Annotated in this window: 65 protein-coding genes and 2 tRNA genes (1 of these 67 cut by a window edge); 34 read left to right on the forward strand and 33 right to left on the reverse strand. The window is 43.7% G+C overall.

All coding sequences use genetic code 11. The features are described 5' to 3' along the window. The first annotated feature begins 194 nt into the window (after window positions 1-194). From PHV44_00005 to PHV44_00170, 34 genes are all read left to right on the forward strand, one after another. On the forward strand, window positions 195-467 hold the full coding sequence (locus tag PHV44_00005) for an integration host factor subunit beta (GenBank protein MDD5591664.1): 273 nt from the start codon (window positions 195-197) through the stop codon (window positions 465-467). An 83-nt stretch (window positions 468-550) separates the two neighbouring features. Next, window positions 551-1795, forward strand: coding sequence for a histidine--tRNA ligase (gene hisS, locus PHV44_00010; protein MDD5591665.1), 1245 nt, complete (start codon window positions 551-553; stop codon window positions 1793-1795). A 147-nt stretch (window positions 1796-1942) separates the two neighbouring features. Continuing rightward, entirely contained in the window at window positions 1943-3343 is a 1401-nt protein-coding gene (gene aspS / locus PHV44_00015; GenBank protein MDD5591666.1) for an aspartate--tRNA ligase, read from the forward strand. Further along, on the forward strand, window positions 3340-3942 hold the full coding sequence (locus PHV44_00020; protein MDD5591667.1) for a LysM peptidoglycan-binding domain-containing protein: 603 nt from the start codon (window positions 3340-3342) through the stop codon (window positions 3940-3942). Before aspS ends, PHV44_00020 begins: the two co-directional genes overlap by 4 nt. Before the next feature lie 6 nt (window positions 3943-3948). Then, window positions 3949-4908: a PhoH family protein gene (locus PHV44_00025; GenBank protein MDD5591668.1), complete on the forward strand. Its 960-nt coding sequence runs from the start codon at window positions 3949-3951 to the stop codon at window positions 4906-4908. After that, the gene (locus PHV44_00030) at window positions 4883-6271 is read left to right on the forward strand and encodes an HDIG domain-containing protein (GenBank protein ID MDD5591669.1); all 1389 of its coding nucleotides are present in this window, start codon (window positions 4883-4885) and stop codon (window positions 6269-6271) included. The genes PHV44_00025 and PHV44_00030 overlap by 26 nt, the downstream gene beginning before the upstream one ends. After that, entirely contained in the window at window positions 6252-6632 is a 381-nt protein-coding gene (gene ybeY, locus PHV44_00035; protein MDD5591670.1) for an rRNA maturation RNase YbeY, read from the forward strand. Before PHV44_00030 ends, ybeY begins: the two co-directional genes overlap by 20 nt. 96 nt (window positions 6633-6728) lie before the next feature. Continuing rightward, window positions 6729-7496, forward strand: a complete 768-nt coding sequence (recO, locus tag PHV44_00040; protein ID MDD5591671.1) for a DNA repair protein RecO — start codon at window positions 6729-6731, stop codon at window positions 7494-7496. A gap of 108 nt (window positions 7497-7604) precedes the next feature. Next, window positions 7605-8531 (forward strand): 2-dehydropantoate 2-reductase, encoded by a 927-nt coding sequence (locus PHV44_00045; protein ID MDD5591672.1) that lies wholly within the window; start codon window positions 7605-7607, stop codon window positions 8529-8531. A 461-nt stretch (window positions 8532-8992) separates the two neighbouring features. Then, the gene (locus PHV44_00050) at window positions 8993-9490 is read left to right on the forward strand and encodes a YajQ family cyclic di-GMP-binding protein (protein MDD5591673.1); all 498 of its coding nucleotides are present in this window, start codon (window positions 8993-8995) and stop codon (window positions 9488-9490) included. A gap of 9 nt (window positions 9491-9499) precedes the next feature. Next, on the forward strand, window positions 9500-10318 hold the full coding sequence (locus PHV44_00055; GenBank protein MDD5591674.1) for a hypothetical protein: 819 nt from the start codon (window positions 9500-9502) through the stop codon (window positions 10316-10318). Further along, window positions 10315-12024: a DNA polymerase/3'-5' exonuclease PolX gene (gene polX / locus PHV44_00060; GenBank protein MDD5591675.1), complete on the forward strand. Its 1710-nt coding sequence runs from the start codon at window positions 10315-10317 to the stop codon at window positions 12022-12024. Before PHV44_00055 ends, polX begins: the two co-directional genes overlap by 4 nt. Further along, window positions 12021-12974, forward strand: coding sequence for an FAD:protein FMN transferase (locus PHV44_00065; GenBank protein MDD5591676.1), 954 nt, complete (start codon window positions 12021-12023; stop codon window positions 12972-12974). The genes polX and PHV44_00065 overlap by 4 nt, the downstream gene beginning before the upstream one ends. After that, window positions 12958-13782: a sulfide/dihydroorotate dehydrogenase-like FAD/NAD-binding protein gene (locus PHV44_00070; protein ID MDD5591677.1), complete on the forward strand. Its 825-nt coding sequence runs from the start codon at window positions 12958-12960 to the stop codon at window positions 13780-13782. The genes PHV44_00065 and PHV44_00070 overlap by 17 nt, the downstream gene beginning before the upstream one ends. Beyond that, complete coding sequence (gene mgtE / locus PHV44_00075) at window positions 13779-15179, forward strand: magnesium transporter (protein ID MDD5591678.1); 1401 nt, start codon at window positions 13779-13781, stop codon at window positions 15177-15179. The genes PHV44_00070 and mgtE overlap by 4 nt, the downstream gene beginning before the upstream one ends. 1 nt (window position 15180) lies before the next feature. After that, complete coding sequence (gene gltA / locus PHV44_00080; GenBank protein MDD5591679.1) at window positions 15181-16551, forward strand: NADPH-dependent glutamate synthase; 1371 nt, start codon at window positions 15181-15183, stop codon at window positions 16549-16551. Between the two features lie 39 nt (window positions 16552-16590). Further along, the gene (gene panB, locus PHV44_00085; GenBank protein ID MDD5591680.1) at window positions 16591-17424 is read left to right on the forward strand and encodes a 3-methyl-2-oxobutanoate hydroxymethyltransferase; all 834 of its coding nucleotides are present in this window, start codon (window positions 16591-16593) and stop codon (window positions 17422-17424) included. 6 nt (window positions 17425-17430) lie between these two features. Continuing rightward, window positions 17431-18150: a hypothetical protein gene (locus tag PHV44_00090; GenBank protein ID MDD5591681.1), complete on the forward strand. Its 720-nt coding sequence runs from the start codon at window positions 17431-17433 to the stop codon at window positions 18148-18150. 44 nt (window positions 18151-18194) lie between these two features. Beyond that, on the forward strand, window positions 18195-19505 hold the full coding sequence (locus tag PHV44_00095; GenBank protein ID MDD5591682.1) for a glycine--tRNA ligase: 1311 nt from the start codon (window positions 18195-18197) through the stop codon (window positions 19503-19505). 75 nt (window positions 19506-19580) lie between these two features. Continuing rightward, a complete protein-coding gene (ppdK, locus tag PHV44_00100; GenBank protein MDD5591683.1) occupies window positions 19581-22319 on the forward strand; it encodes a pyruvate, phosphate dikinase in 2739 nt (912 codons plus the stop codon). A gap of 85 nt (window positions 22320-22404) precedes the next feature. Next, window positions 22405-23223 (forward strand): RNA polymerase sigma factor RpoD/SigA, encoded by an 819-nt coding sequence (locus PHV44_00105; protein MDD5591684.1) that lies wholly within the window; start codon window positions 22405-22407, stop codon window positions 23221-23223. 8 nt (window positions 23224-23231) lie between these two features. Further along, the gene (locus tag PHV44_00110; protein MDD5591685.1) at window positions 23232-23744 is read left to right on the forward strand and encodes an adenine phosphoribosyltransferase; all 513 of its coding nucleotides are present in this window, start codon (window positions 23232-23234) and stop codon (window positions 23742-23744) included. Between the two features lie 65 nt (window positions 23745-23809). Continuing rightward, window positions 23810-23886 (forward strand) — tRNA-Arg (locus PHV44_00115). Between the two features lie 65 nt (window positions 23887-23951). Beyond that, window positions 23952-24605 (forward strand): histidinol phosphate phosphatase domain-containing protein, encoded by a 654-nt coding sequence (locus PHV44_00120; protein MDD5591686.1) that lies wholly within the window; start codon window positions 23952-23954, stop codon window positions 24603-24605. Continuing rightward, entirely contained in the window at window positions 24602-25072 is a 471-nt protein-coding gene (locus PHV44_00125) for a hypothetical protein (GenBank protein ID MDD5591687.1), read from the forward strand. Before PHV44_00120 ends, PHV44_00125 begins: the two co-directional genes overlap by 4 nt. An 85-nt stretch (window positions 25073-25157) precedes the next feature. Beyond that, window positions 25158-27122, forward strand: coding sequence for a tetratricopeptide repeat protein (locus tag PHV44_00130; GenBank protein MDD5591688.1), 1965 nt, complete (start codon window positions 25158-25160; stop codon window positions 27120-27122). Between the two features lie 333 nt (window positions 27123-27455). After that, window positions 27456-29030, forward strand: coding sequence for an alginate export family protein (locus tag PHV44_00135; protein ID MDD5591689.1), 1575 nt, complete (start codon window positions 27456-27458; stop codon window positions 29028-29030). A gap of 98 nt (window positions 29031-29128) precedes the next feature. Next, entirely contained in the window at window positions 29129-30679 is a 1551-nt protein-coding gene (locus PHV44_00140; GenBank protein ID MDD5591690.1) for a glycoside hydrolase family 57 protein, read from the forward strand. A gap of 470 nt (window positions 30680-31149) precedes the next feature. Next, window positions 31150-31707: a hypothetical protein gene (locus PHV44_00145; GenBank protein ID MDD5591691.1), complete on the forward strand. Its 558-nt coding sequence runs from the start codon at window positions 31150-31152 to the stop codon at window positions 31705-31707. A gap of 19 nt (window positions 31708-31726) precedes the next feature. Then, window positions 31727-32821 (forward strand): AAA family ATPase, encoded by a 1095-nt coding sequence (locus PHV44_00150; protein MDD5591692.1) that lies wholly within the window; start codon window positions 31727-31729, stop codon window positions 32819-32821. A 33-nt stretch (window positions 32822-32854) separates the two neighbouring features. After that, window positions 32855-33250: a hypothetical protein gene (locus PHV44_00155; protein ID MDD5591693.1), complete on the forward strand. Its 396-nt coding sequence runs from the start codon at window positions 32855-32857 to the stop codon at window positions 33248-33250. Window positions 33251-33357: 107 nt separating this feature from the next. Continuing rightward, window positions 33358-33540 carry an SAP domain-containing protein gene (locus PHV44_00160; GenBank protein ID MDD5591694.1) on the forward strand — a complete coding sequence of 61 codons (183 nt, stop codon included), beginning with the start codon at window positions 33358-33360 and terminating at the stop codon, window positions 33538-33540. Between the two features lie 22 nt (window positions 33541-33562). Then, window positions 33563-33751 carry a hypothetical protein gene (locus tag PHV44_00165; protein ID MDD5591695.1) on the forward strand — a complete coding sequence of 63 codons (189 nt, stop codon included), beginning with the start codon at window positions 33563-33565 and terminating at the stop codon, window positions 33749-33751. Between the two features lie 154 nt (window positions 33752-33905). After that, entirely contained in the window at window positions 33906-34214 is a 309-nt protein-coding gene (locus PHV44_00170) for a DUF134 domain-containing protein (GenBank protein MDD5591696.1), read from the forward strand. A 264-nt stretch (window positions 34215-34478) separates the two neighbouring features. Here the strand turns inward: PHV44_00170 and PHV44_00175 are convergent, their stop codons facing one another. The 33 genes from PHV44_00175 to PHV44_00335 all read right to left on the reverse strand — a co-directional run. Beyond that, window positions 34479-35327 carry a radical SAM protein gene (locus PHV44_00175; protein MDD5591697.1) on the reverse strand — a complete coding sequence of 283 codons (849 nt, stop codon included), beginning with the start codon at window positions 35325-35327 and terminating at the stop codon, window positions 34479-34481. Window positions 35328-35533: 206 nt separating this feature from the next. Further along, the gene (locus PHV44_00180) at window positions 35534-36220 is read right to left on the reverse strand and encodes a hypothetical protein (protein ID MDD5591698.1); all 687 of its coding nucleotides are present in this window, start codon (window positions 36218-36220) and stop codon (window positions 35534-35536) included. Window positions 36221-36355: 135 nt separating this feature from the next. After that, window positions 36356-37102, reverse strand: coding sequence for a hypothetical protein (locus PHV44_00185; protein ID MDD5591699.1), 747 nt, complete (start codon window positions 37100-37102; stop codon window positions 36356-36358). Between the two features lie 186 nt (window positions 37103-37288). Then, window positions 37289-38035: a class I SAM-dependent methyltransferase gene (locus PHV44_00190; protein ID MDD5591700.1), complete on the reverse strand. Its 747-nt coding sequence runs from the start codon at window positions 38033-38035 to the stop codon at window positions 37289-37291. An 8-nt stretch (window positions 38036-38043) separates the two neighbouring features. Next, entirely contained in the window at window positions 38044-38280 is a 237-nt protein-coding gene (locus PHV44_00195; protein ID MDD5591701.1) for a CopG family antitoxin, read from the reverse strand. Further along, window positions 38249-38590, reverse strand: a complete 342-nt coding sequence (locus PHV44_00200; protein ID MDD5591702.1) for a toxin — start codon at window positions 38588-38590, stop codon at window positions 38249-38251. The genes PHV44_00195 and PHV44_00200 overlap by 32 nt, the downstream gene beginning before the upstream one ends. 346 nt (window positions 38591-38936) lie before the next feature. Beyond that, a complete protein-coding gene (locus tag PHV44_00205; protein MDD5591703.1) occupies window positions 38937-39104 on the reverse strand; it encodes a DNA-directed RNA polymerase in 168 nt (55 codons plus the stop codon). Between the two features lie 9 nt (window positions 39105-39113). After that, the gene (locus PHV44_00210; protein MDD5591704.1) at window positions 39114-39269 is read right to left on the reverse strand and encodes a hypothetical protein; all 156 of its coding nucleotides are present in this window, start codon (window positions 39267-39269) and stop codon (window positions 39114-39116) included. A 56-nt stretch (window positions 39270-39325) separates the two neighbouring features. Then, complete coding sequence (locus PHV44_00215) at window positions 39326-40813, reverse strand: radical SAM protein (protein ID MDD5591705.1); 1488 nt, start codon at window positions 40811-40813, stop codon at window positions 39326-39328. A gap of 33 nt (window positions 40814-40846) precedes the next feature. Next, a complete protein-coding gene (locus PHV44_00220; GenBank protein MDD5591706.1) occupies window positions 40847-41266 on the reverse strand; it encodes a peptide chain release factor-like protein in 420 nt (139 codons plus the stop codon). A gap of 67 nt (window positions 41267-41333) precedes the next feature. After that, window positions 41334-42086: a DUF3108 domain-containing protein gene (locus PHV44_00225; protein MDD5591707.1), complete on the reverse strand. Its 753-nt coding sequence runs from the start codon at window positions 42084-42086 to the stop codon at window positions 41334-41336. Further along, a complete protein-coding gene (locus PHV44_00230) occupies window positions 42070-42300 on the reverse strand; it encodes an NIL domain-containing protein (GenBank protein MDD5591708.1) in 231 nt (76 codons plus the stop codon). The genes PHV44_00225 and PHV44_00230 overlap by 17 nt, the downstream gene beginning before the upstream one ends. After that, on the reverse strand, window positions 42266-42766 hold the full coding sequence (locus PHV44_00235; GenBank protein MDD5591709.1) for a DUF2062 domain-containing protein: 501 nt from the start codon (window positions 42764-42766) through the stop codon (window positions 42266-42268). The genes PHV44_00230 and PHV44_00235 overlap by 35 nt, the downstream gene beginning before the upstream one ends. A 2-nt stretch (window positions 42767-42768) precedes the next feature. After that, complete coding sequence (locus tag PHV44_00240; protein ID MDD5591710.1) at window positions 42769-43722, reverse strand: radical SAM protein; 954 nt, start codon at window positions 43720-43722, stop codon at window positions 42769-42771. Continuing rightward, entirely contained in the window at window positions 43704-44246 is a 543-nt protein-coding gene (locus PHV44_00245; protein ID MDD5591711.1) for a DUF4416 family protein, read from the reverse strand. Before PHV44_00245 ends, PHV44_00240 begins: the two co-directional genes overlap by 19 nt. A gap of 46 nt (window positions 44247-44292) precedes the next feature. Further along, a complete protein-coding gene (locus PHV44_00250) occupies window positions 44293-44679 on the reverse strand; it encodes a PilZ domain-containing protein (protein ID MDD5591712.1) in 387 nt (128 codons plus the stop codon). Beyond that, complete coding sequence (locus PHV44_00255) at window positions 44676-44876, reverse strand: hypothetical protein (GenBank protein ID MDD5591713.1); 201 nt, start codon at window positions 44874-44876, stop codon at window positions 44676-44678. Before PHV44_00255 ends, PHV44_00250 begins: the two co-directional genes overlap by 4 nt. Before the next feature lie 193 nt (window positions 44877-45069). Continuing rightward, the gene (aroB, locus tag PHV44_00260) at window positions 45070-46155 is read right to left on the reverse strand and encodes a 3-dehydroquinate synthase (protein MDD5591714.1); all 1086 of its coding nucleotides are present in this window, start codon (window positions 46153-46155) and stop codon (window positions 45070-45072) included. Window positions 46156-46160: 5 nt separating this feature from the next. Beyond that, on the reverse strand, window positions 46161-46781 hold the full coding sequence (locus PHV44_00265) for a site-2 protease family protein (protein ID MDD5591715.1): 621 nt from the start codon (window positions 46779-46781) through the stop codon (window positions 46161-46163). Window positions 46782-46786: 5 nt separating this feature from the next. After that, window positions 46787-47557 (reverse strand): SH3 domain-containing protein, encoded by a 771-nt coding sequence (locus tag PHV44_00270; GenBank protein MDD5591716.1) that lies wholly within the window; start codon window positions 47555-47557, stop codon window positions 46787-46789. Window positions 47558-47565: 8 nt separating this feature from the next. Beyond that, window positions 47566-47850 carry a small basic protein gene (locus tag PHV44_00275; GenBank protein MDD5591717.1) on the reverse strand — a complete coding sequence of 95 codons (285 nt, stop codon included), beginning with the start codon at window positions 47848-47850 and terminating at the stop codon, window positions 47566-47568. Window positions 47851-47855: 5 nt separating this feature from the next. Beyond that, a complete protein-coding gene (locus PHV44_00280) occupies window positions 47856-48392 on the reverse strand; it encodes an SPOR domain-containing protein (GenBank protein MDD5591718.1) in 537 nt (178 codons plus the stop codon). Window positions 48393-48423: 31 nt separating this feature from the next. Continuing rightward, entirely contained in the window at window positions 48424-49476 is a 1053-nt protein-coding gene (locus PHV44_00285; GenBank protein MDD5591719.1) for an HD domain-containing protein, read from the reverse strand. Next, the gene (locus tag PHV44_00290) at window positions 49436-50590 is read right to left on the reverse strand and encodes a deoxyguanosinetriphosphate triphosphohydrolase (GenBank protein ID MDD5591720.1); all 1155 of its coding nucleotides are present in this window, start codon (window positions 50588-50590) and stop codon (window positions 49436-49438) included. The genes PHV44_00285 and PHV44_00290 overlap by 41 nt, the downstream gene beginning before the upstream one ends. Then, window positions 50583-51023 (reverse strand): HIT domain-containing protein, encoded by a 441-nt coding sequence (locus PHV44_00295; GenBank protein MDD5591721.1) that lies wholly within the window; start codon window positions 51021-51023, stop codon window positions 50583-50585. The genes PHV44_00290 and PHV44_00295 overlap by 8 nt, the downstream gene beginning before the upstream one ends. 90 nt (window positions 51024-51113) lie before the next feature. After that, entirely contained in the window at window positions 51114-51602 is a 489-nt protein-coding gene (locus PHV44_00300) for a metallophosphoesterase family protein (protein MDD5591722.1), read from the reverse strand. Between the two features lie 51 nt (window positions 51603-51653). Continuing rightward, window positions 51654-53246, reverse strand: coding sequence for an ATP-binding protein (locus PHV44_00305; GenBank protein ID MDD5591723.1), 1593 nt, complete (start codon window positions 53244-53246; stop codon window positions 51654-51656). After that, on the reverse strand, window positions 53243-53911 hold the full coding sequence (locus tag PHV44_00310; protein MDD5591724.1) for a LysM peptidoglycan-binding domain-containing M23 family metallopeptidase: 669 nt from the start codon (window positions 53909-53911) through the stop codon (window positions 53243-53245). Before PHV44_00310 ends, PHV44_00305 begins: the two co-directional genes overlap by 4 nt. A 33-nt stretch (window positions 53912-53944) precedes the next feature. Then, window positions 53945-54015: transfer RNA gene (locus tag PHV44_00315), tRNA-Gly, on the reverse strand. Next, a complete protein-coding gene (gene thiC, locus PHV44_00320; GenBank protein MDD5591725.1) occupies window positions 53995-55290 on the reverse strand; it encodes a phosphomethylpyrimidine synthase ThiC in 1296 nt (431 codons plus the stop codon). Before thiC ends, PHV44_00315 begins: the two co-directional genes overlap by 21 nt. A 10-nt stretch (window positions 55291-55300) precedes the next feature. Further along, entirely contained in the window at window positions 55301-55747 is a 447-nt protein-coding gene (locus PHV44_00325) for a thiamine-phosphate pyrophosphorylase (GenBank protein MDD5591726.1), read from the reverse strand. Beyond that, entirely contained in the window at window positions 55731-56219 is a 489-nt protein-coding gene (gene rfaE2, locus PHV44_00330) for a D-glycero-beta-D-manno-heptose 1-phosphate adenylyltransferase (protein MDD5591727.1), read from the reverse strand. The genes PHV44_00325 and rfaE2 overlap by 17 nt, the downstream gene beginning before the upstream one ends. Before the next feature lie 13 nt (window positions 56220-56232). Further along, window positions 56233-56239, reverse strand: the 3' end of a protein-coding gene (locus PHV44_00335; protein ID MDD5591728.1) for a D-sedoheptulose 7-phosphate isomerase. 563 nt of this gene lie beyond the right edge of the window; 7 of the gene's 570 nt are visible here — the last part of the coding sequence; its start codon lies off the right edge, out of view — the gene reads right to left on this strand; the stop codon is at window positions 56233-56235.

The following is a 56239-nucleotide window of genomic DNA, read 5'->3' on the forward strand; positions in this document are numbered from 1 at the left end:
ACTTTAAGAACGAACGCAGCCTTAACCTTTGGATATTTGGCCTTATTAAACACATAAACCTAAGGCCGATTCAACAACCTAAGAGGATGCTTCAATACGAAAGTGCGAAATAATCCTTGCACTACTATTTTTACTTTACGCTTGACAGCGTAAGTTTTTGATGTTATTATACTTACAAAATAAGGAGGTGGCTGATGACCAAGAAAGACATAATCCTGAAGGTGTCTGATGAGACTAATCTCAAGCAAATAGATGTAAAGAAGGTGGTGCAGAAGACCTTTGATTGCATTATTGAGGCATTGGTTAGAGGAGAAAAGATAGAGCTGCGTAATTTTGGCGTCTTTAAAATCAAACAGAGAAAGAGCCGTATAGGCAGGAATCCCCGCACTGGCCAGACAGTCCCTGTTCCGCCCCGCAAGGTAGTAGTTTTCAAGCCGGGTCTAGAGATAAAGAAGATGGTCAAGTAGGAAGTCTTAGGATATTCTCCCATACCCGTTTCAACCTTATATTTACATTAGGATAAGAATAAATACCGACTACTAAAATAGAGATGTTTAAGAGGATCCCCGGCACAAGAGATATTCTTCCTGAGGAAGCATTGTTTTGGCAGGAAATAGAAGAGGCCAGCCGCCGTATTTTTTCCCTCTATAATTACAAAGAGATACGCCCGCCCCTGATTGAAGAAGCGGCTTTATTCCAGCGTTCTTTGGGAGAATCTGCAGAGATAGTGCAGAAGCAGATGTTTCTTATCGAAAAAGATGAGGATGTATATGCCTTAAGGCCCGAAGGCACAGCTTCCATAGTGCGCGCCTATATTGAAAATAATTTAGATAAGACAAGTAGCCTGGCAAAGTTTTATTATATAGGCCCTATGTTCCGCAGGGAGCGGCCCCAGAAAGGGCGCTTAAGGCAATTCCACCATTTAGGCTGCGAGGCAATCGGCTCGCAGGATGCCTTTTTGGATATAGAGGCGATTTCTTTAGCCGATGTGTTACTGAAAGCCAACTCTATAGAAGGATATAAGATTAAAATTAACAGTCTTGGTTGCGCTAAAGATAAGAAAGGATTAATAGAGGTTTTACGCAAGTGCTTCAAAAGTAAACTCTCCAGCCTCTGCCTTGATTGTCACAATAGATTCCAGAATAATGTCCTGCGTATTTTAGACTGTAAAAATGAAAAGTGTATTGAGGTAATCAGAAAACTGGATATTTCGCAGGAATATCTTTGTTTAGATTGTAAAATCCATTTTGCTCAGGTAAAAGACGGGCTGGATAATTTAAAGATAAAATATCAGGTTGACCCGTATCTGGTGCGCGGCCTGGATTATTATACGCGCACCGTATTTGAGATTACGCATGATAGCTTAGGCGCGCAGAATGCCGTGGGCGCAGGCGGCAGGTATGATAAATTAATCTCAGAATTAGGCGGGCCGGATGTGGGTGCCACAGGGTTTGCCTTTGGCATAGAAAGATTGTTATTGGTGTCAAAGTGTCAAAGTGTCAAAGTGTCAGAAAAAAAATTGGTTTATATAATAACATTGGGAGAAGCGGCGAGGAAAGAGGGTCTAAAATTACTGGATAATTTACGTAAGGCTGACATTGCCGCAGATACGGACTACGAAGATAAATCCCTGAAAGGGGCGCTACGCAGGGCAAATGATTTGAAGGCACGCCATGTTTTGATTATAGGCGAAGATGAAATCAAAAGAGGCGTAGTGACTTTAAAAGATATGGTGTCGGGAGAACAAAAAGAAGTCAAGCAGGAAGATTTAATAAGAGAATTAAGGGTTGTGTAATGCGTAAAGTGTAATGTGTAATGCGGGTGTAATGCAAAAGAAAGGTGTAATGAAAAATACGAGAGAAGTTTTTCCATTACACATTGAACCGTTACACCAACATTACACCTTACACATTTAACGTTACACAGAAACATTGTTATTAAGATGTTAAGGACTCATACCTGTGGTGAACTAAACGAAAACGATATCGGCAAAGAAGTGACGCTGTGCGGCTGGGTAGCCTCAAGGCGCGACCACGGAAAACTGGTCTTTATTGATATCCGCGACCGCTGTGGGATTACCCAGGTGGTTTTTCTACCTAAAGATTACCCTGATACCTATAAGAAGGCCCAGGATTTAAGGAGTGAATTTGTGATCAAGGTATCGGGTAAGGTAAACAAAAGGCCCGAAGGCACGATAAACCCGAAATTACCCACCGGGAAAATGGAGGTCCTGGCGCAGGATTTGGAGATTTTAAACCCCAGCCTTACTCCTCCGTTTGAAATAGCAGAAGACCTAGACGTAACCGAAGAGATGCGCCTGCAATACCGCTATTTAGACTTGAGAAGAAAGAAGGTGTTTGATAATTTTATACTCAGGCACTGCCTTTATAAAGTCATCCGCGCATTTTTAGATAAGGAAGGCTTCATTGAATCCGAAACCCCCATACTGACTAAGTCTACTCCGGAGGGCGCGCGCGATTATTTAGTCCCTTCCAGGTTTAACCCGGGCAGGTTTTACGCCCTCCCGCAGTCGCCGCAATTATTCAAACAGATTCTCATGGTTTCCGGTATAGAAAGATATTACCAGATTGCCAAATGTTTTCGTGATGAGGACCTGCGCGCTGACCGCCAGCCTGAATTCACGCAGCTGGACTTAGAGATGTCTTTTATTACCGAAGAAGATATTTTTTCTCTGATGGAGGAGTTAGTTAAACTTATACTTAAAGAAACAGTAAATAAAGATATTCGCATTCCTTTCCCGCGCCTGAGCTTTAAGGAGGCGCAGGAGAAATACGGCAGCGATAAGCCGGACATAAGAAAAGAATCGGGCGCGGACATGGCTTTTGCCTGGGTAGTGGATTTTCCACTCTTTAAATATAACGCAGAGGAAAAACGCTGGGAGAGCGAACACCATCCTTTTACTGCCCCGCATCCGGATGACATGGCTCTGCTTGAGGGATCACCGGATAAGGTGAGGTCGCGTTCTTATGATTTGGTCTTAAACGGCATAGAGATAGGCTCAGGTTCAATCAGGATCCATAACCAGCAATTACAGGAGAAGATTTTTAAGATTATCGGTATAAACAAGGAAGAAGCGCATAAGCGTTTCGGGTTTCTTTTAGAGGCATTTCAGTATGGCGCCCCGCCCCATGGCGGCATCGCCATAGGCTTAGACAGGCTCCTGGCGATTTTAGCCGGGGAGACGAGTATCAGGGAAATGATTGCTTTTCCTAAGACGAGTGCAGGTTTTTGCCCTTTAACAAATGCACCTTCTGAAGTAGATGAAAAACAGTTAAAAGAATTGAATCTTGAAGTTAAGACAAAAGGAAGGAGGAACAAATGAAATTACGGCTTACGGCTTACGGCTTACGGCTTACGATGGTTATATTATTCTTATCTTTTATTTTATCCGGCTGCGTGGTCAGGACTTATCCTTTAACCAGGGATAGAGTGGATCAGGATTTAGCCAGCGGTAACCGCGGTTATCTAGCGGGCCAGGCGCCTTATGGAGAGGAGAAAGGGAAGAAGACAACCCGTACTACGCAGGTGGTAGAAATGGAGTTACATTCGCCCATAAAATTTGAGCGGATGCCTAAACCAAAATCCACGCCGGAAAAGGTGGCCGAAGAAGAAACCGTGCAGGATAGCGCTTTATGGGGTAACCGTGGCTATCTTACCAAAAATGCCGCTATGGAAGCACTAGAGGCGCCTGCAGCAAACGTAGAAAAATATCAGGTGCAAAAAGGCGACACCCTGCAGAAGATCTCCAAGAAGTTTTACGGGACCACTAAAAAATGGCAGGCAATTTACGAAGCCAACAAAGATAAACTAAAAGGCCCGAACAAGATTTATCCCGGCCAGATCATCGACGTCCCGGCGAATAACCTTAAACAGGGTGCGTCATCCGAACCCCTGAAAGAAACCCCGGAAAACCTGAAATAAGGCTGTATGGAAAAAATAATCAAGCTTAAAACCCACCAGGAAGCGCAGGGGATTTTTGGCTCGCGCGACGAAAATATCAAGGCATTAGAAAAAGAGTTTAAGGTTAAGATAGTCCTGCGGGGTGAGCATTTAAAGATTAGCGGGACATCTGTTAATATCAAAAAGGCCGCAGGCCTTATCGGATACCTTTTAGAGGCAATACGCGCGGGAAACCGTGAGTTGGGAAAAATAGACTTGCAGGCGTTGATATCGGAATTCAGCAGGCTGAAAAAGCCTGCTTCCCGGGGTATTCAGGAGGCGCATGGTGTTATCTTTTCCTCCGTCGGCAGGCAAGTGGGCCCCAAGACTCAAGGCCAGCGCGATTATGTGGAGGCAATCAGAAAACACGATATCATCTTCGGCATTGGGCCTGCCGGCACGGGAAAGACTTATTTAGCCATGGCCTGCGCAGTAGAGGCCTTAAAGAAACAGGAGGTGCGCAGGATTATTCTCACCCGTCCGGCAATTGAGGCAGGGGAATCCCTGGGGTTTTTACCCGGGGATATGTACGAAAAGATATCGCCGTATCTTCGTCCGCTTTACGACGCGTTATATGATATGATGGATGCCGAGCGCATTGAAAAATATCTGGAAACCGGGATTATTGAAGTGGCACCCTTAGCTTATATGCGCGGCAGGACCTTAAACGATGCCTTTATTATCCTGGATGAGGCGCAGAACTGCACTGCCGAGCAGATGAAGATGTTCCTGACGCGTTTAGGCTTTGATTCTAAGGTGGTAATTACCGGTGACATCACGCAGAGCGACCTGCCCGACGGTAAGCCCATCGGCCTATTGCAGGCGCAGGATATCTTAAAGGATATCGCAGGGATAAAATTTATTTATTTTACCGGGTTCGACGTGGTCAGGCACGCATTGGTGCAGAGGATTATTGAGGCTTATGATAAAGTCAGCCGTAATAAGTAGGTTAAAAACCATTATCGCATTAGCATTAATTTTTGCCTTAAGCTATATCTTAGAGGTAAACTGGATTATACCCTTGTTTCTATCCTGCATAGTGATTTATCTAAAATCCAGCCGCCTTAATTACAATCTGCTGCATTTGTCTTTATTATATGTCATTATTTTTGTGGTTAGTTATGCGGTTATCAAACAGGGCTGGCCCGCCTTTTACATACCTCTTTGCGCACTTTCTATGCTTGCGGCAATATTATTCAGCGAATTGGAACTGTCTTTATTGCTGACTTTGGCCTCTTCAATAAGCATTGCCTATCTCGCTCATGATAATTACCTGGGGATTTTATTCTTAACCAGCGGTATTTTATCCGGCATACTGGTGCGCAACGGCCGCAGGCGCAGCGTGATTATCCGTAGCGGTTTCCTCATCGGGCTTTTGCAGATGCTGATGCTCTTTTTGATTGACCGCTTTAAGATCAGTTATCCGGCGGGTTATCTTATGTTTATGCTTAACGGTATCATCTCAGGCGTGATTGTCATAGGAGTGCTGCCTATCTTTGAATATCTTTTCGGTAAGTTGACAAATATCAGTTTATTGGAATTGGCAGATTTTAACCAGCCGCTTTTACAGCGTATGGTTATGGAAGCACCGGGGACATACCACCATAGCCTGATTGTGGGTAATCTCTCGGAAGTCGCCTGTGCTGCTGTGGGCGCCAATGCGCTTTTGGCCAGGATCGGGGCGTATTACCATGATATCGGAAAACTCCAGAAGCCTGAATACTTTAGCGAAAACCAGGATATAAATGCCAACAAGCATGATACGCTCACCCCCACCATGAGTAAGCTGATAATTATGAATCACGTTAACGAAGGCATAGAATTAGCCAGGAAATATAAATTGAGCCCCCGCCTGATAGATTTCGTCAGCCAGCATCACGGGACAAGCCTGGTCTATTATTTTTACCGCAAGGCCCTGGAGAATTTAGAGGAGGACCAGCAGATAAGGGAAGAGGGGTTTCGTTATCCCGGGCCTAAGCCCAAGACTAAAGAAGCCGCTATAGTGCTTCTGGCGGACTCGGTTGAAGCAGCCACCCGGGCACTGAAAGAACCCGCTCCTGCCAATATCCAGGACTTGGTACAAAAGGTGATCAATAATAAATTCATCGACGGCCAGCTTGATGAATGTGATCTCACCTTGAAAGATTTAGATAAGATTTCTGCCATATTCATCCGTATCTTAAGCGGCATCTGCCATGCGCGTATAACCTATCCCGAAGGCCCAAAAAGTGAAAATAGCCATAAAAAATCTGCAAAAGGAAATTCCCATCACTCCCTTGATGAAAGTCAGGGTGAAAAAAGCACTTCTTAAGGCCTGTACCGCAGAAGGCCGTAAAAAACCAGGCGAAGTTACTGTCTCTTTCGTAAATGACAAGAGGATAAAGGGGATCAATTTAAAATACCTGAAAAAATCCTATCCTACTGACGTCATAGCCTTCGATTCAGGCGATAAAAAAAGGATGTTTGCGGATATTGTGATTTCAGCGGAGAGAGCCGTTGCTAACGCGCGCACTTTTAAAACCGCCCCACATTATGAATTGTATCTGTATGCTGTCCATGGGATGCTGCATCTCTTAGGTTACGACGATAAATATGCCCGGCAGAAGTTAATAATGGATAAAAAAACTACGGCAATTTTGCATAAATTAAAGATCAAACCTTCTCACTTTTAAACATTTTCCCGCCCGGCCTTCTTATATTAAGGCGGGATCCCGCTGGCGTAATTGGATTATAAAGCGGGAAAACATTTCAACATTCTAACAGAAAGCATGTCTATCCACAAAACCGAAGCTATAGTACTAAATAAGTGGGATTTCCGCGAGACATCCCTGATTGTGAATTTCTACACCCGCGAATTCGGCAAGATGAGCGGCCTGCTCAAGGGTATCAGGTTAGAGCCGGAAAAATTTGCCAGTACCCTGGAGATATTCTCTTACAATGATATTGTCTTTTATAAAAAAATCAATTCCGGGCTGCAATTGGTCTCCCAGTGCGACGTAAAAAATAACTTTGACCCCGTTAGGCAGAGTATCTCCAAGATCGGGGTAGCCAGTTTCATGGTGGAATTGGTAGACGCGGTTATGCAGCTGGAGGATAAGAATGAAGAGGTATTTAACCTGGCTTTAACCGCCTTGAATGAACTGTCAGTAAACACCAATCCCGATAAGATTATGACCATCTTTAAGATTAAGATGCTTGCCCTTTCGGGTTTTAAGCCGCATTTTGATTCCTGTGTTTCCTGCGGCGCAAGGGTTAACTCGCAGTCTAAATTCAGTTTTTCCCTGGGCGGCTTGCTTTGCCCCGGCTGTTACCGTAAGGACCTTAAGGCGCGTTCTATCTTCCGCGGGACGGTAGCTTCGGTCGTGCATATCGAAAAGAATGATTTTCGGAACAACCTTAACCTGGGGATGAATCCGCAGATTAAGAAAGAACTGGAGTTGATCCTGGATTCGTTTTTAAAATTTCATCTGGAGAAGGAATTGAAATCGCAGAAGGTGATTAATAAAATTAATAATTTCGTGCCGGCATTAAGATAGTATCAAGGTGTCAAGGTATCAGAGTGTCAAGGTTATTTTTTTTGGGTTCTATATGATACATTGACACTATGACACTTTGATACTTCGGCTCTAATCGGAGGCTATAATATGAAGATAGTGATCGTGGGCCCGGGCGCAATGGGGTGCCTTTTGGCGGGTTTTTTGTCTAAGTCAAAAGAAGAGATCTGGTTTCTGGATGAGAATAAGGAGCGCGCCGCAAAAATGCACCATAACGGTATCTCTATAGAGGGCATCTCCGGCTACTGGCAGACGCCGATTAAGGCTACGATAGATATCAAAGAAATCGGCAAGGCAGATTTGATTATTATCGCGGTTAAATCCTATGATACTAAAGAGGCAGTGGTACAGGCTAAGCCTCTGATAGGTGAGAATACGCGGGTTTTGACTTTACAGAATGGTATCGGTAATATTGAGGTTATCAGTGAAATAGCCGGGAATGAAAAGGTTATCGGCGGGGTAACTAACCTTGGCGCGACCCTGCTGGAAACAGGAAAGGTGAGGCACGCCGGGTGCGGAGAGACGGTGATTGGCCGTATCGACGGGAAAATCCCTGCAGAGATGCGCTCTATACGTGAAATTTTTAATAAAGTAGGGCTTGAGACTAGGATCTCGCGCGATATCAAAGGCCTCTTGTGGTCTAAATTAATCATTAATTCTGGGATCAACGCCTTAACAGCTATTACGCGTTTGAATAACGGCAGGTTAGTTGAATTCGAAGGCACACGCCGGATTTTGCGGGGGGCAGTTACCGAGGCCATACGTATAGCCAAGAGGAAGAGAATTAAACTTATTTATGATGACCCCCTGGCAAAGGTAGAAGCAGTCTGCGAAGCCACTGCCAGCAATGTCTCCAGCATGCTGCAGGATACCCTGAAGAAGAAACGCACGGAAATTGATTTTATCAATGGTGTGATTGTGCGCCAAGGCCAGGAGCTGGGGATACCAACACCTATAAATTCGTTGCTGGTAGATTTAGTCAAGACCATCGAGGCCAGTTATAGCTTAGCAGTCTAAAGGGACTGTCCCCGCAGATATTGAACCGATTAGAAATCAAGGGGACTGTCCCTGACAAGTTGCATTTTTTGCGGGTCCTACCGAGGCATATTTTTCGCTGCACCGTTTGCTCGCTCCAGCGAGGCTCGCTGCACTTCGGTGAAAATTCTCGCTCTCGGCAGTAAGTAGGGATAAGGCGAACCATGCCCGCTCGAATTTTCAAGATGCTGCTCAAAACATGCCTCGTCACCCGCAAAAAAAAATAGGGTCAGAATTATTTTTGAGAAAATAAATTCGAAGTTGTTTACTTAATTTTTAGCGGGTGGCTTGGTTTAGTTTCGAGTGAGTAGTTTGAAAAGGGACCCCGCGAGCGGGTGTGGGCGAGGAAAATTTGACGAGCACACACCCTAAAAGCAGGGGATAGTTTAAAGCCCCTGCGAGAAACAAGATATGATCCGCTAAACTAGGAAGAGGAGTAAATAATGGCGAATTTTTCTTTTGATATTGTTTCTGAAGTCGACCTGCAGGAGATGGATAATGCGGTAAATCAGGCGAATAAAGAGTTGTCCCAGCGCTATGATTTTAAGGGCAGCAAGGCTTCTATCGAATACGACCAGAAAGAAAAAAAGATCACTCTGGTCGCGGATAATGATTTCAAACTGCGCGCCCTTACCGATATCCTGGCTACCCGCATGGCCAAAAGAAAGATTTCCCTCAAATCCCTTAAATTTAATGAACCTGAAAAGGCCTTTCAGGGGTATCTGCGCCAGGTAGTGGAGATTTGTATGGGTATTGATAAGGAAAAGGCAAGGGAGCTGACAGGTATTATAAAAGGGCTCAGGCTTAATAAGGTGCAGACTCAGATTGAAGGGGAAAAGATAAAGGTGAGTTCGCCGAATAAAGATGATTTGCAGGCGGTTATCGCGCATTTAAGGGGCCTGGATTTTTCTATCCCGCTTGGTTTCGGTAATTATCGTTAAGCCGTTGATATGAGAAAATTTATCTTAGTATTACTTATTTTAACTGCAGGGATTATACCGGTATGGCTGGTAATGAACCAGAAGCGGGCAGCCGTAAAAAAAGAAGAGTTAGTTTGTCCGGTGAATTTAAATGCCTCCCGGGGGAAGCTTTTAGAATACTTAAGGCTCAGAAAAGATAATCTCGCTGTCAAAGAAGCGGATAAGATACTGGTTGTATGGCCCGGTGATACCTGCGCCTTATGGGCCAAGGCAGAAGTTTTTCGCCGCGCCTATAGGTTTGAAGATGCCCAAAAGTTATTAAGCCAGGTTTTGGCTGGATGCCCGCAGCATGCCCCCAGTTTAATCAGTTTAGCCTATATTAGATACCACTCCCATAAATTCTCTGAGGCATTAAAAATATTAAAACAGGTATTAAAAGAGCGGGGTCTGGATAAAGAAGATGAAGCAATGGCTTATATGCTTATCGGCAGTATTAATGCCAAAAAGGCTGCCTGCGGCGGATTATTCGCTAAGCTTGCCTATGGCATTAGGATCAAGGGATATTTTGAAAAGGCAAAAGTACTTGCCCCGGAATTACCCGAGGTGCATTTGGGGTTAGGTACATTTTGTTTATTGGCGCCGAAGATAGCAGGAGGGGACGTAGATAAAGCGATTGAAGAGTTAGAATACGCAGTTAACTTAGCGCCGGATTTTGCTACTGCCAACGCGCGCCTGGCCCAGGCATACTGGATTAAAGGGGATTCTAGAAAGTACGACCTTTATTTAAAAAAGGCAAAAGACCTTGATCCCGAGAATGAAGTAGCCAGAGAAATCGAAGAATCCTTATGAAGAACTTAGAGGTCAGCGCGGTATTCCGCGAGATTGCCAAGATATTAGAGATAAAAGGCGGTAATCCTTTTCGCATACGCGCCTATGAGCGGGCAGCGCAGAATATCGAAGGCCTTAGCGAAGATATAGAAGATTTTATCCGTGATGGCCGGCTCAGCGAGATTCCCGGGATTGGCAAGGATTTATCTGAAAGGATAAAAGAGTTTGTCAAGACCGGCAGGATAAAAATATATGAGGATTTGAAAAAGAGTATACCTAAGGGCCTTTTGGATTTATTGAATATCCCTTCTGTAGGGCCGAAAACGGCTAAACTTTTATATGATGAGCTGAGGATAAAAAATATTTTAGACTTAGAGCGGGCTATAAAAAAGGATAGGTTGCAGGGGCTCTTTGGTATTAAAGAAAGGACTATTGAGAATATTTCTAAGGGCATTGAGCTTTTAAAAAGAGGCAGAGAGCGGATGACTTTAGGGCAGGCTGAGGTTATCGCTGAGGAATTTATCCGGGCATTAAAAGTTTTGCCGCAAGTTAAAAAGATATCTCCTGCCGGAAGCCTCAGGCGCCAAAAAGAGACAGTGCGCGATATCGATATCCTGGTTGAGGCAGATAAGCCCAAGAAGATTATGGATACCTTTACGAGCCTGCCGGCCGTAAGTGAAATCCAGGCCAAAGGCAAGACCAAGTCTTCGGTACGCACAAGGCATGATGTGCAGGTAGACTGCCGCGTGGTAGAAAAAAAATCTTTCGGAGCAGCGCTCTTATATTTTACCGGCTCAAAAAATTTTAATATTAAACTAAGGCAGATAGCCATCAGGAAGGGCTTGAAGATAAATGAATACGGGATTTTCCGTAAGAATAAATTCGTTGCCGGTTCGACCGAAGAAGAAATATTTAAGGCCCTTGGCATGCCTTATATCGAGCCGGAATTAAGAGAGGATGGCGGGGAGATAGAACTGGCGCAGAAATTCCAGTTACCCCGCTTGATAGAATTAAAGGACATCAAAGGGGACCTGCACGTACATTCCAGTTGGTCAGACGGAGTCAATAGCATTGAAGAAATGGCAGAGGCCGCAAGAAAAAGAAGTTATGCCTACATTGCCATTACCGACCACTCCCAGGGTTTAAAAGTAGCGGGGGGCTTACGCATTACGGATTTAAAGAAGAAGAAAAAAGAAATAGAGCAGTTGAATAAAAAATTGAAGAATTTCCGGGTATTGTACGGCACAGAAGTAGATATAGATTCTAATGGAAAACTGGATTATAAAGATGAGGTTTTAAGAGAATTTGACATAGTCGTAGCAGCCATTCACAGCGGCTTTAAAGAGTCAAAATCACAATTGACCAGAAGAATGGTGAGGGCCTGTGAAAATAAATATGTGCATATCATTGCGCATCCTACAGGCAGGCTCTGGGGAGTGCGCGAGGCTTACGATATAGACTTGGATGAGCTATTTAATGCTGTCAGGGACACAAATACGCATTTTGAAATAAATTCTTTTCCGCAGAGGATGGATTTGAATGACTCAAACTGCCGCCGGGCTAAAAAAATAGGGATAAAGCTGGCCTTGTGCACAGATGCGCATACCTTTGAGCAGTTGGAGAATATGCAGCTAGGCATATCGGTAGCCCGCCGCGGCTGGCTCTCGCGCGAGGATGTAATTAATACCTTGCCGCTTGAAAAGCTATTGGAAACGATAAAGAAATGAAGAAAAGCTATCAGAGAAAAACTATTTTATTGGTTATTGGTTATTGGTTATTGGTTATTGGATTATGTGGTTGTCAGAATAAGCAACTACATAAAGACAGCCGCGTAATGATGGGGACGTATGTGGAAGTAATCTCCCCGGATAAAGAGGCAGCCGATATTGTTTTTAATGAAATCAAAAGAGTCGAAGGCCTTTTAAGCAAATATAAAGAAGACAGCGAAATCTCACGGCTCAATAGGTTAGGCGAACTAAGGGTTAGCCAGGAGACTTTTTATATTTTAGAGAAGGCGAAAGAATTCTGGCAGGTTAGTGACGGCGCCTTTGATGTTACAATAGGGCCGTTGGTAGACCTCTGGGGTTTTACGGATAAGAAATTTTCCTTTCCGGAAAAAGAAAAAATCGAAGATGCGCTCGCTAAAGTAGGCTTTGAGAAAATTATTTTGCATCCTGATGATAATGTGGTAAAATTTAAACTTTATGGTATGAGATTAGACTTAGGCGCCGTTGCCAAAGGTTATGCCGTGGATTGCGCAGTAAGAAAGTTAAGGGCGTGCGGGATTAAAAGTTGTTTGATAAATGCCGGAGGCCAAATCTATTGCTTAGGGGATAACTCCGGCCGGCCCTGGAAGGTGGCAATACAGGATCCGCGCTCGCCGGGATTCAAGGAATACCTAGAATTACACGATCAGGCAGTAGCCACTTCCGGTGATTATGAACAGTATTTTATGCATCAAGGGGAGCGTTACGCGCATATCCTCAATCCTAAAACAGGATACCCGGCAGATTCCGGAGTGGTCTGTGTAACCGTGATTGCGCCGGATGGTTTGACTGCTGATGCCTTAGCGACTTCAATATTTGTTTTGGGTAAAGATAAAGGTTTAAAATTAGCGCAAAGGTTTAATCAGGTAATAGTTGAGGTAACCGAAGAAAAAGATGTACCGCATAATTAATAAGCAGGAATTAGCTCAGGATGTCACCCAGATTACGCTTACGGCCGCTCAGATAGCCAAAAAAGCCCAGGCCGGACAATTTGTGGTTGTAGTCATCGATGAGAAGGGCGAGCGCGTACCTTTAACTTTAGCAGACTGGGATAAAGATAAGGGGCAGATTACCCTGATTTTCCAGAAAGTCGGTTTTACTACGAAAAAATTAGGCGCGCTTAATCCGGGAGATTCAGTGCAGCATATCTTAGGGCCGCTTGGGCATCCGACGCAGGCTAAAAATTTAGGGACGGTTATTTGTATAGGCGGAGGCGTGGGTATCGCCGAAGTCTATCCGGTCTCGCGCGCATTTAAGGAAACGGGTAACCGTATCATCGGTATAATCGGCAGCCGCAGCAAGGAATTATTGATCCTGGAAGATAAGATGCGTAAGGTATGCGATGAGCTGTTTATTACTACTGACGACGGCTCTTATCAGCGTAAGGGATTAGTTACTGATGTCTTAAAAGGATTATTTGAGGTAGTAGAAAAATCCACGCATACTAAATATCCGGATTTAGTTTATTGTATCGGCCCCGTCCCGATGATGCAGGCGGTTTCAGAATTTACCCGGCCTTATAGGGTTAAAACCATCGTCAGCCTTAATCCGGTAATGGTGGATGCCACGGGCATGTGCGGCTCCTGCCGTTGCACCGTGGCGGGGAAAACCGTATTCGGCTGCGTGGACGGCCCGGACTTTGACGGCCATGAAGTGGATTTTGAGGAATTAGGAAAAAGGCTGAAGCTGTTTTGGGAGCAAGAAAGAAAGCTATCATGAGAAATCTATTACATAAAAATATGGATATTTTTGCTTTAATTTTACCTGAAATAAGGGAGTTTATCCAGAATAAGGATTTTAACGGCCTGAAGGCCTCGCTAAGAAGCATACATTCCATAGACCTTGCCGAAGGTTGGAGGCACTTAGAGCCGGGTGAAAAGATAATCGTATTTAAATTACTCGGTACCAAGAAGGCAGTAGAGGTTTTTGAAAATTTAAGGCTATCCGAACAGGCATATATCTTGAATAACCTGGACAATGCGGAAGCCACCCAGATTATCCATGATATGGCCCCTGATGAAAGAGCCGACCTTTTTAAGGAATTGCCGGGCAAGATCCTGAGGAAACTCTTTGCCATGATCAACAAAGAAGAGGCAAGGGACGTAAGAAACCTTATGGAGTATAAAGAAGGGACGGCAGGAAGTTTAATGACCACGGAATTCGTGGAGTTAAAGAAGGATATGACGGCCAGGCAGGCGATACTTACCATTCAGGAAAATCTGCACGCCGAGCATCGGGAGAATATATATTCGGTTTTTGTCACCGATGAAAATCATAAATTAATAGGAAGCATATCGTTACAGGATTTATTAAAGGCACCGCCGGATATACTGGTTAAGGATATTATGGGCAGCGTAGAATTAATCAAAATTTATGTGGGTAGGGACACAAAAGAAGTCGCGAACTGGTTTAAAAAATACGACCTGCTGGATGCGCCGGTGGTTGATAAGGAGAATGCGCTTTTAGGCATAATTACGGTAGACGACATTGTCGAGTCAATTGAAAGGCAGAGCACAAAGGATATCTATGAAATCGGCAAGATGGATGCCAAGGGCGGCGAAATAATCAGCTATGCCCGGGCAACTACCGTAGACTTAGTCAAGAGGCGCGCGGGATGGCTGATACTGTTGTTAATATTTGATTTTTTAACCGGGACGGTCCTGAAAACTTTTGAGCATAGTTTGAGTTCGGTAGTGGCCTTGGCTTTTTTCATACCTATGCTATTGGATACAGGAGGCAATGCCGGGGCGCAAACTTCAATTACAATTATCAGGGGCCTGGCTACAGGAGATGTTAACCTGAGGAACATTACCAAAATTATAAAATTAGAGTTTTTAGCCGCGTTATTAATGGGCATTATTGTAGGCGGCGTAGCTTTTGGCAGGGCCTTTCTCCTGCAGAGGGACTTCTCTATTGCCATTACGGTAGGGATAACTATGCTGTTTATTGCTATCCTCGCGATTGCTACGGGAATATTCCTGCCGTTAGCTTCTAAAAAAGTCGGCCTTGACCCTGCTGTATTAGCCGGCCCGATAACCACCAGTATTGTTGACGTGGTCGGATTGATTATTTACTTTAAGGTAGCGCAGATGTTTATCCCGGCATTAAGGTTTTAGGATGCGTAAAAAAGTGCCTCAACAACCAGCCAAAGAACGTATTAAGAATTTTTTTGAAGTCTCTTTGGGTTTTTCTCAGGAAGAAGCCGAGAAAGAAGCCATCCGCTGCCTCCAGTGCAAGAATCCACCCTGTAGAAAAGGCTGCCCCGTAGAAATCGATATCCCGGCATTTATTAAGTTGATAAAAGAAGGTAAACGCAAAGAGGCATTGGCCAAAATAAAAGAGAAGAATAATTTACCGGCTATATGCGGCCGGGTCTGTCCCCAGGAAGACCAGTGCGAGGCAGTTTGTATTTTGAATAAGAAGAAGATCCCTATAAATATCGGGGCATTGGAAAGGTATGCTGCGGATTATGAACTAGTCGCTAGTCGTTTGTCGCTAGTCGTTAGTAAAGATAAACCAACGACCAAAATTGCGGTAGTGGGTTCTGGTCCGGCGGGCCTGACCTGTGCGGCAGATTTAGCCAAAATGGGTTATCAAGTTACGCTTTTTGAGTCTTTGCATTTAGCCGGAGGCGTGCTGATATATGGCATACCGGAGTTTCGGCTGCCCAAAAAAATAGTCCGCAGTGAAGTGGAGTATATCGGGAGTTTAGGCGTAGAGATAAAGACAGATACATTAGTCGGGAATACCTTTAGTATCGAGGATTTATTCAAAGAGGAATTTAAGGCCATATTTATTGCCACAGGTGCAGGCCTGCCGCAATTCTTAGGGATACCGGGTGAGAATTTAGGCCGGGTTTATTCGGCGAATGAATTTTTAACACGGGTTAATTTGATGAAGGCCTGCCAATTCCCTGAGTACGCTACGCCCATTAATATAGGTAGGAAGGCGGCAGTTATCGGCGGAGGGAATGTGGCTTTTGATTGCGCCAGGGTTGCCTTAAGGTTGGGTAGGGAAGTTACCTTAGTTTACCGCCGCACGGAAAACGAGATGCCTGCCCGTCGGGAAGAGATTGAGAACGCCAAAGACGAGGGTATACCTTTTAAGGTATTGACTCAGCCGGTGAAGATAATAGGCGATGGTAAGGGGTTTGTAGGCGGGTTAGAATGTATTAAAATGGAATTAGGCGAGCCTGACTCTTCAGGTAGAAGAAGGCCAATACCGCTTAAAAATTCCAATTTCGTTTTGGACGTGGATACGGTAGTTGTGGCTATCGGACAGAATCCCAATCCGCTATTACCCCGGGTTACCAAGGGCTTAAAGACGACCGAAGAAGGGGCAATTCAGGTAGATGAAAATTTTATGACGTCTATCCCGGGAGTATTTGCCGGAGGAGATATTATTAGCGGCGCAGCTACGGTTATTTCGGCAATGGGCGCCGGTAAAAAAGCCGCCGTGGCCATGGATAAATATATTAAAAATCAGTAACTAGTAAACTCGTAACTAGTAATTTTAGAGGTTAATCCTATGGAAGAGAAAAAAATAACGATACAGGAGATATTATCTTTAAAGGGGAAGCGTAAACTTACCATGCTTACTGCCTATGATTATCCCCTGGCATCTTTAGTGGATAGGGCGGGGATAGATATGATTCTGGTAGGCGATTCAGTAGCTAATGTGGTCTTAGGATTAGATTCTACCACTAAGGTGGGCATGGCAGAGATGTTGCATCATGCCAAGGCCGTAACCCGCGCAGTAAAACACGCCTTGGTCATCGGCGATATGCCTTATGAATCTTATCAGATAAATCCCCGGGAATCAGTTAAGAATGCCAGGCGTTTTATTGATGAGGCAAAATGCGATGCCGTAAAATTAGAATGGTTCGACCAGTGCCTGGAGGTAACAGAGGAAATCATCAAGTCAGGTATTGCGGTTATGGGGCATATCGGTTTGACCCCGCAGACTGCGGATAAATTGGGCGGGTTTAAGGTGCAGGGTAAAGACGCAGAACATGCCAGGCGCTTAATTGAGCAGGCTAAGGCGTTAGAGAAACTGGGTTGTTTTTCTCTGGTCCTTGAATGCGTGCCGGATAAAATCGCAGAGATGATTACCCAAAAAATAAAAATTCCCACCGTCGGTATCGGTGCGGGTATAAATTGCGACGGCCAGGTCCTGGTTACTCATGATATGCTTGGGCTATTTGAACGTTTTACGCCTAAATTCGTGAAAAAATATATCAATTTATCCCCGATGATCCTGCAGGCGTTTATAGATTATAAAGAAGAAGTTTTGGCCGGGGAATTTCCCACTAAAGAGCACAGCTTTACTATAAAAGAAGAAGAATTGAAAAAATTGAGTTAAGAGGCGATGAAAAAAAATAGAATCGTAAAATTTATTACGCTGGGCGTTGTCTTGTTGCTCGCTTTATTATTCGTGGCGCGATTCGGCGGGCCATCTATTTTAAGGCTGTATCTTGAAACCGGTATAGGTAACTGTAAGAAGATCCCTATCTTATGTATGGCGCCGCAGGAGGGGGTAGTTGAGCTGGATATCAATAAGGAATATTTTGCGGAATTACACCCCTATAAGTTTCCTAAAGCGACCATCGCCGTGCCAACGGGTTTTGACGTCATCCAGGAAACCATTAAGAAGGTTTACTATAAAAAAAAGAAGAGCCCTCATCCGGGAGCTGCAGTTTACCTTCTCTATGAACCCCCTAATTTTTTTATAGAGCTGTTCCCCCAGTTAAAGAAGCAGGGGATAAATAACAACTACGCATTCATAAAACACCTGATGTATGCCCAACTGCAAAATACCAGAAACCTCACCGACACCTTCTTTGTGATTATGAAGAGCATCTTCACCCCGGATTTAGGCGACCAGAATAGGGTGAATATGGTGCAATTCAAGCTTGCGGATAAGAAGGGTTTTATTAATTATAACCTGGCTGGCTCCGATAACTATTTTGACTGTAATGTAGTGAGCAACGAAGGCGATTTTTTCAAGATTTATATCAGAGACAATGGCGCAACACTGGATTTAAATCAAGTGCTGGCAATTATTTCCATGACCGACAAGATAAGCTGAATTCGCTTGACTTTTGGGCGGAATTAGGATAAATATAAAAGTCTATGGCTAAAAATGAGAATTTAATGGAGAAAATTGTTTCCCTGTGCAAGCGCCGGGGTTTTATCTTCCAGTCCTCTGATATTTACGGGGGCTTGAGCAATACCTGGGATTACGGCCCCTACGGCGTAGAATTAAAGAATAATGTCAAGCGTGCCTGGTGGCGCTCCTGCGTATACCAGCGCGACGATATCTTCGGCATGGATGCGGCGATATTAATGCATCCTAAGGTCTGGGAGGCATCCGGCCACGTAGCGAATTTCTTTGATTTAAAGAGCGATTGCCGCAAATGCAAGAAACGTTTTAAGGTTGCGGATCTAAAGGATACGAAGAAGTGTCCGGAATGCGGCGGAGAGTTAACCGAGGCACGGCCATTTAACCTGATGTTTAAGACGCATCAAGGCCCGGTAGAAGACAGCGAAAACATAGTCTATTTAAGGCCGGAGACCGCACAGGGGATGTTTGTGAATTTTCTGAATATCCTAGATTCAAAACACCCTAAGCTTCCTTTTGGCTTAGCGCAAATCGGCAAGGCCTTCCGTAATGAAATTACGCCCGGGAATTTCACCTTCAGGACCCGCGAATTTGAACAGATGGAGATAGAATATTTTACGCATCCCTCCCAGTCGGACGATAAGCTGAAAGAGTGGATAGAATACCGCTTTAACTGGTATTTTAATTTAGGCCTCAGAAAAGAGAATTTAAGGAAGAGGCCGCATACAAAGGATGAACTGGCGCATTATGCTAAAGCCTGCACAGACATAGAATATAATTTTCCCTTTGGTTGGAGCGAATTAGAGGGGATCGCTAACCGCACGGATTTTGATTTAAAACAGCACGCTAATACCAGCGGCAAGGATTTGCAGTATTTTGATGAAACTAACAAAGAAAAGTTTTATCCTTACATCATCGAGCCTTCAGGCGGAGTGGACCGGAGCGTATTGGCTTTTTTAGTGGATGCCTATAGCGAAGAAAAAGTAAAAGACGAAACGCGCGTAGTTTTAAGGTTGCACCGGGATTTGGCACCGATGAAAGTAGCAGTCCTGCCTCTTTTAAAGAACAGGCCCGAGATTGTAGAATTGGCGAAGAAGATAGCGCAGGATTTAAAAAAATGTTTTGTGACCGTCTATGATGATACCGGCAGTATCGGCAAACTTTACCGCCGGCAGGATGAGGTAGGCACACTTTACTGCGTTACCATAGACGTGCAGTCGCTGGAGGATAAGCAGGTTACCGTACGCGATAGGGATACGATGTTGCAGGATAGGATTTCCATAGATAAGTTAAAAGAATACCTCAAAGAGAAGTTAAGTTAGTTTGAATGTTTTAATGTTTAAAAGTTCTAAAGTTTAAAAACTTTTAGTAAAAGAAAGGGAGGGTTTTCAAAAGCAATGGCAAAAAAATACGTTTACTTCTTTGGAGGGGCAAAGGCAGACGGAAACGAAAGCATGAAGAATCTCCTGGGTGGAAAAGGCGCTAACCTCGCGGAGATGGCAGGTAGTAAGGATTTACGTCTTCCCGTACCGCCGGGTTTTAGCATTACCACCGAGGTTTGCATATATTATTATAAGAATAGAAAGACTTATCCCAAAGGCCTGAAAGAAGAAGTCAACAAGGCCTTAGAGAGAGTGGAGAAGCTGATGGGTAGAAAATTCGGTGACCCGGATAATCCGCTTTTAGTTTCCGTGCGTTCGGGCGCGCGTAAATCCATGCCCGGGATGATGGAGACAGTATTAAACGTGGGTTTAACCGAGGAGACCATACCCGGGTTAATCAAACAGAGCGCAGGCAACAGCCGTTTTGTCTATGATGCCTACCGCAGGCTGATTATGATGTATTCCGACGTGGTGATGGAGAAGGCCTCCGGCATAGAGCCAAAAGATGAAGAGGGTATCCGTAAACAGCTGGAAAAAATTATGGCCCAGATGAAGAAAGAAAAGGGCTATACCCTGGATACGGATTTGACCGGCGATGACTTAAAAAAACTCTGCGCTTTATTTAAAGTGAGGATAAAGGAAGTGCTCAAAAAAGATTTTCCCGACGATCCCGATGAGCAGTTGTGGGGAGGGATAGGAGCAGTATTCTCCTCCTGGAACGGCAAGCGCGCAGTGAGCTACCGCCGTATAGAGGGTATCCCCGATGAGTGGGGCACAGCCGTAAATGTCCAGACCATGGTTTTCGGCAATATGGGCACAGATTCGGCAACCGGCGTTGCCTTTACCCGCAATCCGGGAAACGGAGAAAATAAATTTTACGGCGAATATCTGATTAATGCGCAGGGCGAGGACGTAGTCGCCGGTATCCGCACCCCAGCACCCATAAACGAATATTCAACATCAGAGCATAATAAAGATTTGGTGACCTTGGAAAAAGCAATGCCTAAGATTTATCAGGAGCTCTTTGACATTCAGGAGCGCCTGGAAAAACATTACCGCGATATGCAGGATATTGAGTTTACCATAGAAAAGGGCCGGCTCTTTATGTTGCAGTGCCGCGTGGGAAAACGTAATGGCCCGGCAGCCGTACGCATGGCCCTGGATATGTTAAAAGAAAAATTAATCAAAAAGGAAGAGGCGGTGGTGCGGGTAACTCCTGCACAATTAGATGAATTGTTACATCCTATCATTGACCCTAAAGCGGAGCTGACCCATAAACCCCTGGCCAGGGGTTTACCGGCAGGCCCGGGTGGCGCAAGCGGGCAGATAGTATTCTCCGCGCATGATGCCGTAGAATGGGCCAAGCAGGGCAAGAGAGTCATTTTGGTGCGCGAAGAGACTAACCCCGAAGACGTAGAAGGTATGCGCGCTGCACAGGCAATCCTTACTGCGCGCGGCGGGATGACTTCGCACGCGGCGTTGGTAGCGCGCGGCTGGGGCAAATGTTGTATCGTCGGCTGCAGCAGCCTGCACATTGATTATGCCAAAAAAGAATTGCACGTAGACAATAAAGTCTTTCAGGAGGGCGCCTGGGTGACCTTAAACGGCACCAAGGGCAATCTCTATGAGGGTAAGCTGCCGATGATGGACGCGACCGAGAAGAATGATGTATTGATGAGTTTCTTAAAGATTTGCGTTTCTCTTAAAAAGTTAGGCGTGCGCACCAATGCCGATACGCCCGAAGATGCGGCAAAGGCCCGTCAGTTCGGAGCAGAGGGTATCGGCCTTTTCCGCACTGAACATATGTTTTATGGGAAGGGTTCGGAAGAGCCCTTATTCAGGCTGCGTAAAATGATTGTTTCTAATAATGAAACAGAGCGGCGTAAGGCCCTGGATGAACTATTCCCCTATGTCAAGAAAGACATTAAGGGCACGCTTGAGGCCATGGATGGTTTACCTGTGGTCATCCGGCTGCTTGACCCGCCTTTGCATGAGTTTGTCCCCCGCGAGCAGGCGAAATTAGAGCAGCTTGCCCGGGATTTAAATATCACTATGCAAGAACTCTCCCGGAGGGCCGACGCCCTGCATGAATCTAATCCCATGATGGGCCACAGGGGTGTGCGTTTAGGCGTTACTTATCCGGAAGTAAGTGAAATGCAGATCCGGGCTATTTTCGAAGCCGCCGCAGAATTACTTAAGGAAGGCAAAAAACCCTATCCTGAAATAATGGTGCCGGTAGTCTGCGATGTCAAAGAACTAAACGATCAGCTAGCCATTGCCAAGAAAATTTATCAGGAGGTTTTGAGCAAGTATAACCTTAAAAAAATCAGGCATATGTTCGGCACGATGATTGAGATTCCGCGCGCCTCCATTGTCGCGGATAAATTAGCTCAAGTAGCCGAGTTTTTCTCATTCGGCACCAATGATATGACCCAGATGGGTTTTGGTTTTTCGCGCGATGATATCGGCGGTTTCCTGCCGGAATATATCAAGAAGGGTATACTTCCCGAGGATCCTTTCCAGAGCATTGACCAGGAGGGGATCGGGGAATTAATTAAGATCGGCATTGAGCGCGGCCGCAAAACACGCAAGGATTTAGAAGTAGGCATCTGCGGAGAGCACGGCGGCGAACCGCGTTCAGTAGAATTCTGCCATCGCGTAGGCATGGATTACGTAAGTTGTTCGCCTTTTCGGGTCCCTATTGCAACGTTAGCGGCAGCGCAGGCCGCGTTGAAAGAAAAAAATACGAGATAGTATCAAAGTGTCATGTATCAAAGTATCAATGTCTTAAAGTTTTTCTTTGACACTCTGACACTTGACACTCTGACGCCAAAAAACAATGGAAGCCTTAAAAACTTACCTTAAGGAAATCAGGGTCATACCTTTATTGACTGCCGAGGAAGAAATAAAATTGAGCCGGCGGATAAAAAAAGGCGATGAGCAGGCGCGCAAGGCCATGATCCGCGCCAACCTGCGCCTGGTGATTAACATCGCCAAAAGATACATGTATCTGGGCACGCCGTTTTTAGATTTGATTGAAGAAGGCAATCTCGGCCTGATGAAGGCAGTGGACAAATTTAATCCGCGTAAGGGTTTTCGTTTTTCTACTTATGCTGCCTGGTGGATTAAACAGGCGATTATGCGCTCGATTATGGAACAGGGCAAGATCATCCGCATACCTGTTTATATGAATGAAATGATTGCCAAATGGAAAAAAACCAGCGAGCGGTTATCCCAGAAACTAAAACGTATACCTACCGACGCGGAGATTGCCAAAAGGATTAAGCTCTCCAAGGATAAGGTAGAGCAGATAAATTTCTGGCTCTCCGCCACCACTTCTTCTCTGGAGGCGCCCGTAGGAGAAGAAGGAGAAGGCCAGTTTTCGGATCTGTTAGAGGACCAGAATGCCGTATCCCCGGATTCGGGGATTGAACATTTCCTGGATAAAGAAAGAATACGTAACCTTTTAGGCGTGGTGACCAATAAAAGGGAGAGAGAAGTCCTGGAACTGCGTTTTGGCTTAATAGACGGTAAGAGGCAGACACTGGCAGAAGTAGCCAGAAAATTAGGGGTCTCCCGCGAAAGGGTCAGGCAAATAGAGGAAGAGGCCCGAAAAAAATTAAAGCGGTTCATCCAGCAACAGGAGAAAGAATTATGAGCAAAAAAATAAACTTGAAAAAATGCATCCGTAACGTCCCGGATTTTCCCAGGGCCGGAATACTTTTCTATGATATCACTACGCTGCTTAACGATAAAAAGGCCTTTTGTTTGGCAGTTGATTCTTTAGCCGCTAAATATAAAAGTAAGAAGATAGATAAAGTAGCGGCAGTAGAAGCAAGGGGATTTATCTTCGGGGGCGTAGTGGCGCATAAATTAGGCGTGGGTTTTGTGCCGGTGCGTAAACCCGGTAAACTCCCCTGGAAGACCAATTCCGCAAGCTATTCCTTAGAATACGGCACCGATACCTTAGAGATGCATCGTGATGCTATCAAAAAGGGAGAGAGGGTTTTGATCGTAGATGACCTTTTAGCTACAGGCGGCACAGTAAAAGCGGTGACGGAGTTAGTTAAACAACTGCAGGGTAAAATCGCGGGCATTGCCTTTTTAATTGAGCTGGTAGATTTAAAAGGCAGGGATAAATTAAAGGGTTATCCGGTTTATTCGCTGCTTAAATATTGATTTAGTCGTCACTTATCAGATTAATTAACTAACGACTAAAGACTAACAACTAACGACTAAACTATGCCCCTGTAGCTCATAAGGATAGAGCAGCAGTTTCCTAAACTGCGCGTGGCAGGTTCGATTCCTGCCAGGGGCACCAAAAAAGGGACTGTCCCCGTAGATAGCTAATTCAAAGGATACCAAGGGGACTGTCCCTAAAGAAATATGTACAATCTGCATTGCCATTCATTATTAAGCGATGGGGCCCTGCTTCCTTCAGAGGTAGCGGTGCGCTATTTATCCGCAGGGTATAAGGTAATTGCCATTACTGACCACGCTGATTACAGCAATATAGATTTTGTGATTGATTCAATCTTGAGATTTATTCAGCGTTGGCCGCGGGATTCTCAATTAAAAATCCTGCCCGGCGTAGAACTGACTCACATCCCGCCAATACAATTTAAACCCTTGGCCAAATATGCCAGGAGTAAAGGTGTAAAAGTTATTGTCGGCCACGGCGAGACCCTGGTTGAGCCGGTGATTAAAGGGACCAACCGCGCTGCCTTAGAAGCGGATATTGATATTCTGGCTCATCCGGGTTTAATTGCCGACGCAGAAGTAAAACTCGCCAAGAAAAAAGGCATATTTCTGGAGATAACCAGCCGTAAGGGCCACCGCGATACTAACCCGCATGTAGTAGAACAGGCCTTAAAAGCAGGGGCAAGATTAATTTTGGATACGGACAGCCACCTGCCGGAAGATATTATTTCCGCAGAGCAATTGATAAAAGTCGGCCGGTATGCCGGCTTAAGCCGGAAAGAGATAGAGCATATTTATCAGGATGTAAAAGGCTTTTTAAAAGGAAAGGGGGTAAAGTGAAAAATAAAATAACTAGCATGTTCGTTATTGCGTTATTGGGTTATAGCGTTATAGCGTTAGTGGGTTGTGCCGGGCTTTCCAAGAAAGATAATGTACCAAAAGACGAGGCTTTATTAGAACCCCAGGCAGCATTAAAATTCAGCGATCTCCCTGCTCCCGTAGGTTTTAGGTTATCGCCCCAGGACTCTTATTCTTTTGAGAGCGGCGGCATACGCGTGGCCATATTGAAATACCACGGCAAGGCAGACGTAGAGCAAGTGGTGAATTTCTACAAGGACCAGATGCCGCTTTATAACTGGAACCTGCTGAATACCATAGAGTACGGCGAGCGGCTCCTGAATTTTGAACGGGAGGCAGAAAGCTGCATTATCCGTATATTAGCCAAAGGCAATAATATTACGGTGACCATCGCCTTAGGCCCGAAATCCGAAGCTAAACCCAAAAAATCCGAGAGGCCCGTAAAATAAGCAAGGTACGTAAAAGAGGGAAGTTTTTTGCCTATCCATAATGCCCGCCAAAAAGATTACCGCATTTCTCCATGTTATTTTAATAATGGCTCTTGGTCTTACTATCTATAGCAATTCCTTATCCAAGAAGTTCATTTGGGATGATGAATTTCTAGTAAAAGATAACACTTATATAAGGAATTTGGTAAATATCAAAGAAATTTTTACAAAAGATATAGGAGCGGGTGCGGAAAATATATATTATTCTTACCGTCCGGTCCAGACGCTGACATATATGCTGGATTATTCGTTATGGAAGTTAAACCTGAAAGGGTACCACTTTACTAATATCGTATTGCATATTTTGGCAGCACTGGCTTTTTACTGGCTCTGCAATACCCTTTTTGCGGATAAGGTTATATCTTTTATTGCCAGCAGCTTATTTGTAGCTTTCCCCCTTCATACCGAAGCAGTTTCTTATGTTTCAGGCAGGGCGGATTCTTTGGCCGCTTTATTTCTGCTTTTGAGTTTTATCTTCTATATAAAATCTAATCCTAAGAATGCAACAGGCAGATACATTATTGTTTTATTAGCCTACATATTAGCTATTTTATCCAAGGAATACGCCTTGATATTGCCGCTAATGCTTGTTTCCTATCACTATGTTTTTAGAACAGAGTATAAATTCAAGAGATTTTTGCCAATTTTGGCCGTTACTTTTCTCTATATCTTAATACGCTTAACGGTCCTTAGCGCTTTAATGCCCCCTAAGGCGCTGATCTTAACCAGCCTATGGCAGAGGTTACCCGGCGTTTTTGTAGCCCTGGCCAATTATATTAGGTTCCTTTTTCTGCCTTTCAACCTGCATATGGAATACGGCAATACGGTGTTTAGCCCTATGCATCCAAAGGCAATATTGGGGGCTGCGATTTTTATTTTTTTTATGGCGTTAGCTTTTTTAAAGAGAAGGAATAACGCCTTGATATCTTTTTCTATATTTTGGTTTTTTATCTTTTTATTTCCCCAGTCCAATATTTTCCCTGTCAATGCCTATATGTCCGAACACTGGCTATACCTGGCCTCAGCAGGCTTTTTTCTCGTTTTGGCATACGGGCTAGCATGTTTATATAGAACAAAGGGGTTAAAAAGTTTCACAATATTCCTCTTGATATCCGTATTGCTCTTCTATTCGTTTCTTACTGTCCGGCAGAATAGTTACTGGAGGGACCCCGTTATTTTTTATGAACGGACCTTAAAGTATGCCCCGCATAGCGCCAGGGCTCTTTATAATCTCGGTAATGCCTTGCGCGATATCGGTAAATATAGAGAAGCTATGGCCTCGTATGATAGCGCTATAAAAAATAATCCAAACCATATCGGCGCATATAATAATCTTGGCGCCCTCTATTCAGATATCGGCAACCCCGAAGAAGCCGTATCCTTATACAAAAAAGCGATAGAAATTGACCCTGGCCATGCCAAGGCATACAATAATCTTGCTAACGTTTATAAGGAAACCGGCAGGACAGACGAAGCCATAATTCTTTATAAGAAGGCAATTGAAATTAAACCCGACTACGCCGATGCTTATTATAACTTAGGTAGCGCCTATGCGGCTATGGGTAGGCCCAGGGAGGCAATCCCCGCTTATCAGAAAACGATAGAAATTAACCCGGGCTATCTCTTGGCGTATACTGGCTTGGGCGATGTTTATTACGAAGCAGGCAATCTCAAAGAAGCATTAACCTTATACACGCAAGCAATAAAACTTAAACCCGATTATGCCGAGGCCTATAACCGTTTGGGCATTCTGTTATATACGGCAATGGAAAAGAAAGAGGAGGCGATTGCCGCCTTTAAAAAAGCCATAGAGACTAACCCCTGCCTTGCGGACGCGCATAATAACCTGGCCGTGGCATATTATTACTATAAAAAGCAATATGGCCTGGCAGCCAAGCATTGCGATCAGGCAGCCGAGCTTGGCTATAAGGTTAATCCTGATTTTTTAAAGCAGCTACAACCTTATAGAAAATCGCCTAAGCCTAAGAAATCCGAAAAGCCGGTTAAGTAAGTAAAAGCATCTTTAACGGGTGGCTTGGGTGTTTTAGAGCCGCGGCGTGCGGCGAAAAAATACCCAAGACAGGACCCGTTAAAGCCCCGCCTTAGCTTACCTAACCGCTACAAAAAACACTTGACAAATAAGGGGTTATGTGGTAAAAAAAGGATAAATTAGGTTATACCATTGGATATGACTTTAATTCCAGGCGCAAAGGAGGTGAAGCCCAAAAAAGGCCTAAAGTCAGGGAAAATCCAGTGATATACATATATAGAAATTCTCTAGGAAACACATTAAAAACCTAGTTCAATAAATATATTTTAAATTCCTTAAAGGAGGATAAACAAAATGAGTAAACGCTTAATCTTGATTCTGGCTCTCGCGTTTGTAGTCGGCATCACTTTTGCCGCATACGCCGAAGTCCAGAATGTGAAAGTAAGCGGTGACATTACCGTTTCAGCAGTTGGCCGTGATAACTATGATTTAGCCAAATCTCTATCTGGAAATGCGATAATTAATTCTAATTTCGAGGATAAGGATAGAGACATTCTCTCTATTACCAGAGTGCGCGTGGATGCTGATTTAACGGATAATGTTTCTGCTACAGTAAGATTACTGAATGAAAGACCGTGGAATGGTGAAAGCAGATCTGAAGGCCAAGCCAACAGGAACATCGGCTTGACTGCTTCAAACACTGCTGCTGAAGCCAATGAAATAGACCTGGATTTAGCCTATGTTACCTTAAAAGAGTTCCTTTATTCGCCTCTTTCCTTGTCCATCGGCCGTCAGGAACTCCATTTTGGCAATGACCTGATTGTGGGTGACCCGGATACCAATGGTTATTCTCTTCGCACTGCCCTATCCGAAGGCGATTTAAGCGCCCGCAAATCTTTTGATGCCCTGCGCGCTACCTTAGATTATAATCCGATAGTAGTGGATTTAGTCTATGCCAGGACAGAAGCAGGCGCGGCTAATCTGCACGCTAATACTGACCTTGCCGGTATCAATGCCAGCTATGCCTTGAACAACAATACAACCATTGAGGGTTTTTTCTTCTCTAAAATGAAGGGAAGCAATACCCCGGCAGTCTATAACGTTGATGCAGCTGACAACACTGGTTGGACCGGAGCTGCCGTTGGCGCAGGCCTTGACAACCAAAATTATAAGGATAGGTCAGATATAGTCAATACCCTTGGCGTGCGCGCAGTGGATAAGACTGTAAAGAACCTTACCCTTGATGGTCAGATAGCCTGGCAGTTTGGTAGGTACAATCCCAAGTTTGACCCCAATGCCAGATACGATGCTGCTAGCTTTGTGAAGGCACAAACTGTTAGCCGTAATGCCTGGGCTGCCCAGTTAATGGGAAGCTATGATTTGAAAGATATAGCTATGCTTTCCAAATATAGCCCCAGCATCAGCGCTTCTTACACCTATCTTTCCGGTGCAGACAGAGATCAGACTACTAAGAGATCGTATAAAGGTTGGGATCCCATGTTTGAAAACCAGACTATCGGTCAAGTCATGAATGGTATTTTTGCCGATACTAACATGCATAAGGCGGGCTTATCTGCTAAGGCCAAGCTCACTGATGATATCGGAGCAAAACTTGATTATGTAGGCGCCTGGTTTGCCAAGAGTTATCCCGGTGGTGATAATCACAGGAAAGCTATCTTGTCCGGTTATGCTGCTGCTAGCGGAACTGCAGGTGACAGCGGTAGGCAGTTCTATTTGTTGGATGGCAACTATATCGGCTCAGAAGTAGACGCCACCTTAACCTATGATTATACCGAAGACGTGCAATTCTCTCTCTTAGGTGGTGTTTTCTTTGTCGGTAAGAATATCCGTGATGCTGACCATATCGCTACCAAAGATAATAAAGCTAATGCTGCCGAGTTAATCGGTTCAATGAAGGTTACCTTCTAAGACAACTTATGTAGAAATAAAAAAGCCCTTGGGGGCATAGTTCCTCCAGGGGCTTTTTTATTGTACCTAAGACCTAACACCAAACACCTAATACCAACATGCTCTATTTAGCCTTCATCTTCCACATGCACCAACCCTATTATAAAAACCTCCTTACCCAGGAGACAGACCTACCCTGGGTGCGCCTACACGGCACCAAGGATTATCTGGATATGGTCAAGATTCTGGAGCAATATCCGCTCATCCATCAGACCTTTAACCTGGTGCCGTCTTTGGGTGAGCAGATAGAAGATTATGCCAACAAGAACATAAAAGATAAGTTTTTAGAACTTTCTTATAGGCCCGCGGCAAAATTGACCTCCGAAGAAAAGAAATTTATTTTAGAGAAATTTTTTATGATTAATAAGGAACACGTGGTTTCTGTTCATCCGCGCTATTACCAGCTCTACCTGCAGAAAGAGGGGGGGAGGGAGTTTAGCCAGCAGGATTATCTGGATTTACAGGTCTGGTTTAATTTAGCCTGGATCGATCCTTATTTTAGGCAGAACTTTCCGGAATTAAAAAATATCGTCTCTAAAGGCAGGTTCTTTAGCGAAGAAGAAAAACAGGTGGTTTTAGAAAAACAAATAGAGATATTAGCGGATATCCTGCCAACCTATAAAGAATTTATGGCCAAAGGCCAGATTGAGGTTACGCTAAACCCTTATTACCATCCCATATTGCCTTTACTTTATAATACTAAAATCGGCAAGGAGGCAAATTGCCGCACCAGCCTGCCGCATTTGAATTTTGCTTATCCTGATGACGCCCGCGCGCAAATAGATGAGGCAGTGAAGTTTTACCAAGAGAGATTCGGGATTCCGCCGCAGGGCATGTGGCCGTCTGAAGAAGCGGTAAGCGAACACATCTTGCCGCTTATCATTCAGGCAGGCATAAAATGGATAGTTACCGACGAGGGGCTATTATTCAAGTCCCTGAAGAAAAAAAAACGGGGCACCCGGCTTTTATACCAGCCGCATTTTATAAAAAGAAAAGACGGCAATCTAAATATTATTTTCCGTGACCGTAATCTTTCGGATTTAATCGGGTTTGTTTATTACCGTTTAAAGACCGAAGATGCGGTTTCCGACCTCATGCAACACTTGCAAAATATTGCCGGCGCTTTTAAGGATGAAGATATTTTGGTAACTATAGCGATGGATGGTGAGAATGCCTGGGAGTATTATCCCAACGACGGGCATGATTTCTTAGGCCTTCTTTATCAAAGATTATCCGAATCTAAAATTATCAAGACAGTTACTATCGCCGAATATTTAAAGACGCACACGGCGAATTTAGAAATCAAGCGTTTAGCCAGCGGTTCGTGGATATTTTCCGATTTTGGCAAGTGGATCGGTAATCCTTCCAAGAATAGGGCCTGGGAGTATCTGGCTAAGGCAAGAAAAGAACTGGAGGATTCTAAATCTCAGATCCCGGATTCCAAGCTAGAATTAGCGTATAAGCAGATGTATATTGCCGAGGGTAGCGACTGGTTTTGGTGGTATGGCGAGGACCAGGCTGATTTTGACCGGCTCTTTCGCATGCACCTGCGCAACTTTTATAATATCATCGACAAACCCATCCCCGAATACTTAAACTCGCCGATATAATTTAACTCGATTTCCGTCTTTCGCTTCCGCGTGCTGAAAATCTTTGCCGTGCACTACGGTTTACTCGTTGCTTCCGCCAGTTGACTTACGCAAGGCAGGCAGCACTCCAGCAACTCGTAAATCCTTGTGCACTCCTGCCAAAGATTTTCTTATGCACGCTTCAGCAAAAGCCGGAAATCTTATGTACCGCGTAAATTGTAAATTAATCTTACGGTTTAGTGGGTGGCAAGGCTGTTTTCGAACAGCATGTAGTTTGTGCGAACGGCCAGGGTTCACCCGCTAACTAGAGATATCGGTGAGAGTGAGCACAAACTCCAAGCGAGAAATTCCTCGGTGGGGAATTTCGAGCGGTGCTGTGAGAAAATAGCCTTGACAGGACCCACTACTTCGGAAGTAAGAATAATTTACAGCGTTATAGCTTAAAACTATTGACAGACAAGGGGTTTTGTGTTATAAAAAAAGACTTAGAGATGAAGAAAAAAGACATTTACGAACACCTGGCGCATATCTACTTGGATGCCTCTTCAAAGAAACGAAGAAGTATACACACCCATCCCCAATTTTTCCCAAGAATATTCCTGGCGAGTTTTATCATAATCGGCGTAGGTTTTCTCTTTGCCTATATAAACCGTAACCGCAACCTTAAATCCGATACGGCGCTTGTGCTTTGTTTTGACCCTGTGAAGGTGAACTTTCATTTTGATCCCGCTAAAAAAGAAATATATTCCATCAATTTAAATAAGCTGAACCTGGCGAAATTCAAGACACTGGCGTTCGCCGTCAAAAGGACCGATTACCGCGATAACCTTTCGTTACGGATAGAGCTTACTAATATATTCCGGGAAAAATCCGAGCTGTATATAAAAAATATACCGCATAGATGGCAGGATTATAAGATTAACTTATCCGAATTTAAAAATATAAGCGCTTGGTCTGAAATGGTGAATCTTTCTTTTATTGTTGAAGAATGGAACGCAAAAGGAAAAAAGGGAATAGTTTATCTGGATAATATAAGGTTTCTACGCTAAGAAAAAGGAGGCAAGGCCTATGCGGATTATCTCTATCACTAACCAGAAGGGCGGCTGCGGAAAGACTACCACAGCCATAAATTTAGCGGCATCTTTGGCCAGTAACAATAGAAGGGTTTTGTTGGTAGATTTAGACCCGCAGGCGCATGCGACTTCAGGTTTAAACATCAAAACAAGCTTGACTATTTACAATGTCCTCTCCAAATTGACTAATAAAAAAGCAGGGCTGAAAGATATCATCCAGGCCGTAGGGGTTAATTTTGATATCGCCCCATCGGGCATTGTCTTAAGCACCTTAGAGCAGGAATTAGCCGGTGAAATCGGCAGGGAATCCAGGCTCTGGGAGGTCTTGACTAATTTCAAGGGTAATTACGATTATATTTTAATTGACTGTCCTCCGAACCTGGGGATTCTGACTATAAATGCCATCCGGGCTACCCACGAAATCATCATCCCTGTTGAGGCGAGCAGGTTTTCCTTAGAGGGCCTAAGCCAGCTCAGTGATATTATGAATCTGGTGAAAGAGCGCCTTAATCATAGCGTGGACTTTAAGATCCTGGTTACTAACTTTGATTCGCGCCTGAGGCATTCTTTTAAGATGCTGGATAAAATAAAATCCACTTTCAAGGATAAGCTTTTTAGCAATATCATCCACGTCAATGTAAAACTTAAGGAAGCGCAGAATGAGGGTACTCATATCATCAATTACGATAAGTATTGCCGCGGGACAAAAGATTATTTCAGCCTTTCGCGGGAGATCATTACCCAGGAAACAACACCTTTAAATCCGAAACCCCAGGTGAATCTAAAAGAAAGGATGAAGGAAGTTTTGAAGGAACAGATGCCCAAGTTTACCGAGATCGTTTTCTCCGTGTTCGCCCCTGAGGCCAAAGAGGTCTATGTGGCTGGAGATTTTAATAACTGGAAAATGGACGAGAATAGCCGTATGGTTAATCGCGAGGGCACCTGGAGCAGAAAAATATTCCTTAATTCCGGCCGTTATCATTACCGTTTTGTTATAGACGGCAAGTGGGTTGAGGATTTCAATAACCCTACACGGGAAACGAATCCGTACGGGGAGTTAAATTCCCTTTTAGAGATAAAGTCCTGGTAAGGCAGGAAAAGCGTATAAAAAGGGGGTGTAAAAATGGCGAAGAAGAAGAAAAAGAAAGCAACGGTGAAAGGAAAAGTTACGAAGAAAAAGGTACTGAAAAGAAAGCCTGCAAAGAAAAGGATTCTTAAAAAGAAGGCCTCTAAGAAAAAATCCGTTTCAAAAGTAAAAGCGGTTAAGAAGCTGAAAGAGAATGTTATCGGAGAAATAACGCATTATTTTCCTCATGTCAGGGCAGCGGTAATAAAACTAAAGGCGCCTTTAGCAACAGGCGATGCCATTAAAATTAAAGGCCATACTACCGATTTACAGCAGGTAGTTACTTCTATGCAGATTGACCATGTAGTAGTAAGTGATGCCAAAAAGGGCCAGGAGATCGGCCTTTTAGTGGAATCCCGCGTCAGGCAGCACGATGTAGTCTATAAACTATAAAGCGGAAATGGTATCAAAGTATCAATGTATCATAGTATCAAGGTTTTTTCTTTGACACCTGACACTTTGATACAGACGTAATAATACAAGGAGGAGGGAGGGGGGTCATGCGGCTTATAGAAATTGAAAAGAAGGCCAGGGGCCTGGGGGTAAAGGATACCTGGAAATATTCCAAGAAAGATTTGATTAAGACAATTCAGCGTAAGGAAGGCAATTTTGACTGTTTCGCTACGGCTAAGCGTGGTTGCGATCAATTAGCCTGCTGTTGGAGAGCCGATTGCTTAAAGTAAGAAAGGGTTAAAAAGAAAGCCCATGGCTAAATATAAGTGTCAGATTTGCGACAGGGAGATTGATGATTTCGCCAGCCTCGCGCATATAAAGGCAGAAGAATATCTCTTGGCTTTGATCCAGCGTGACCATCCTGAATGGAAAGAACGCGGCAAGACCTGCCATAGATGCGTAGAGTATTATCGTAAACTGGTAAAAGAAACCGAAATTTAAAACCCTCTTTTTTTATTTTCCAGAGGTTATCTATACGCCCTATTATAATGACTTTTTAGCGATCATCGCTAGAGTTATTTTTTTATTAGCTATTTATGGTTATGTACTCATAATAAATAGGGCGTTAAAAGTAGGTAAAATCAGGTAAATAAGCATGAAGAGGCGCGGAAGGCCTAAGAAATACAGGATAGTGCGGGTTGACCCCAGAATAAACCAGTTTAGCCCAAGGGGCAGGCCAGGCCGGCCGGATGAGGTAGATTTAACTATGGATGAATTTGAGGCAGTGCGCCTGGCGGATTACCTGGGTTTAAGCCAGAAAGAGGCAGCTAAATCCATGCATATCTCCCAGCAGACCTTTAGCCGTATCCTGAAAAGGGCGCGCAAGTCCTTAGCCAGCGGCCTGATAGGCGGCAAAATTATCAAGATCCAGGGAGGAACCTACATTATTAGTTCAGCCAAATAATCCCTACCAAAACCGCACCAGGTGCAAATCTAATCGGGCACCTGGTGCGAATTCAAGATTGTACCTGTCCCAAGATTATTCTTACAAACAAGATAAAAAGAGCTATATTGCTAACTTCCTATAATATATCTTATGTTAACTTGAGCATATTGAGAGAATTGATTTAACATATTGGAGCGTAAAGAGTTACAAATTTTGGGATTTTCCTGTGGATAAGCCAGATTTGATTTACTTGGGCTTACTTATCTCTTTTATCTTTGACATTTAAAAACAAAACGTGAGCTTATTTGACAGGCCAGATTGGCGGGCGTATTCAACGGTTTTTTCCTTGAGCTGGCGGGAATATTCGGCATATTTGGCAAGATTAAAATAAAACCTCCCTCCTAATCCCCTCTTTAGGCTATTTAGGACACCCCAACGTGGATTGAGCTTATCTACGTAGACTTGGCTTAAATTTAAGCCCTCTAGGGCCCTAAAAAGGCCTTCCAGATTGGCTCTGGTATCGCTAAATTCCGGGATTAGCGGCCCTAAAAATACCCAGGTTTTTATACCTTTACTCTGGGCTTTTTTGAGGGTATTTAGGCGCTCCCGGGTTTCTGAAGCATAAGGTTCTAAGGCTTTTTGTAGGCCTAGATTCAGTGTGGTCATGGTCATGCCTAAACTAGGGGTTTTATAGTTGCTTAAAATATCAAAATCGCGCTCAATCAAGCTGCTCTTAGTCAGGATAGAAACCTCAAAACCGGCTTCCAAAAGTAGCTTAAGGCATGCCCGGGAGAGTTTATATTTTGCCTCCAGCGGCTGCCAGCCATCACAGATAGAGCTCATAAACACCTCGATTTTATCCGGTGCTTTCCGAGGCGTCCTGAGCGTAGCGAAGGAAACCTCTTTCGGAGGCCTGATTTTTCGTAGTTGTTTAGCCAAAACTTCGGGCGCGTTTACCTTAACATCCACAAAATCGCCCCAGTCTTCAGGCCTATCCTTGAACTTTTTCATATATCGGGCATAGCAATACAGGCATCTGTGGCTACAGCCTACGTAGCAGTTCAGGGTAAAATCGCTTAGGTTGGACTTATTCAGGAGGGTTTTGCAGGTAATTTCGCGGATTTTGAGCATAAAAAGAGAAACTTATGGAGACCTTTTACCTTAATAGTAAATAATAAAAAGCCCGCACTCTCCTTAAGTACGGGCTTTGATTTTTCTTTTGCTGGCGCAAGGCAGGGACCGTAAAACCTAATTTCGCCAGCTAAATTAGGTGCTAAGCCCTCCTGCGTCTCAACTCTAACTAAAGTTTATCACAAATAAAGCTCTTGTCAAGAAATTTAAGTAACCGCTTTACGGAAACACGGAATTCTCCACGACTCGAGTTTACTTAAAAATTGATTATATCTATCAACCGAAAATGCTGTTAAGAATCCTAGCGAGCCGTCTTTCCTCTTAATAATAATTACGAGGAAAAAGGTTCGATAATACGCCTCTGTTATATGTACTGGATATTCAAAGTGAGACACGTATAAATATTTTACGCTATTACGTTCCTGTTTTTCATAAATTTCTCTACTATTTTCAAGAGTATAATGAATCCAGGGAAGACGTTTTGCTCGTGGTTCAAGAAAATTATCTGGTTTCATCTCGTGGCCATCATATAAAAAATCCATCCCCAGCTCATCAATAGTTATTTCTTCACCTAAAGAATCTTTGACCTTACCCATCACTTTTTTATCATAGTAATCGAGCGCTTCCTTTTCTTCAATCTTTCTTCCAAAATTTTCTAACAAGTTGCCCTGCGCTATTATTAAATTATCTTTCTGGTGATGATAGTATATCAAATTTAGACATTGGGCTATTTCTTTATGTTTAAGCTGTAGTTTATTTCTATGCTTCTGCTTATAATAAAACATCTTTATCGCATCATAAAATACATCTAAGGTTACATCTCTATTGTAGGTAGAAAGTAACCGGCTATTCTCCATAATTCTTAGTAACTTTTTTTCTTTAAGATTACTCATGGGTTTTTGCCTTTTTACTATAATAGACGTAATAAATGGCAAAATCTAACAGAGATTTTTTAGATTTCTTCAGGGATAGTCATCGGGAATGAAAAATAGAGTCGGATTTATTTTTCAAAAATAATTCTGAACTTATTAACCCATTAATTGTTTTTTACTAATCTTCTTTATTAGAAGAGGCCTCTCTTTTTTTATTCTGATAATCTGGAGCTCCCCATACGTCCCGCTAGAACTCGTTGCTATCTGTGAATCGCCACCCGTAGAGCCTAAAGCTAATAAATCTCTAACCGCTGGCTCCATAGAATTATTCCGTTGCACAATAGACTTTAGTTTTGTAATGGGCTCATCAAAAGAATTGCGGATTTCAGAACATATATCTTTCAACCCATTATTATATCTTATTATTTTCTCCCCAGCATTATTAATAAGCAATTCGTGGATGAAATGTACTATAACTTTGCAGCTTTCTAAGCGTGAATATAAATTTATTATTTTTATTGCAAGCTCTTTATCATAACCACAAGCAATGGTAAAATAATTTTCATAAGCTATTAATTGCGGTGGATTCCAAACCCAACTATATATAAATGTATTTTTATCTATTTTCCCTTTATGACCACCTACAGCATAATCATGAATGAATTGGTGAACCCAATTCTTATTTTGTTCCAATTCATAAATCAGAGACTCAACTCCAATAAGCCTTTTGTCTTCTTCTATTTTTCTTATTTGTTTTATTTGTTTTTGCGCAAGTTGCCACATTACTATGATTGTAATTAATCCAACAGCGATTCCAATTATCATAATAAGCGAGCCCATCCAAGGTTTTGTAAGTAATAGAACAAATTGTTTAGAGATTTCTACGGCCTGTGCCACATTCATTTTATTGCACTCCTCCCCTACTCAAGAAAAAAGGCAACCCCCCTTCTATCTTGGAGAGTTGCCTTTAATTATTAGTTGCTTTTGGGTCCATTTTAGCCAAGTCTACGTTTAGGGACAGACACCTTGGTTTCTAATATACACCTTAGGGTCAGTCCCTTCATTATTCTACGCCTAATAGGAGCTTTGTCAATAGGGGCGGTTCTGCATAATATAGAAGCCGTAGCCGTAGTAGGCGCAGTATTTCTTGTACATTTCTATTTCTAGCTCTAAGGGGTCAAAGATGGCCTGGGTAGCCGGGTCGCCTCTATATTTAATCTTCTTCTCGGCAAGCACCTTCTCTAGCGGGGTATAGTAACCCGTCCACCAGGATTCATCCGGCAAGGGGAAATAATCGATGAGCTTATATCCTGCCGAATCAATGAGCGGATAGATATCTTTGTAATATTTAATATTCGGATCTACTTTGGCGAAGAAGTCCCTTACTTCCTGCGGCGCGTCTTGTTTAAACCAGACTAAATCACTTACCACTAAGTAGCCATTAGGCCGCAGGAATTTTTTCCAGTAGGCAAGCCCCTTGGCAAACCCCATGATAAAGACAGACCCCTCGGACCAGATTAAGTCAAAACTCGCCTCTTTAAAATCCATCGCGGCCATGTCGCCTACGACACATTTGATCCTGTCCGGATAGCCGGCTTGGCCAAGGTTGCGCTTAAGGGCTTCGATAAAGGGCGGATGGTTATCCAGGGCGGTAATGTTGCCGGAGGTTAACTTGGCCAGAACAAGAGTCTGTTTGCCCGCGCCGCAGCCTACATCCAGGATTTCGGGGTGCTTAGGCAATTCGCTAAGCTTTTGAAAGGCCTTTTGAGTGGAGAGCTCATCACCCGGCCCCTGCCTGGGCAAGGCCTCAAATATTTCGTAGAAAAGTTTGTCCATTGGGCGGTCTATGCGCTGGCCAGTTTATGCAGCATTTCGGAAATGAGGGTTTGGTATTTAACTCCTAATTCTCGCGCTTTTTGCTTGATATGCTTTAAATCATAGCTGTTCACGCGCATATTTAAGACGGTATCTTTCTTTTTGCGTTCAAGGGCTTCTACGATTGCGTCATATTCTTTCCCTGTTACGGGAACATATTCCTCTAGATGGTCTTCAATCCACTGCTCTTGTTTTGTTAGTTTCATTCTCCTCATTATTTCTCCTTTTTTGATAAATTTTCTTTACTTTCCGGCTAGGATAGATTGTTTTTAAAAATATGCCTTTGGTTTCAAATACAAACGGCACTGCCCAGGCATAGCCTTTATATTTATAAGCTAAAACCCATTGATTATTCCGGGATGGATGCTCATGGATGCCCAGAAATTTAGCGTGTATAATTTCTTCGAACGAAACTCCCCTTGTGCGCTTCACTCGTTTACTTTTTTCCGGATTCCATGATATTGTATATACAATTGTATTACTTTCCTGCGGTTTGTCAAGTTCTTTTTTATTCATGTCCTCCCCCCTTCTACTTATAATAGACGTAGAAAGGAGCGGAATCTAACAGGGACTTTTTAGGGGAGTAGGAAGATCGGGGTTGATTCTATCGCCTGTAATAAGCTAAGAATTGAGAAGTTCTCTCCCTTAAGGGGACTCGCCCAGAATACGCCCGGGTATCACGTTACCGAAAAAGGAGAGCTTTATTCCGATAAGTATAGCCACGCCGCCTCGGAGATACCCTGAAACGTACCTTTATCAAAAACGCCTGACCGGCCAAAAAACAATTTTAACCCCTTAGGGCATAAAAATAGCGCTGATCCTACTTCGGAATCAGCGCTATTTTTATCGTACCTCTCTTCTTTTAGCGGCCTTCGTTCTTACGCTTTGAATAACAATCCTTGCAGTATATCGGACGATCTTCTCTGGGTTTAAACGGGACTTCGCACTCTTTTTTGCACTCCGAACAAACAGCCTTGTGCATCTCCCGTGGCCCGCCAAATCCACCACCACCGCCTTCTCGATATGCCATGTTTCCTCCTTATTCTAAGGTGACCTGGTCATTGGAGGCCTGCCCAGAATCAGGCGCGGACTCCCTCACTTTTTTCTCCAATTTTCTTTGTCTCTTTTCCTCTGCCTTCTTTTTCCTGGCCTGTTCTTTCTGATACTTTTTATATGAATAATTTTCTCTAGCCACAGTATCCTCCCTGAATATAATTTTACGTCAAACCGCCGCTTTTTACAAGCTATTTATTATGAGGCAAAACACAACCCTTTAACTAATCCCGGCAAAAGCTCCTCATAAAGATAGGATTTAGAGTGTTTGCGGCAGAGGTACTTCAGAAACACAGGAGATTTTTTATTTAGGAATTCCGGGTAATCCGCAGGCCGCCTTTTAAAACGGCTCTCCCAGGCCACCCAGTCCTGTAGTATCGTAGAGATTTTTACCCCTGCCTTTGTCTTAAAAGTATAGAGTGTTTTCTGGAAGACCTGGCTGTCATAAAGCCGATCCATGGCATAAGACAACTTTTCGACATTCTTTACTTGCGTATCAGTCATAGCATTACTTTTATAGGCAGAATACGGAGCACTTTGATCATATTTAATACCAAAGCTTGCAGCCCTATCCCGTAATGTTGTTCCGGGAAGCATAGCCAGGCGGAAGATCGCCACTTTTGCCGGGCGCATCGAGTAAAGCCAGTCCAAAGATTTCATCAGGCTCTCGTAGCTCTGATGAGGGAGCGCATCAATAAGCTGTATCTCATAGTAAAGCTTAAATTTATTTAAGTAGCGGATACCCTTAATAAACTTTTCTTTATTAAATCTGCGGTTGATCGCTTTTAGGGTTTTGGGATTTGTACTCTGGATACCGATTTCTATATTATAGGCATTGGCCTCTGATAAAAGCCGGGCCATCTCTTTATCAACCAGCTCTGCCTTTAACTCCACGTGCAAGTTAGCCCCTTCGTTATATCTGATAAAAATCTTAAGGATCTTTTTTGCCCTTTGGGGGTTGGAATTAAAGGTAGGGTCCATCAGGTATACCTCGTGAGGCTTATGCGAGAGAATAAACTTTAACTCCTTCTCTACCCGGCTAAGAGAAAAATACCTCGCCACAGGAAAATTCTTATGATAATAGCAATAGTGGCAGCGGGAAGCGCATCCGCGCATGGTTTCCAAGGGCACATCTACAATATTTTTGTCTTTGAGGTCTACCAAGCGAGAGAGATACGGCGAAGGGATTCGGCCGACATTGCGTAAGAGCGGCCTATCCGGATTACGGATTATCTTTGTACCTTTACGAAATGAAATCCCTTTAATGCCGGATAGATTTGTGGTTATAGAGCGCCTCGCCTGGACGGCTAATTGCGCGAAGCTCTCCTCGCCCTCGCCCCTTACTACTGCATCAATCGCCTTTTCTTTAGCCAATATTTCTTCTGCGCGCGGGCTCACTTCCGGGCCGCCTAAAACAATCTTTATCCCTGAGTTTATCTCTTTTAAGCGGCGGCAGATATTTAAAATTTTATTGATGTTCCAGAGATAGCAGGAAAAACCGATCAGGCGGGGTTTGAGTTCAAGGATCTTTTTTATGATGGCGGGTATATGCTGGTTTTCGTTAAAAACCCGTATGGTTACGTCAGATGATGGCCTGATCCTTAGAAGATAACCCTTTAAATAATAAAGGGCCAGCTGAATGTCAGTGCCGTTTTCCAGGCAGATCGAAGAAAGTAATATTTTCATTAAGGCCACTTTGGCCTGTCTCTCCTTAGTTAATTAAAATTCGTCTATCTTGGGGCGGAAGGAACGCATCTCTTTCTTCTCGGCCCGTTCCCTCTTAAGCCGTAATATCTTTTCCTTTGCCCGTTTAGAGCGCCGGCGCTTCTGCTTTCTTATCTTGGCGATGCGCTTTCTTTCTTCTGATAGCTCACCTAGCCTAAGCGTCTCGATTTTATTAACTAGTATCCTTCTGGCCAGAAACCTATTCAAACCCTGATACCGCTCCTGTTGGCATTTTACCTCTATGCCGGTGGGTATATGCTTCAAATAAACGCAGGTGGATACCTTGTTGACGTTTTGGCCCCCCTTACCTCCTGAACGGATGAATTTCTCTTCTATGTCCTGCTCGCGGATGCCCAGTTTTTGCATCCTTTCGCTTAATGCCTTTTGCTTAGTTTCACTGATACTGGATTCCATTTTAATTCCTAATGTTAGGGACAGTCCCCTTGGTTTCTATCTAGTTCGATATATGCGGGGACAGTCCCTAGGGACTATACTCTTTCATGACCATGGAATAGCCCAGGGCGCCGCTGGTCTGGATTTTTAGGGGGATGCGGCGGCTATCTGCGCTAATCCAGATATCGATTTGCCTGGGGGTACTGCTAAAATGATATGCCTTAAAAGTGCCGGCAGGGACAGTTAGCTCTTCTTCGGAAACCAACTCTATTTCTAACCTCCGGGTAGGCAGGTTAGCAATAATTACTCTTCCCACATCCAAATTAGGGGTATGGCGTACATAATACGGCAGGAGCGCGGCATTATGGATAAGGTCGTCTTTTTTGATAATGAGCCGCTCCTGTTTTTTCATCCCTTTCTTCTTAATGATAGTAACCGTAAAGTTAGTTTGGTCATAGTGCTCGTTAATTTTTTCATGCGTAAATATGTTCATGATATCCCGCTCTACCTTTACCGGTAAGAGAGTTTGCGGGTCGCTATAAATTCTTTCCGTATCGCTAAAGTGGGTTAATTTAGTTTCCATGACCATGAGGTTTAAAATTCTGCCTTCTAAGGGGGCATTGCCGATATTGGAAAAACGCATCCGGCCTAAACGCACCTTGCCCAGCATGACATCATAGGTAATTTTTTCCCCGCTATATTTAGATTGTCCGATACGACGATTACCTGCGGATTTATCTTTGGCTTTTAGGGAGAGGATAGAACTAAAGGCCCCCAGGAGAAAAGCAGTAAAAAGGCATAAAAGCAGGGTATTTAAAAATTTCTTACGGGTTCTTTTCAATACTTTCTATTTCTATGTTCCAGTCTTTTAAATATTTAAAGGCCCTATCCAGTTCCGCTTCCTGGCCTTCAACAATCAATATTGCCCAGCCCGTATCAGTGGAGAATGATGCCTCCAGGATCTTTACAATAATATCGAATTGTTTGCAGAGATTACAAATGATGGGTTCGTCTTTTAACTCAAGAGGAAAAGTTAATTCGGCTTTTATTTTCATGTTTTACCTTTTTGATAATGGTTAGGGTTATTAAATAAGTCAGCGCCCCCAAACAAAATGCCACTATAAAATAACCTATTAGCAGCGACTGAATGATTTTCAGGGTAGATACCTGCAATAAATCTACGGCCCGGAAACTTTTTAGAAACTCTATTAAGTCCTTATGGGCCTTTTGCCAATCTAATCCCATTATACCCGAACCTATCTTGATTGACAAGATAAATGTGACAAAACTTAACCAGGTATTAGTCAGGAGGCTGCCTAATAAACTAGCCGCGCGGTTGACTTTGAATAATAAGGCCGCGCAGATAGCGGCAATAGGCCCTGTGCCGGGCAGTATCCCTAAAAAAACACCCAGGCCCAACCCCAGGGCTATCCTCTGCGGCGTATCATGTATGCGGAAGAGTTTTATATAAATAAATTTTAAGAAGCGCGAAATTCGGTTAACCCAACTCCTATCTTCCATTCTTAAATAGGTTTTATGTTTACGCCGGCAAACCTTTCTAAGCCATGCGCATCCTGCGTCCAGCCGTTATATAAGCCATACTTTTCCATAGCGGCTTTGGCATCTAAGTATTCCTGGCGGGTAATGCGCCGGGCAATCCCCGGGAACTCTTCTGCTTTATAATAGGGGGAATACTGGCTCATCAGGCTGATGTATGAATCCGCAGAAAGCTCTCTGGCGATAAAACGCATTATCTTATCTGTCCCGGAGATATCATCCGGCAGGGCCAGATGCCTGATAATCAATCCCCTCTCTATTATGGCCTGCTCATCCATTTGGGCAATGCCTACCTGCCTATGCATTTCTTTTAAGGATGCCTGATTAAATTTAGGATAATCCGGCGCGCGGGAATATTTAATCGCCTGGGCATTATCGGCATAACGCATATCCGCAAGATATATATCTACTATGCCATCCAATAATTTTATGATTTCAGGCAGTTCGTATCCGCTGGTATTATATACCAGCGGGATTTTTAAGCCCTTGGGGATAGCCAGGGATAAGGCTTTCAGGATCTGCGGCAGGCAATGCGTAGGCGTGACTAAATTTATATTGTGGCAGCCTGCCTCTTGTAACTGCAGCATAAAATCTGCCAGGGCCTCTATCTCTATTTCCCTGCCTCCCCCCAGTTGGCTAAACTCGTAATTCTGGCAATAAGCGCAGGCCATATTACATCCTGAGAAAAATATTGTCCCGGAACCGCGCCTGCCGGATACGGGCGGTTCTTCGCCGTGATGGGCCATAAAACTATAGACTTTGGGTTTTAGCCCTGTCCGGCAGAACCCTTTTTTATCCTTCAGGCGGTTTACTTTGCATTTACGCGGGCAGATAGTGCAGGATGAAAGCATGGCAAAGATTTCTTCGCTGATGCTGTCTAATTTTCCGTTATGGTATGATTCTAGATAGATGGGATACATTTATTTTTAATCTGCGCCGCATAGATTTCTCTGATACGGTTAAAGACGGCGATATAGTCAGCTGTCTTGTAATCCGGGTAGGTCCATTCCCAGGCCTTAAAATCCTTATGTTCATAAAAAAGGGTTATCTCCGCATAGATGCCTTTATCAAGATAAATACGGTGCTTATAGTCTTTGGTTGTCGCCAGGACAAGTTTTGCCATATCCAGATAACCCGGGTCAATGTTGATTAAACGTAGTCCCGCCCGGGATAATTTTTGCTCAATTCTGTTAGTTGCGATTTTTATTTTAGGCAGGCCTTCGGGAGGGATGAGCTTTTTAAAGCTAACGAATTTTCTTTTTAAGCCCTTGCCGAATTCTTCTTCGTAGTAATGCGTATGGGTAAAAGGAAGAAGCGGGCTTTCAAAGTCTATCCTGCCGAATTTTTTCTCTAAGAAAGATTCGGCCTTAGCCAGGGTATTCTCTTCCTTGAAGATGAAACCGCTAAATAGTTTTACCGCTAAATGTTTTTTTATTTTACCCACGTAATTTTTTTAGGCGGGGAGAGAATTTAGTTCAATTTAAGGCTGCTTATAACCTTTTATGGCCGCAGGATTCTTTGGGCAAGAATTGGTTTACATACTGGGATATCTTTTTACGTTGGCCGGGCGTGATCTTATTGAAAAATATGGCGATATTAAAACCACCGTTTTCTTTATCTTCTGTCCTGACGATTACGCCGGTGCATTCAACCTCGACATTTTCTATTCTTTTTGCGTTCGTAATGGGCAGGATAACCTTGGCTGCGATTTTGGTAAAGGGAGGTATGTATTTATCTAAACAGCAATAGGCGCCTACGCAGCTGATGTTCTGGGTGCTGGTGGTGAAATCATAGCCGTTAGCCACTATCTTAATGGGTAGGGCCTGTTTTATCCGGGGGTAACGTCTTCTCTCTGTTGTTTTTTTGCGCTTTATCATTTTTTTTCTTCTTTGGGTTTCTGCGTTGCCTTGCGCCAGCATCTTTTGTTACAGTAGAATTTTCCGTTACGGTAATACCGTTTTAACTTCCTAATAGGCTTATTACAGGCTAAGCAATTAGTCTGTTTTTCTTCTATTGGCTTTGCGGGCTTGGGCTGCTCTTTGGCTGCTTCTGGCTTAGCTGCTTCAGCGGTCATTATTTCTTCCTTTCTTCTTGAATATATCCTCGATTATTTTGATTTACAGGTAAAAATATAGCACACATTCTTAGAAATGTCAAACAGCAAAGTCTCTTGTAAATTCTATCAGGCAGCGGGTCCTCACCGCGTGGTGAGCCTCTCGTCAAATTTTCCTCGAGGCATCTCCCGCGTCACCCGCTGGAGATTACAATTAAAGTATTTCTTTCACCGCTTCTTGAATGACCTTAAGCGGAATGTTTTCTTTTACACAGGCCTTGCCGATGCCTTTGATGAGGACGAATTTATTCTTACTTCCGCTGAACTTCTTATCGCGATAGTGCGCCTTTATTATATCAGAAAGAGGAATATTCTTTATCCTGGCAGGTAAGTTCACCTTTTCTATCAGCCCTTTAATCCTTTCGGCTACGGAGTCATCAATCAGGTTTAATCTTTTGCTTACGCCGCAGGCTGCCAGCATGCCTAAGGCAATGGCCTCGCCATGGCTGTATTTTTTATATCTTCCGGCTGCCTCAATGGCATGGCCTATGGTATGGCCGAAGTTCAGGATAGTGCGCATGCCCTTCTCTTCCCTTTCATCCTGCTGGATAATTTTTGCCTTGATATCGCTGCAGCGGGTTATTATAAATTCCAAAGCGGATGTTTTTAACTTAATGATATCGCGATAGTTTTTTTCAAGGTATGCGAATAAGCGGGCGTCTTTTATGATCCCGTATTTGATTATCTCGGCGAGGCCGTTTCTTATTTGCCTGGCGTTTAATGTTTTCAGGAACTTTATGTCGCTCAATACTAACTTGGGTTGATAAAAGGCGCCCAGGAGGTTTTTGCCCTGGGTCAGATCTACCGCGGTTTTTCCGCCGATAGCAGAATCAACCTGCGCCAATAGCGTCGTGGGCAGCTGTATGTAGGCAATGCCGCGCCTATAAATAGAGGCGATGAATCCGGCCAGGTCGCCGATGACCCCGCCTCCGAAAGCGACGATGAAGATGCGCCTCTTTTTATCATAGGCAGTTAAATCCCGGATTATCGTAGAAACCATCTCTATAGACTTGCTTTTTTCCGTATCGGGAATAAGTTTAAATCTTACCTCAAGCCCGGATCCTTTAAGTATTTTATCCAGTGATTTCCCGTGCCTTTTGTTTATGGGCGTATTTGTAATTACGTATGCGCTGCTTCCGATATTTAGTCCGGATATGTATCTGCCCAGGTGTTTTATGGCGTTATCCGCGATAACTATATTGTAGGAACGTTTCTTGAGGTTCAGTTTCAGTACGCGCATTTTTTTTAAGAAAATACCCCCAGTAATTTCAGTATCAGGCTTACCCCGGACCAGATGATGCGGCCGAAGACCCCTAGCCAGAGCATCATAATTATAATAATAAATCCGTAAGGTTCAATAAGCGCATATTTCTGGGCTAATTTTTCAGGCAATATCCCCAATAAGATACGCGAACCGTCTAAAGGCGGTATGGGGATGAGATTAAATACAGCCAGGACTACGTTGATGATAATGAGGTTTTCTATGGCGAACTTCAGCACTACGGGCAGGGGTAATAATCTTAATATTATACTTAGGAGAAAGGCAAAAAGGAAATTTACGAGGGGCCCGCTTGCGCCTATCCAGATAATATCGCTCCTGGGGTTTTTTAAGGAGGAATAATTTATCGGGACGGGTTTTGCCGCCCCGAAAACAAACTGCCCGTTGGTACTCATAAACAGGAATAAGGGCAGTAAGAATGTCCAGAGCGGGTCTATATGCGCTAAAGGGTTCAGGGTGAGCCTGCCGGAATTTTTAGCGGTAGAGTCCCCTAATTTATAGGCTACCCAACCGTGGGCGAATTCATGCACGGTCATCGCTATGATTAATAACCCAAACAATAATAAGAAAGATACTAAAAGGGCCATAATATTTAATCTAGCGCTTCTATTTTTGTTATTTCAACGACGGGGTTAGGGCCTTTAATATTGATTAATTTTCCGGTTACCTTTACCCTGCAGTAATTTAAGTTATCCAGGTTTTCTTTATTCCCTTTTAAAAAAAATACTTTTTTATCCGGGGTGATAAGTTTATGCGTTGCGTTACGCCTGAAGACCTTGCCGTAGGGTTTTACAATGCCTTCAAGGATTATGGTTTCATCTAAAACAGGTTCCTTATTAATTACCGCAGCTTCTTTTTCTTGGGGCGGGGTTAATTTGGCCTCTTGCGTTATTTCATCGGCAACGCTCGCTTTATCCACGAAGCTCTTATGTATCCAGCCGAAACTATCATTCACCGGTTCTATTTTGTACCACCCCCCCTTATCTTCTAAGATGTTTACCACCTCGTTTTTATCGGCTCTCCCCAATATCCACGACGATTCGCTAGGTTGCATGCGGATATTTACGTTATCTTTTAATACCTTGGCGGTATTATTCTCTATGACGGTAACTAAGGTTTTTTTGATAAAAGACGGCGCGGTTTTGGGCATCCGGATCTTATACCATTCGTATAATTCCCGCACCACCTCTACCTTATCCCCTTTATTTATTTTGCAGATAATCCGGGAACTTACCGTGGAGTCAGAGCGTACGTTGATATCGTTGGCGTTAATTATCCCCTGGTAAGAAGCCGCGTAAAGCGGATGGGACGCAATTATTATGATCAGCGATAATACGGCGGATATTTTTAAGGCTGGGCGCATCTATTTTATTACTTACCCTGTGTCTTGGCAGCAGCGGCCCCTTTGGCAGGAGTTTGTGTTTTGGTTTCGCTAGCGGCAGGAGCGGCCCCTTCGGCAGCAGCAGTTTCTGTTTTTTCCGCTTTTTCTTTCTTGATTTTTATCCTTATGGTCTTAATCTTAGGCAGGCCGCAGACTTCATCGCCTTCCTTCCATTGCTCTTTATCCAGCATGATTCTTAAGCGTTCCGTGCGTTTTAATACCGACCTTTGTTTTTTATTTTTGTCCGATAATTTTAATGAAGGGTGTATTGACATTGTTTTTAAAGCCTCCTTACTCTGCAATCCTGGTATTGTTTTTTTAGCTTTGGTAATAAAAACTCTGCTTCTTGTTTGTTAGGGAAGTTTCCCACGCAAACTATGGTAAATTTGCCTTTAGACAGGACCATGGTGGATAGCCCCTTCTTTTTTAAAATATCCGCTTCCCTCTGCGCGTTTTTCCTGTTGATGAAAGAAGCCACCTGTATGGTATAGTTCGGGGGTAGAAGAGATTGTTGTGCCGCTTGTGCCTGCGTATCTGCCTGCCTGGGAGCTAATGCAGCGGCTTTAGGCTGTGCCTTCTGGGCCTTCAGGGCGATGTCCAGGCGGGAATCTGTTTTTAGCCGCACTATCCTTTTGCCCCTCTCTACGCCTAAAGAAAAACAGACGATACCGGTAATCGCCAGGCCGATGATTATAAGGATTGTTTTTTCCCACCCCCGGATAAAATTCAGAAGTAAACCGGAAAGGCGCGTTTCCTTTTGGCCTGGCTCTCTGGTTTGCGAAAATAACTCTAATTGCTGGGCTTCTTCTCTTTTCATAGCGGTTATTATATAACTTTTAACGCCTTAATTACAGATATTTTTTTGTCTTTATTTTTTTTACTACCTTCAGGAATGACTCTACGACCTTAGGGTCGAACTGCGTGCCGCTTTTTTTCTTTATTTCTTTTATGGCCGAGGCCATATCCATCCTTTCCCGGTAAGGCCTGCCGTAGACCATTGCCTCAAAGGCATCCGCCACAGCCATAATGCGCGCGCCTTGCGGGATCTGGCCTTTTTTAAGTTTTGAGGGGTATCCCGTGCCGTTGAATTTTTCGTGATGATGCATAATGATGGGTATAACCGGCCTTAAGATCTGTAAGTGCCTTAATATCTGCGCGCCTACAGCAGGGTGGCGTTTAATAATACTATATTCTTTCGCGGTGAGCTTTGTTGTCTTGGCCAGTATTTCCGGGGGGATATCCACCTTGCCTGCGTCATGCAACATGCTGGCGTATTTTAAACTTTCCACCTGCTTGGCATCAAGGTGCATTTGGTTGGCAATTAGCAAGACCAGGTGGCTGAAATACGGCGAGTGGGTGTATTCCTGAGGGACGCGCGCGTCCAATAACGTTACCAGCGATTTTATGCTGCCTAAAACTATTTTTTGCTGTTCTTTATAAAGTTGCAGATTTTTTATCCCGATTATGGCCTGCTCGGCGATGGTCATGAGCATTTCCTGGTCGAACCTGTCGAACGGATTATCGCTGCCAGCCCTCTTTATAACGATTATGCCCGTTATATCTTCATAGACAAGCGGTATGCCTAAGGTGTTGCCCTTTCTTATTGACGTAAGTTTCTCGATGATTCTTTTTTCTATCCTGTTTGAAATTTTCATCCGTTTATCGATGACATGTTTTTGTTTACCGATAATCAGGCAGCGTAGTAACGAGTATTCTTTGGTATGGTCTAAGAGCAGGATAAGGCAATAGCGGCAATGAAATATCTGGCAGATGAGCCGAGCCAGCCGGGGCAGCAGGTCCTCCAGTTCAAAGGTGGCGTTAACCAGCCGATAAATAGAATGGATGGCGGAGATTAATGTCTTATACTTTTTCGTAGGGGTCAAATAGTTTTTTGTATTCATCGAGGGCATACCTGTCTGTCATGCCGGCAATATAATCGCAGACTGCGCGCCTTACGCCGTCAGCGGGTATATTCTTTTGTATCTTAGGCGGCAGTTGCCGGGGGTTATCTATGTAAGTTTTAAAGAGCTCCTGTATAAAACGTTTGGCTTTATTGCTCATTCTTATGACGCGATAATGGCGGTATAAGTTCTCCATAAGGAATTCGCGCAGGGGTTTTCTTATTTTACGCAATTCACTGCTAAAGGCGATAATCTTTTTATCGGACTTCCTTACCTGGGCGCAGGATTTAAGTTTTAGTTTGCTTATTGTTTTTTCCGTTTCCCGGATGATGTCTGTAACCTGTATATCAATCAGCGACCTGATAATCAGGTATTTTCTCTGCTCACTATCTATTTTAGCATATTTTTTGGATATTTCTTTACTTATCTTATCCCAGAGGCCCACTTGTTTCAGGTCGGGTTCCTTCAATAACCCTGAGGTCAGGCCGTCGTCTATATCATGATTATCATAGGCTATCTCATCGGCGATATCCACTACCTGGGTTTCTAACGTGGGCATTTCATTAGGCGCTAAACCCTTTATTTTATCAGACCTGTCAAATGCCGAGGAGTGTTTTACTATGCCCTCCCTTACCTCCCAGGTTAAATTCAGGCCGGGGAAATCCGGGTATTTTGCTTCTAATATATCTACAACCCTTAAACCGTGCAGATTGTGGTTGAAGCCGCCGTATTTTGCCATAAGCTCATCTAAGGCGTCTTCTCCGGAATGGCCGAAAGGCGTATGGCCTAAATCATGCGCCAGGGCTATGGCCTCTGTCAGGTCGGCATTTAATCTTAAGGCACTGGCTATGGTCCTGGCAATCTGGGCGACTTCCAGGGTGTGCGTTAATCTTGTGCGGTAATAATCCCCCTCGTGATTTACGAATACCTGGGTTTTATATTCCAGCCTTCTGAAGGCAGCGGAATGGATAATCCTGTCGCGGTCCCTCTGGTATACGGACCTGTAAGGATGTTCCTTTTCTTGATAGACCCTGCCTTTAGTCTGATGGCTTTTCATGGCATAAGGGGCAAGAAGGTTGTTTTCGGATTCTTTTATTTGCGCCTGATTAAACATGTTTTTTTAATAATTTATATAATTCATCCAGCGATTGCGAGATTACCTTGGTGTTATTTAGTATGGGCATAAAATTTATATCGCCCCTCCAGCGCGGGACAATGTGTATATGCAGGTGGTTGGCCTCTCCTGCTCCGGCGCTGGCCGATATATTGATGCCGATATTATATCCGTGCGGCCTTAAGGTTTTATCTAATACCTTCTTTGTTTTATTTAAGGTTTTAAACAAATCCAGCATTTCGGCGTCTTTAAGCTGGGATAAATCCCCGACGTGCCTTATGGGAGATACCATCACATGCCCGTTATTATACGGGAAGATATTGAGCATGGAGAATGAGTATCTGGTTTTAGTTATAATATAACTCCTATGTTTAGCCTTTAATTCCCGGCAAAATATGCATTTTTTCTGCTTTTTTGCTTTCAGGTATTTCATTCTCCAGGGCGCCCAGAGCCTGTCCATGAGTTAAATATTTATCGTTAGCTTTAAACTGTTTTTTTAGGCTTATAGCTTACGGCTTACAACTTATAACCTAATAATACTGGCTTTTATTTTACCATTAATTTCTATGATTCCATAGGAATTATAGTCGGCAAAGACCTTATCCGTGGCGCTGCCTGGATTAAAATAGATTACGCCGCCTTTATTTTCGTTCGTGGCAGAATGCGAGTGGCCGAAGATAACTAAATCTACGCCTTCATTTTTAAATATACCTTCCATAAGTTCTATCAGTTGATTGGGCGGCCCATACCCGTGCATGACGCCAATTTTATAATTACCTGCCTGCACGATCTCTTTCTCCGGCAGCACCTTCCTTACTTCGTAAGGATCCATATTGCCCCAGACCGCCTTTACGTTTTTACAGACAGTCCTCAATTGGTCTAAGACGCTTAAGTCCACGAGGTCTCCGGCATGGATAACCATATCAACGCCTCTAAAGGCATGTAATATCGCCTCCGGTATATCCTTTGCCCGGTCAGGTATGTGTGTATCTGCGATGACTCCGATTTTCACCCCGCTCTTCCTTTCTATTTATTCCCCGGCCCTATTTAGGAAGGGCGGGGCTCACGCGATAATCCTGGGCTTATAAAACAAATCTAATATCTGATTTAAGTTATTTAAGTCCCACGTCCAGATTTTTTCTTCCAGGGCCCGAAGCCTGGTAGTGGGGTCTATCTCCTGTAAGGCGATAATAATTTTTCTCTGTGTTTTATGGCGGTATTTCTTGCATTCCCTAGCGAAGTCCGTAATGTCCCTTTCGGTCAATAAATCGTTCTTAAGGGCGATTATCCAAAGGTTATCATGCGAACGCCCAATCACGCCTTCCCTCAAGCCCTGGCCGTTAAATTCCAGGTTTTTGATTTCCCTGAAATGGCTCAGCCTAACCCGTTTCTTGTCTATCTGTATGATTTCATCTTCGAAGAGGCGCAGTAATTCTTTCATCCGTTCTATTATGGGCCTCTGTGTATTTGCGAGGAATTCACGGATCATCCCTTCTATTTTATCCCTGAAAAGCACCTTCTGGTTCTTTGCGTCAAAGGTCAGAGACTGCATCTTTTCCTGGTAGACGAATTTCAGCCAGAAACTGAATACGCGGTCGTTGACTTTCAGGAAGTCGCCGCTACGGCTTATTGTATCCAGTTCCAGCAGATGGTTTATTCGTAACGCCAGTTCTTTCTTCTGCTTACGCAGGATGTGGGCGATATCTTTTATTTTATTATGGCCGTTAGAGATTAGGTAGAGGATGGTTATATAGTCCTGGCTAAAAGGCGTATCCAGGAAGCGCTTGAGGTAATTAGAAAATTTCTGATGCAGCAGCCCCGTAGGCAGGTAAAGCAGGTCTTCGAGTATATCCGTTAAGCCAGAGATATTATTTTTCGATAACTCTTTAGTTATCAACTCTAAATAAAATGGGCTTCCTCCGGTAAAATGGACCAGGAAATTTTTTAACCCCTTATCTATACTTAGGCCCTTAAGCATATATTCCAGATAACCCTCGCTTATTTTTACGTCAAAGGGTTCTACGGTAAGTATTTCAAAATTCCCGAACAGCAAAGATAGATTCTTGGAGAGTATGGCCCTGGCCTTGAATTTCATGGAGCTGATGATGATATACATTGTTTTTTTCTGCAGGATTAATAATTTAGACCATTCGGGATAAAGGTTCTTGGCGCCTATATTTTCCAGGTTCTGGAATTCGTCGAATATGACTACGCAGAATTTATCCGTTTCCTGATGGATGGCCTCGCACAAGGAAAAAAGTTCAATAAAATTATTGTTTTTCCTTGTTTTATCCAGGGGGGTTAAGATGGATTTTATCTTTTCTACGGCCTTGGGTATATACTTTTCGGATTTTTTAATCAGGAAATCCAGGTCTTCTTTTAAGGGGATGCCGCTATTTGCCAGAAAGTTGTAGAGCAGCACGCCGATAAACCTCCTGGCGAAAGAGGCGAAGGATTCCGGCCTGATTTCCATATATAAGGTGATTATGCGGGTATCATAAAATTTATTCAGGAATTTAAATATTATCGCTGTTTTTCCGACGAGCTCATCCCCGATAATGGCGATATTCTGGCGGTAGCCGTCCTTTAGGTCGGTGATGCGTTTTTCTAAGGCATCCAGATAAAATTCGCGGCCGAAAAATGTATCTTTTTTCATGGGAGGTAAAAATAAGGGTTCTGGGGGATATGCCCTTTCCTTATCTCAAAGTGCAGATATGTGTTTTTATCGTTATCCGTGTAGCCTGCCTTGGCAATAACGGCGCCCCTTTGCACATAGCTGCCATTTTTAACAAGAATTTGGGAGTTCCTGGCGTAGACAGTTAAGAAGCCATCGCCGTGGTCGATAATTATGGTCCTGCCGAAGCCCCCGAAATTATCATCGGAGAAAACAATTTTTCCGCTACGCGAAGCCAGCACATCCGGGTTGTGATAACATTGTATATTCAAACCCTTATTGAGCATATTATTGAATGTCTGGCCGAAAGTAGAGATAACCTTGCCTCTTGCCGGCCAGATGAAATTTTCCGCCTGGCCCTTAGAGGTTAAATATTGCGTTTTTTGGCGGTGGGGTATAAATATGAGTTGCCCTGCGTCTATGGCTGCGGCATCGGGGATATGGTTTATTCCCACAATCTCATCTAAGTCCACGTTATAAATTTTTGAGATCTGCCATAGGGTCTGGCCCCTTTCTACGCGATGGTAGATTCCGGGTATGCCTTTGGGCGGAGTTGGTTTTATGTAAGGGGTGGGAGCGCAACCAGCCAAGAAGAGCAGGTAACAGATGATATGTATAAGATATAATGATGACTTTAACTTAAGCATAAATTATATACTTCCGCCAAAAAGCTAAAAACAAGCGGGCGAAGGGAATTGAACCCTCCTATCCAGCTTGGGAAGCTGGTGTTCTACCGATGAACTACGCCCGCATTGCATTTTTCTATTAACTTAATAGAACAATATCTTCCGCACATGGTGCATACGTCAGATAATTTTGGCTTTGAAGAGTTTCTATAGCATCTGGCTTTATCGGGGTCTATGGATAAGGTAATTTGTTTTTTCCAGTCGCGTTTTTTTCTGGCCAGCGACATTTGTTTATCGCGTTCTATCGCCGATTTTACCCCTTTTGCTATATCGGCGGCGTGCGCGGCGATTTTAGAAGCTATCACGCCCTCCCTTACGTCTTCTACGGAAGGGTGCCGTAAATGTTCGGAGGCAGTGACATAACATAAAAAATCCGCACCTAAACTTGCCGCTAAAGCAGCACCGATGGAGGCGCTGATATGGTCATAACCGGCGGCGATATCAGTGACCAAAGGCCCTAAGACATAAAACGGCGCCTGGTGGCAGAGTCTTTTCTCTAAAGCAATATTTTTTTTAATCTCATTTAACGGCACATGCCCGGGCCCTTCAATCATGACCTGGACATTTTTTCTTTTTGCCTGCTGGGCGAGTTTTCCCAGTATTTCTAGCTCAGAAATTTGCGCCTCATCGGTTGCATCCAGTATTGAACCCGGCCTTAGGCCGTCTCCTAAACTTAAGGTTACGTCGTAGCTGTAGGCAATATCCAGAATTTTATCGAAATACTCAAAAAAGGGGTTTTCTTTTTTATATCTGGTCATCCAGCTGGCGATTATTGCCCCGCCCCTGGATACGATATCCAGTATCCTCTTATGTTTCTTCAGGGCAGCCAAACTCTTCTTGGTTACGCCGGCATGGATGGTAAAAAAATCCACTCCCTCTTTTGCCTGCGATTCTAAAGTTGCGATTACGTCATCGGCGTTAAATTTTAAAAAGTCGCCTTGCGTTTTTTGGGCGTTGACCGCTATTTCGTAAACAGGCACTGTTCCTATTGGCACGGGAGAACGGCGCAGTATTTCTCTTCTTATTTTTTTGATGTTGCCCCCCACGCTTAGGTCCATAATTGTATCTGCGCCGTATCTTACCGCTACAGCCAGCTTTTTTAATTCCTCCTTAAGGGATGATTTATCGGTAGAGGTGCCGATATTGGCGTTTATCTTTGTGCGCAGCCCGTAACCTATGGCGCATGGCTTTTTTATTTTATGGTTTTTGTTTTGAGGGATGACGGCCCTGCCTTCTTTGATGTATTTTAAAAGCAGCCCCTGGGGTATGCCCTCGTTTTGCGCAAGGCCTTTCATCAGGGTAGTGAGGGTATTGTTTTTTGCGTATTCTAATTGCGTCATTACCGGATTATTACAGGCGGGTTTCTATGCCCGGGAATATTTTTTTAGCAGTTTTTCTTTCCAGCTCATAAATACCGTACCTTAATCTTTTGAACCCAACGGCAGTTTTTTTATTCATGAGCTTGGAGAATTCTTCCAGTACCCTGATCGATTCCTTCACGCGCTGAATATTCGCAAAGAAAATTTCCTGGTAATTACTGCGTTTTAATTCATTTATATAGATACCTTTGCCTACGTCATTTCGGCTTTGCCTATAACGGAGCAATTCTGTTTTTTTAGGCAGGCATTTCAATATAGTATTAATCCCGTGCCTTATTTTCTTGAAACTTGTTGTCAGGCCTTTATCGTTTAAGATAAACCTGGTGACTTCTTCGCATACGCGTAGGCCCTCTGTCGCGCGGTTTATATTAGCGTCGATAATCCTATGGACAATCTTTTTTCTATCGGGCTTGGGCAACTTTTTTGATTATAGCGGTAGTAGACCTGTTTTTTACTAATTTTATGGTATGGACCCTGCCCCCGTATTTTAAGACAATATCTTTGCCTACGATGTCGTTCTTGTCCCAGTCTGAACCTTTGATAAGCACATCCGGTTTAAGGATTTTTATTATCTCTAGCGGCGTAGTCTGGTTAAAAGAGGCCACATAATCTACGCTTTCTAAGGCCGCTACTATACGCAGCCTGTCCTTTTGCCGCACAATCGGCCTTTTGCTGCCTTTTATTTTTCTCACCGAGGCGTCGCTATTTACAGCCACTATCAGGCAATCGCCTTTTCTCTTAGCTTCTTGCAGGTATTTTACATGGCCGTAGTGCAGTATATCAAAACAGCCGTTAGTGAAGACGATTCTTTCGCCATGTTTTTTCAGGTAAGAGACTATCCTCTTCAATTTATCCGGGCTCTTTATTTTATCCTCTAAGAGACGTATCATTAGTGGTTTTAGTTTATTGG

This window comes from Candidatus Omnitrophota bacterium (assembly GCA_028717245.1).
Lineage (GTDB): Bacteria > Omnitrophota > Gorgyraeia > Gygaellales > Profunditerraquicolaceae > JAGUYA01.

Excerpts from the sequence above, each read along its gene's own strand:
- PHV44_00005 (MDD5591664.1), top strand. The coding sequence starts at position 195 with ATGACCAAGAAAGACATAATCCTGAAGGTGTCTGATGAGACTAATCTC.
- hisS (MDD5591665.1), top strand. The coding sequence starts at position 551 with ATGTTTAAGAGGATCCCCGGCACAAGAGATATTCTTCCTGAGGAAGCA.
- aspS (MDD5591666.1), top strand. The coding sequence starts at position 1,943 with ATGTTAAGGACTCATACCTGTGGTGAACTAAACGAAAACGATATCGGC.
- PHV44_00020 (MDD5591667.1), top strand. The coding sequence starts at position 3,340 with ATGAAATTACGGCTTACGGCTTACGGCTTACGGCTTACGATGGTTATA.
- PHV44_00025 (MDD5591668.1), top strand. The coding sequence starts at position 3,949 with ATGGAAAAAATAATCAAGCTTAAAACCCACCAGGAAGCGCAGGGGATT.
- PHV44_00030 (MDD5591669.1), top strand. The coding sequence starts at position 4,883 with ATGATAAAGTCAGCCGTAATAAGTAGGTTAAAAACCATTATCGCATTA.
- recO (MDD5591671.1), top strand. The coding sequence starts at position 6,729 with ATGTCTATCCACAAAACCGAAGCTATAGTACTAAATAAGTGGGATTTC.
- PHV44_00045 (MDD5591672.1), top strand. The coding sequence starts at position 7,605 with ATGAAGATAGTGATCGTGGGCCCGGGCGCAATGGGGTGCCTTTTGGCG.
- PHV44_00050 (MDD5591673.1), top strand. The coding sequence starts at position 8,993 with ATGGCGAATTTTTCTTTTGATATTGTTTCTGAAGTCGACCTGCAGGAG.
- PHV44_00055 (MDD5591674.1), top strand. The coding sequence starts at position 9,500 with ATGAGAAAATTTATCTTAGTATTACTTATTTTAACTGCAGGGATTATA.
- polX (MDD5591675.1), top strand. The coding sequence starts at position 10,315 with ATGAAGAACTTAGAGGTCAGCGCGGTATTCCGCGAGATTGCCAAGATA.
- PHV44_00065 (MDD5591676.1), top strand. The coding sequence starts at position 12,021 with ATGAAGAAAAGCTATCAGAGAAAAACTATTTTATTGGTTATTGGTTAT.
- PHV44_00070 (MDD5591677.1), top strand. The coding sequence starts at position 12,958 with ATGTACCGCATAATTAATAAGCAGGAATTAGCTCAGGATGTCACCCAG.
- mgtE (MDD5591678.1), top strand. The coding sequence starts at position 13,779 with ATGAGAAATCTATTACATAAAAATATGGATATTTTTGCTTTAATTTTA.
- gltA (MDD5591679.1), top strand. The coding sequence starts at position 15,181 with ATGCGTAAAAAAGTGCCTCAACAACCAGCCAAAGAACGTATTAAGAAT.
- panB (MDD5591680.1), top strand. The coding sequence starts at position 16,591 with ATGGAAGAGAAAAAAATAACGATACAGGAGATATTATCTTTAAAGGGG.
- PHV44_00090 (MDD5591681.1), top strand. The coding sequence starts at position 17,431 with ATGAAAAAAAATAGAATCGTAAAATTTATTACGCTGGGCGTTGTCTTG.
- PHV44_00095 (MDD5591682.1), top strand. The coding sequence starts at position 18,195 with ATGGCTAAAAATGAGAATTTAATGGAGAAAATTGTTTCCCTGTGCAAG.
- ppdK (MDD5591683.1), top strand. The coding sequence starts at position 19,581 with ATGGCAAAAAAATACGTTTACTTCTTTGGAGGGGCAAAGGCAGACGGA.
- PHV44_00105 (MDD5591684.1), top strand. The coding sequence starts at position 22,405 with ATGGAAGCCTTAAAAACTTACCTTAAGGAAATCAGGGTCATACCTTTA.
- PHV44_00120 (MDD5591686.1), top strand. The coding sequence starts at position 23,952 with ATGTACAATCTGCATTGCCATTCATTATTAAGCGATGGGGCCCTGCTT.
- PHV44_00130 (MDD5591688.1), top strand. The coding sequence starts at position 25,158 with ATGGCTCTTGGTCTTACTATCTATAGCAATTCCTTATCCAAGAAGTTC.
- PHV44_00135 (MDD5591689.1), top strand. The coding sequence starts at position 27,456 with ATGAGTAAACGCTTAATCTTGATTCTGGCTCTCGCGTTTGTAGTCGGC.
- PHV44_00140 (MDD5591690.1), top strand. The coding sequence starts at position 29,129 with ATGCTCTATTTAGCCTTCATCTTCCACATGCACCAACCCTATTATAAA.
- PHV44_00145 (MDD5591691.1), top strand. The coding sequence starts at position 31,150 with ATGAAGAAAAAAGACATTTACGAACACCTGGCGCATATCTACTTGGAT.
- PHV44_00150 (MDD5591692.1), top strand. The coding sequence starts at position 31,727 with ATGCGGATTATCTCTATCACTAACCAGAAGGGCGGCTGCGGAAAGACT.
- PHV44_00155 (MDD5591693.1), top strand. The coding sequence starts at position 32,855 with ATGGCGAAGAAGAAGAAAAAGAAAGCAACGGTGAAAGGAAAAGTTACG.
- PHV44_00160 (MDD5591694.1), top strand. The coding sequence starts at position 33,358 with ATGCGGCTTATAGAAATTGAAAAGAAGGCCAGGGGCCTGGGGGTAAAG.
- PHV44_00165 (MDD5591695.1), top strand. The coding sequence starts at position 33,563 with ATGGCTAAATATAAGTGTCAGATTTGCGACAGGGAGATTGATGATTTC.
- PHV44_00170 (MDD5591696.1), top strand. The coding sequence starts at position 33,906 with ATGAAGAGGCGCGGAAGGCCTAAGAAATACAGGATAGTGCGGGTTGAC.
- PHV44_00175 (MDD5591697.1), bottom strand. The coding sequence starts at position 35,327 with ATGCTCAAAATCCGCGAAATTACCTGCAAAACCCTCCTGAATAAGTCC.
- PHV44_00180 (MDD5591698.1), bottom strand. The coding sequence starts at position 36,220 with ATGAGTAATCTTAAAGAAAAAAAGTTACTAAGAATTATGGAGAATAGC.
- PHV44_00185 (MDD5591699.1), bottom strand. The coding sequence starts at position 37,102 with ATGAATGTGGCACAGGCCGTAGAAATCTCTAAACAATTTGTTCTATTA.
- PHV44_00190 (MDD5591700.1), bottom strand. The coding sequence starts at position 38,035 with ATGGACAAACTTTTCTACGAAATATTTGAGGCCTTGCCCAGGCAGGGG.
- PHV44_00195 (MDD5591701.1), bottom strand. The coding sequence starts at position 38,280 with ATGAAACTAACAAAACAAGAGCAGTGGATTGAAGACCATCTAGAGGAA.
- PHV44_00200 (MDD5591702.1), bottom strand. The coding sequence starts at position 38,590 with ATGAATAAAAAAGAACTTGACAAACCGCAGGAAAGTAATACAATTGTA.
- PHV44_00205 (MDD5591703.1), bottom strand. The coding sequence starts at position 39,104 with ATGGCATATCGAGAAGGCGGTGGTGGTGGATTTGGCGGGCCACGGGAG.
- PHV44_00215 (MDD5591705.1), bottom strand. The coding sequence starts at position 40,813 with ATGAAAATATTACTTTCTTCGATCTGCCTGGAAAACGGCACTGACATT.
- PHV44_00220 (MDD5591706.1), bottom strand. The coding sequence starts at position 41,266 with ATGGAATCCAGTATCAGTGAAACTAAGCAAAAGGCATTAAGCGAAAGG.
- PHV44_00230 (MDD5591708.1), bottom strand. The coding sequence starts at position 42,300 with ATGAAAATAAAAGCCGAATTAACTTTTCCTCTTGAGTTAAAAGACGAA.
- PHV44_00235 (MDD5591709.1), bottom strand. The coding sequence starts at position 42,766 with ATGGAAGATAGGAGTTGGGTTAACCGAATTTCGCGCTTCTTAAAATTT.
- PHV44_00240 (MDD5591710.1), bottom strand. The coding sequence starts at position 43,722 with ATGTATCCCATCTATCTAGAATCATACCATAACGGAAAATTAGACAGC.
- PHV44_00250 (MDD5591712.1), bottom strand. The coding sequence starts at position 44,679 with ATGATAAAGCGCAAAAAAACAACAGAGAGAAGACGTTACCCCCGGATA.
- PHV44_00255 (MDD5591713.1), bottom strand. The coding sequence starts at position 44,876 with ATGACCGCTGAAGCAGCTAAGCCAGAAGCAGCCAAAGAGCAGCCCAAG.
- aroB (MDD5591714.1), bottom strand. The coding sequence starts at position 46,155 with ATGCGCGTACTGAAACTGAACCTCAAGAAACGTTCCTACAATATAGTT.
- PHV44_00265 (MDD5591715.1), bottom strand. The coding sequence starts at position 46,781 with ATGGCCCTTTTAGTATCTTTCTTATTATTGTTTGGGTTATTAATCATA.
- PHV44_00270 (MDD5591716.1), bottom strand. The coding sequence starts at position 47,557 with ATGCGCCCAGCCTTAAAAATATCCGCCGTATTATCGCTGATCATAATA.
- PHV44_00275 (MDD5591717.1), bottom strand. The coding sequence starts at position 47,850 with ATGTCAATACACCCTTCATTAAAATTATCGGACAAAAATAAAAAACAA.
- PHV44_00280 (MDD5591718.1), bottom strand. The coding sequence starts at position 48,392 with ATGAAAAGAGAAGAAGCCCAGCAATTAGAGTTATTTTCGCAAACCAGA.
- PHV44_00285 (MDD5591719.1), bottom strand. The coding sequence starts at position 49,476 with ATGAATACAAAAAACTATTTGACCCCTACGAAAAAGTATAAGACATTA.
- PHV44_00290 (MDD5591720.1), bottom strand. The coding sequence starts at position 50,590 with ATGTTTAATCAGGCGCAAATAAAAGAATCCGAAAACAACCTTCTTGCC.
- PHV44_00295 (MDD5591721.1), bottom strand. The coding sequence starts at position 51,023 with ATGAAATACCTGAAAGCAAAAAAGCAGAAAAAATGCATATTTTGCCGG.
- PHV44_00305 (MDD5591723.1), bottom strand. The coding sequence starts at position 53,246 with ATGAAAAAAGATACATTTTTCGGCCGCGAATTTTATCTGGATGCCTTA.
- PHV44_00310 (MDD5591724.1), bottom strand. The coding sequence starts at position 53,911 with ATGCTTAAGTTAAAGTCATCATTATATCTTATACATATCATCTGTTAC.
- thiC (MDD5591725.1), bottom strand. The coding sequence starts at position 55,290 with ATGACGCAATTAGAATACGCAAAAAACAATACCCTCACTACCCTGATG.
- rfaE2 (MDD5591727.1), bottom strand. The coding sequence starts at position 56,219 with ATGATACGTCTCTTAGAGGATAAAATAAAGAGCCCGGATAAATTGAAG.